The sequence below is a fragment of the Thermoanaerobacter siderophilus SR4 genome (assembly GCF_000262445.1).
Taxonomy (GTDB): domain Bacteria; phylum Bacillota; class Thermoanaerobacteria; order Thermoanaerobacterales; family Thermoanaerobacteraceae; genus Thermoanaerobacter; species Thermoanaerobacter ethanolicus.
In genome coordinates this window covers 2,347,560-2,405,230 of sequence record NZ_CM001486.1, presented here as the reverse complement: position 1 = coordinate 2,405,230, position 57,671 = coordinate 2,347,560, and the positions used below count along the sequence as shown (strand labels likewise).

53 protein-coding genes, 1 other RNA gene, 8 pseudogenes and 1 riboswitch (2 of these 63 cut by a window edge) are annotated in these 57,671 nt (G+C 34.3%); of the genes and pseudogenes, 57 read left to right on the top strand and 5 right to left on the bottom strand.

Annotation, left to right across the window (positions count from 1 at the left end):
• Positions 1–331: the final stretch of a YebC/PmpR family DNA-binding transcriptional regulator gene (locus tag THESIDRAFT1_RS11935; RefSeq protein ID WP_004401838.1), read on the top strand. 410 nt of this gene lie to the left of the window's left edge; only the last 331 of its 741 coding nucleotides appear in the window; the start codon falls outside the window, past its left edge; the stop codon is at positions 329–331.
• Positions 332–350: 19 nt separating this feature from the next.
• On the opposite strand, the gene THESIDRAFT1_RS11930 is transcribed toward THESIDRAFT1_RS11935, so the two are convergent.
• Entirely contained in the window at positions 351–797 is a 447-nt protein-coding gene (locus THESIDRAFT1_RS11930; RefSeq protein ID WP_003869752.1) for a chemotaxis protein CheW, read from the bottom strand.
• Positions 798–907: 110 nt separating this feature from the next.
• Here THESIDRAFT1_RS11930 and THESIDRAFT1_RS11925 point away from each other — a divergent pair, with 110 nt between their 5' ends.
• The 21 genes and pseudogenes from THESIDRAFT1_RS11925 to THESIDRAFT1_RS11830 all read left to right on the top strand — a co-directional run bounded on the left by THESIDRAFT1_RS11925 (position 908) and on the right by THESIDRAFT1_RS11830 (position 20,857).
• Positions 908–1,474: a hypothetical protein gene (locus THESIDRAFT1_RS11925; RefSeq protein WP_003869753.1), complete on the top strand. Its 567-nt coding sequence runs from the start codon at positions 908–910 to the stop codon at positions 1,472–1,474.
• 81 nt (positions 1,475–1,555) lie between these two features.
• Positions 1,556–2,053 carry a crossover junction endodeoxyribonuclease RuvC gene (gene ruvC, locus THESIDRAFT1_RS11920; protein ID WP_003869754.1) on the top strand — a complete coding sequence of 166 codons (498 nt, stop codon included), beginning with the start codon at positions 1,556–1,558 and terminating at the stop codon, positions 2,051–2,053.
• Complete coding sequence (ruvA, locus tag THESIDRAFT1_RS11915) at positions 2,050–2,613, top strand: Holliday junction branch migration protein RuvA (protein ID WP_003869755.1); 564 nt, start codon at positions 2,050–2,052, stop codon at positions 2,611–2,613. Before ruvC ends, ruvA begins: the two co-directional genes overlap by 4 nt.
• A 10-nt stretch (positions 2,614–2,623) precedes the next feature.
• Positions 2,624–3,640: a Holliday junction branch migration DNA helicase RuvB gene (gene ruvB, locus THESIDRAFT1_RS11910; protein WP_004401833.1), complete on the top strand. Its 1,017-nt coding sequence runs from the start codon at positions 2,624–2,626 to the stop codon at positions 3,638–3,640.
• Positions 3,633–3,845, top strand: coding sequence for a DUF2905 domain-containing protein (locus THESIDRAFT1_RS11905; RefSeq protein WP_003869757.1), 213 nt, complete (start codon positions 3,633–3,635; stop codon positions 3,843–3,845). Before ruvB ends, THESIDRAFT1_RS11905 begins: the two co-directional genes overlap by 8 nt.
• Before the next feature lie 23 nt (positions 3,846–3,868).
• Positions 3,869–5,455 (top strand): SpoIID/LytB domain-containing protein, encoded by a 1,587-nt coding sequence (locus THESIDRAFT1_RS11900; RefSeq protein WP_003869758.1) that lies wholly within the window; start codon positions 3,869–3,871, stop codon positions 5,453–5,455.
• Between the two features lie 17 nt (positions 5,456–5,472).
• Complete coding sequence (gene queA / locus THESIDRAFT1_RS11895; protein ID WP_004401829.1) at positions 5,473–6,498, top strand: tRNA preQ1(34) S-adenosylmethionine ribosyltransferase-isomerase QueA; 1,026 nt, start codon at positions 5,473–5,475, stop codon at positions 6,496–6,498.
• 40 nt (positions 6,499–6,538) lie between these two features.
• Positions 6,539–7,669 carry a tRNA guanosine(34) transglycosylase Tgt gene (tgt, locus tag THESIDRAFT1_RS11890; protein WP_003869760.1) on the top strand — a complete coding sequence of 377 codons (1,131 nt, stop codon included), beginning with the start codon at positions 6,539–6,541 and terminating at the stop codon, positions 7,667–7,669.
• A complete protein-coding gene (gene yajC / locus THESIDRAFT1_RS11885; RefSeq protein WP_003869761.1) occupies positions 7,669–7,968 on the top strand; it encodes a preprotein translocase subunit YajC in 300 nt (99 codons plus the stop codon). Before tgt ends, yajC begins: the two co-directional genes overlap by 1 nt.
• A gap of 88 nt (positions 7,969–8,056) precedes the next feature.
• On the top strand, positions 8,057–8,449 hold the full coding sequence (locus THESIDRAFT1_RS11880) for a TIGR04086 family membrane protein (RefSeq protein ID WP_003869762.1): 393 nt from the start codon (positions 8,057–8,059) through the stop codon (positions 8,447–8,449).
• A gap of 55 nt (positions 8,450–8,504) precedes the next feature.
• Entirely contained in the window at positions 8,505–8,642 is a 138-nt protein-coding gene (gene scfA, locus THESIDRAFT1_RS13085) for a six-cysteine ranthipeptide SCIFF (protein ID WP_003869763.1), read from the top strand.
• Positions 8,643–8,707: 65 nt separating this feature from the next.
• Positions 8,708–10,091: pseudogene (gene scfB / locus THESIDRAFT1_RS11875) on the top strand (thioether cross-link-forming SCIFF peptide maturase).
• Positions 10,072–10,629, top strand: coding sequence for a gamma carbonic anhydrase family protein (locus tag THESIDRAFT1_RS11870; RefSeq protein WP_004401822.1), 558 nt, complete (start codon positions 10,072–10,074; stop codon positions 10,627–10,629). The pseudogene scfB and the gene THESIDRAFT1_RS11870 overlap by 20 nt, the downstream one beginning before the upstream one ends.
• A gap of 19 nt (positions 10,630–10,648) precedes the next feature.
• Positions 10,649–11,884 (top strand): protein translocase subunit SecD, encoded by a 1,236-nt coding sequence (secD, locus tag THESIDRAFT1_RS11865; protein WP_003869766.1) that lies wholly within the window; start codon positions 10,649–10,651, stop codon positions 11,882–11,884.
• A gap of 12 nt (positions 11,885–11,896) precedes the next feature.
• Positions 11,897–12,808 (top strand): protein translocase subunit SecF, encoded by a 912-nt coding sequence (gene secF, locus THESIDRAFT1_RS11860; protein ID WP_003869767.1) that lies wholly within the window; start codon positions 11,897–11,899, stop codon positions 12,806–12,808.
• 82 nt (positions 12,809–12,890) lie between these two features.
• Positions 12,891–14,559: pseudogene (gene ubiB, locus THESIDRAFT1_RS11855) on the top strand (2-polyprenylphenol 6-hydroxylase).
• Between the two features lie 8 nt (positions 14,560–14,567).
• Positions 14,568–17,013: pseudogene (recJ, locus tag THESIDRAFT1_RS14815) on the top strand (single-stranded-DNA-specific exonuclease RecJ).
• Positions 17,014–17,026: 13 nt separating this feature from the next.
• Positions 17,027–17,548, top strand: coding sequence for an adenine phosphoribosyltransferase (locus tag THESIDRAFT1_RS11845; protein WP_006570487.1), 522 nt, complete (start codon positions 17,027–17,029; stop codon positions 17,546–17,548).
• A gap of 44 nt (positions 17,549–17,592) precedes the next feature.
• Positions 17,593–19,753, top strand: a pseudogene (locus THESIDRAFT1_RS11840) (RelA/SpoT family protein).
• 11 nt (positions 19,754–19,764) lie between these two features.
• Complete coding sequence (dtd, locus tag THESIDRAFT1_RS11835) at positions 19,765–20,214, top strand: D-aminoacyl-tRNA deacylase (protein WP_019907629.1); 450 nt, start codon at positions 19,765–19,767, stop codon at positions 20,212–20,214.
• Between the two features lie 10 nt (positions 20,215–20,224).
• A complete protein-coding gene (locus THESIDRAFT1_RS11830) occupies positions 20,225–20,857 on the top strand; it encodes an MBL fold metallo-hydrolase (RefSeq protein ID WP_003869773.1) in 633 nt (210 codons plus the stop codon).
• Between the two features lie 30 nt (positions 20,858–20,887).
• Here THESIDRAFT1_RS11830 and THESIDRAFT1_RS11825 read toward each other — a convergent pair whose 3' ends face one another.
• The 4 genes from THESIDRAFT1_RS11825 to THESIDRAFT1_RS11810 are packed head-to-tail and all read right to left on the bottom strand — an operon-like array spanning position 20,888 to position 24,441.
• Positions 20,888–22,096: an ABC transporter permease gene (locus THESIDRAFT1_RS11825; RefSeq protein ID WP_006570485.1), complete on the bottom strand. Its 1,209-nt coding sequence runs from the start codon at positions 22,094–22,096 to the stop codon at positions 20,888–20,890.
• Positions 22,097–22,108: 12 nt separating this feature from the next.
• Positions 22,109–22,801 (bottom strand): ABC transporter ATP-binding protein, encoded by a 693-nt coding sequence (locus THESIDRAFT1_RS11820; protein WP_003869775.1) that lies wholly within the window; start codon positions 22,799–22,801, stop codon positions 22,109–22,111.
• A complete protein-coding gene (locus THESIDRAFT1_RS11815) occupies positions 22,801–23,982 on the bottom strand; it encodes an efflux RND transporter periplasmic adaptor subunit (RefSeq protein ID WP_006570484.1) in 1,182 nt (393 codons plus the stop codon). Before THESIDRAFT1_RS11815 ends, THESIDRAFT1_RS11820 begins: the two co-directional genes overlap by 1 nt.
• Positions 23,983–24,000: 18 nt before the next feature.
• A complete protein-coding gene (locus THESIDRAFT1_RS11810) occupies positions 24,001–24,441 on the bottom strand; it encodes a MarR family winged helix-turn-helix transcriptional regulator (RefSeq protein WP_003869777.1) in 441 nt (146 codons plus the stop codon).
• Between the two features lie 478 nt (positions 24,442–24,919).
• Here THESIDRAFT1_RS11810 and hisS point away from each other — a divergent pair, with 478 nt between their 5' ends.
• The 35 genes and pseudogenes from hisS to gspE form a co-directional block, all read left to right on the top strand.
• On the top strand, positions 24,920–26,176 hold the full coding sequence (gene hisS, locus THESIDRAFT1_RS11805; protein ID WP_006570483.1) for a histidine--tRNA ligase: 1,257 nt from the start codon (positions 24,920–24,922) through the stop codon (positions 26,174–26,176).
• A gap of 14 nt (positions 26,177–26,190) precedes the next feature.
• On the top strand, positions 26,191–27,969 hold the full coding sequence (gene aspS / locus THESIDRAFT1_RS11800) for an aspartate--tRNA ligase (protein WP_003869780.1): 1,779 nt from the start codon (positions 26,191–26,193) through the stop codon (positions 27,967–27,969).
• A 66-nt stretch (positions 27,970–28,035) separates the two neighbouring features.
• Positions 28,036–28,218, top strand: a non-coding RNA gene (gene ssrS, locus THESIDRAFT1_RS13080) — 6S RNA.
• A gap of 16 nt (positions 28,219–28,234) precedes the next feature.
• Positions 28,235–28,945: a tRNA threonylcarbamoyladenosine dehydratase gene (locus THESIDRAFT1_RS11795; protein ID WP_039929572.1), complete on the top strand. Its 711-nt coding sequence runs from the start codon at positions 28,235–28,237 to the stop codon at positions 28,943–28,945.
• A gap of 76 nt (positions 28,946–29,021) precedes the next feature.
• Positions 29,022–29,288 (top strand): metal-sensitive transcriptional regulator, encoded by a 267-nt coding sequence (locus THESIDRAFT1_RS11790; RefSeq protein ID WP_003869782.1) that lies wholly within the window; start codon positions 29,022–29,024, stop codon positions 29,286–29,288.
• A 102-nt stretch (positions 29,289–29,390) separates the two neighbouring features.
• Positions 29,391–29,693 (top strand): annotated as a pseudogene (trxA, locus tag THESIDRAFT1_RS14360) (thioredoxin); the annotation flags it as partial.
• Positions 29,694–30,062, top strand: coding sequence for a thioredoxin (gene trxA / locus THESIDRAFT1_RS14355; protein WP_049753480.1), 369 nt, complete (start codon positions 29,694–29,696; stop codon positions 30,060–30,062).
• 235 nt (positions 30,063–30,297) lie between these two features.
• Positions 30,298–31,338 carry a 2,4-diaminopentanoate dehydrogenase gene (gene ord, locus THESIDRAFT1_RS11775; protein ID WP_006570481.1) on the top strand — a complete coding sequence of 347 codons (1,041 nt, stop codon included), beginning with the start codon at positions 30,298–30,300 and terminating at the stop codon, positions 31,336–31,338.
• A 1-nt stretch (position 31,339) separates the two neighbouring features.
• The gene (gene ortA / locus THESIDRAFT1_RS11770; protein WP_004396513.1) at positions 31,340–31,645 is read left to right on the top strand and encodes a 2-amino-4-oxopentanoate thiolase subunit OrtA; all 306 of its coding nucleotides are present in this window, start codon (positions 31,340–31,342) and stop codon (positions 31,643–31,645) included.
• Positions 31,638–33,050 carry a 2-amino-4-oxopentanoate thiolase subunit OrtB gene (gene ortB / locus THESIDRAFT1_RS11765; protein WP_006570480.1) on the top strand — a complete coding sequence of 471 codons (1,413 nt, stop codon included), beginning with the start codon at positions 31,638–31,640 and terminating at the stop codon, positions 33,048–33,050. The genes ortA and ortB overlap by 8 nt, the downstream gene beginning before the upstream one ends.
• Positions 33,047–33,421, top strand: coding sequence for an ornithine aminomutase subunit alpha (locus tag THESIDRAFT1_RS11760; protein WP_003869787.1), 375 nt, complete (start codon positions 33,047–33,049; stop codon positions 33,419–33,421). The genes ortB and THESIDRAFT1_RS11760 overlap by 4 nt, the downstream gene beginning before the upstream one ends.
• Positions 33,411–35,615, top strand: coding sequence for a D-ornithine 4,5-aminomutase subunit OraE (gene oraE, locus THESIDRAFT1_RS11755; protein WP_003869788.1), 2,205 nt, complete (start codon positions 33,411–33,413; stop codon positions 35,613–35,615). The genes THESIDRAFT1_RS11760 and oraE overlap by 11 nt, the downstream gene beginning before the upstream one ends.
• A pseudogene (locus THESIDRAFT1_RS11750) lies at positions 35,599–36,944 on the top strand (GlmL-related ornithine degradation protein). Before oraE ends, THESIDRAFT1_RS11750 begins: the two are co-directional and overlap by 17 nt.
• A gap of 16 nt (positions 36,945–36,960) precedes the next feature.
• Positions 36,961–38,025 (top strand): ornithine racemase Orr, encoded by a 1,065-nt coding sequence (gene orr / locus THESIDRAFT1_RS11745; RefSeq protein WP_004396502.1) that lies wholly within the window; start codon positions 36,961–36,963, stop codon positions 38,023–38,025.
• Positions 38,026–38,404: 379 nt separating this feature from the next.
• Positions 38,405–38,821 (top strand): VOC family protein, encoded by a 417-nt coding sequence (locus THESIDRAFT1_RS11740; RefSeq protein WP_004396498.1) that lies wholly within the window; start codon positions 38,405–38,407, stop codon positions 38,819–38,821.
• A gap of 88 nt (positions 38,822–38,909) precedes the next feature.
• Positions 38,910–39,359, top strand: coding sequence for an RrF2 family transcriptional regulator (locus tag THESIDRAFT1_RS11735; RefSeq protein ID WP_003868830.1), 450 nt, complete (start codon positions 38,910–38,912; stop codon positions 39,357–39,359).
• Positions 39,360–39,405: 46 nt separating this feature from the next.
• Positions 39,406–40,499: pseudogene (gene mnmA, locus THESIDRAFT1_RS11730) on the top strand (tRNA 2-thiouridine(34) synthase MnmA).
• 86 nt (positions 40,500–40,585) lie between these two features.
• Positions 40,586–40,747 carry a hypothetical protein gene (locus THESIDRAFT1_RS13415; protein ID WP_003869793.1) on the top strand — a complete coding sequence of 54 codons (162 nt, stop codon included), beginning with the start codon at positions 40,586–40,588 and terminating at the stop codon, positions 40,745–40,747.
• A 17-nt stretch (positions 40,748–40,764) separates the two neighbouring features.
• Positions 40,765–41,789, top strand: a pseudogene (locus THESIDRAFT1_RS11725) (AI-2E family transporter).
• Between the two features lie 112 nt (positions 41,790–41,901).
• The gene (gene alaS / locus THESIDRAFT1_RS11720; protein ID WP_003869795.1) at positions 41,902–44,535 is read left to right on the top strand and encodes an alanine--tRNA ligase; all 2,634 of its coding nucleotides are present in this window, start codon (positions 41,902–41,904) and stop codon (positions 44,533–44,535) included.
• Between the two features lie 77 nt (positions 44,536–44,612).
• Positions 44,613–44,870 carry an IreB family regulatory phosphoprotein gene (locus THESIDRAFT1_RS11715; protein WP_003869796.1) on the top strand — a complete coding sequence of 86 codons (258 nt, stop codon included), beginning with the start codon at positions 44,613–44,615 and terminating at the stop codon, positions 44,868–44,870.
• Between the two features lie 55 nt (positions 44,871–44,925).
• Positions 44,926–45,345, top strand: a complete 420-nt coding sequence (ruvX, locus tag THESIDRAFT1_RS11710; protein WP_003869797.1) for a Holliday junction resolvase RuvX — start codon at positions 44,926–44,928, stop codon at positions 45,343–45,345.
• 79 nt (positions 45,346–45,424) lie between these two features.
• Positions 45,425–45,712, top strand: coding sequence for a DUF1292 domain-containing protein (locus THESIDRAFT1_RS11705; RefSeq protein ID WP_003869798.1), 288 nt, complete (start codon positions 45,425–45,427; stop codon positions 45,710–45,712).
• Between the two features lie 225 nt (positions 45,713–45,937).
• Positions 45,938–46,378 (top strand): Fur family transcriptional regulator, encoded by a 441-nt coding sequence (locus THESIDRAFT1_RS11700; protein WP_003869799.1) that lies wholly within the window; start codon positions 45,938–45,940, stop codon positions 46,376–46,378.
• A gap of 176 nt (positions 46,379–46,554) precedes the next feature.
• The gene (locus tag THESIDRAFT1_RS11695) at positions 46,555–48,219 is read left to right on the top strand and encodes a ribonuclease J (RefSeq protein ID WP_004396470.1); all 1,665 of its coding nucleotides are present in this window, start codon (positions 46,555–46,557) and stop codon (positions 48,217–48,219) included.
• A gap of 17 nt (positions 48,220–48,236) precedes the next feature.
• The gene (locus THESIDRAFT1_RS11690) at positions 48,237–48,566 is read left to right on the top strand and encodes a YlbF family regulator (RefSeq protein ID WP_003869801.1); all 330 of its coding nucleotides are present in this window, start codon (positions 48,237–48,239) and stop codon (positions 48,564–48,566) included.
• Positions 48,567–49,037: a QueT transporter family protein gene (locus THESIDRAFT1_RS11685; RefSeq protein ID WP_006570476.1), complete on the top strand. Its 471-nt coding sequence runs from the start codon at positions 48,567–48,569 to the stop codon at positions 49,035–49,037. It abuts the gene before it with no gap.
• Positions 49,038–49,405: 368 nt separating this feature from the next.
• On the top strand, positions 49,406–50,461 hold the full coding sequence (gene mltG / locus THESIDRAFT1_RS11680; protein ID WP_003869803.1) for an endolytic transglycosylase MltG: 1,056 nt from the start codon (positions 49,406–49,408) through the stop codon (positions 50,459–50,461).
• Between the two features lie 12 nt (positions 50,462–50,473).
• Positions 50,474–51,112 (top strand): O-methyltransferase, encoded by a 639-nt coding sequence (locus THESIDRAFT1_RS11675; RefSeq protein WP_003869804.1) that lies wholly within the window; start codon positions 50,474–50,476, stop codon positions 51,110–51,112.
• A gap of 2 nt (positions 51,113–51,114) precedes the next feature.
• The gene (locus THESIDRAFT1_RS11670; protein ID WP_003869805.1) at positions 51,115–52,332 is read left to right on the top strand and encodes a peptidase U32 family protein; all 1,218 of its coding nucleotides are present in this window, start codon (positions 51,115–51,117) and stop codon (positions 52,330–52,332) included.
• Between the two features lie 52 nt (positions 52,333–52,384).
• Positions 52,385–53,992, top strand: coding sequence for a peptidoglycan D,D-transpeptidase FtsI family protein (locus tag THESIDRAFT1_RS11665; protein ID WP_006570475.1), 1,608 nt, complete (start codon positions 52,385–52,387; stop codon positions 53,990–53,992).
• A 68-nt stretch (positions 53,993–54,060) separates the two neighbouring features.
• A complete protein-coding gene (gene sigK, locus THESIDRAFT1_RS11660; RefSeq protein ID WP_004396450.1) occupies positions 54,061–54,756 on the top strand; it encodes an RNA polymerase sporulation sigma factor SigK in 696 nt (231 codons plus the stop codon).
• A 62-nt stretch (positions 54,757–54,818) separates the two neighbouring features.
• Positions 54,819–55,319, top strand: a complete 501-nt coding sequence (locus THESIDRAFT1_RS11655; RefSeq protein WP_006570474.1) for a YqeG family HAD IIIA-type phosphatase — start codon at positions 54,819–54,821, stop codon at positions 55,317–55,319.
• Positions 55,309–56,163 (top strand): shikimate dehydrogenase, encoded by an 855-nt coding sequence (aroE, locus tag THESIDRAFT1_RS11650; protein WP_039929570.1) that lies wholly within the window; start codon positions 55,309–55,311, stop codon positions 56,161–56,163. The genes THESIDRAFT1_RS11655 and aroE overlap by 11 nt, the downstream gene beginning before the upstream one ends.
• Positions 56,164–56,166: 3 nt before the next feature.
• Positions 56,167–56,249, top strand: a riboswitch (cyclic di-GMP riboswitch).
• Positions 56,250–56,275: 26 nt separating this feature from the next.
• Positions 56,276–57,671, top strand: partial view of a type II secretion system ATPase GspE gene (gene gspE, locus THESIDRAFT1_RS11645; RefSeq protein WP_006570472.1) — the 5' portion only. It continues 281 nt past the right edge of the window; the window shows 1,396 of its 1,677 coding nt (coding positions 1–1,396); its start codon is at positions 56,276–56,278; its stop codon lies off the right edge, out of view.

Genomic DNA, 57,671 nt, shown 5'->3' with positions numbered 1-57,671 from the left:
CGGAATTATAATTGTTGAAAAAAATGATTCTATTGATGAAGACGAATTAGCGATGGTTGCAATAGATGCAGGTGCGCAAGACTTTTCTGCAGAAGATGAAGAATTCGAAATAATTACTGAACCTTCAAATTTTCAAGAAGTAAAAGAAGCGATTGAAAAAGCAGGCTATAAAATTTCTGAAGCAGAAGTTACTATGCTTCCTAAAAATACTATACAACTAAGTCCTGAAGACTACGAAAAATTTGAAAAGTTAATTGACAAATTAGAAGAAAATGACGATGTACAAAACGTTTATCACAATGTGGAAATAGAAGACGAAGATGAGGAATAAAAGAAAGAGATAGAAGAGGCTAAATTTCTTCTATCTCTTTCTTTTCTTTTTCTGTTAAAACTTTATGTAAGTCTAAGTTGATGATTAATCTGTCGTTTAAATTGATAATAGATGTTATGTACTCTTTCCCAATTCCTTTTATTATGTCTGGAGCTTCTTGTATGGAACTATCGTCTACATGTAAAACTTCTGTTACTGAGTCTACGATAAAACCTACTGGTCTGTTAGTGACATTTACTACGATAATCCGATTATTGTCATTTTTTTCTGATAAAGGCAAATTGAAGCGCTTTTTTAAATCTACAATAGGAATAACTGTTCCTCTTAGGTTAGTTATGCCTTCTACAAAAGAGGGGGCATCAGGTACTTTAATAATCGTTTGAAGCCGTATAATTTCTATTACCTGATTAATGTCTACGCAAAAGTCTTCATTGTTTAATTTAAAAACTACAATTTGATTTGCCACTTTACCATCTCCTCCCTTATAGATATTATTCGATATTTTTTGACAAAATCCTGCAAAGAGAATAAATTTTTTAAAATTGGTTATAATTACATAAAACAGGAGGAGATGTTATGAAAAAGCTAATTTCCTATAAAATGGTTGCCATATATTTGTTAGCTATATTTATAGGAGTGATGATTGGATATTTAATTAATGTTAAAGACAATGAAAAGCAAAGAACAGAAAAAAATATAACTTATGAACAGAGGATTTCTTCTCAACAAGAAGCTCTTGCTAAAAAATTAATTTCCCGAAGTAAACTCATATTTGAAACTAAATATCTTGAAAATGGAGAAATAGTGCGTGAAGTTCAAAATTTAACCCCTTCTCTTTATGGGAAAAGCAAGGAAGAAATTGCGAGGATATATAGTGATTGGGAAGTTAAAAGTTTTGATGAAGACGAAATAGTTCTCTATAGGGAAAAAGAAGGATTACCTCCAGATTATTATATAATTACTAGTATGAATGGATATGTGGTTTTATTAAAAAGTGACGGAAATGGCAATAAAGAAATTGTAGAGAAAACAGACATACCTTTGGACAGTTTAACACCTTTTGACAGAGAAAGGGTGATGAAAAATATAATTACAAAAGACAAAGATGAAGCATACCAAATATTAGCAAATTTGAGCTCTTAAGTTCTCCTATGCGTTTAGGAGAACTTTTTCTTGTTTATAAAGTCCATTGATGTTAAAATAAATAAAAGGAGAGGAGATATAATGAGGGTATTAGGGATAGATCCTGGAATTGCCATAATGGGCTATGGTATAATAGATTACAAATCCAATAAGTTTACTGTTATAGACTACGGTGCAGTTACTACAAAAGCTGGTATTGATAAGGCTTTGCGCCTACACGATATATATAATGGAATTATATCACTTATAAAATCTTACAGTCCTGATGTAGTAGCTATAGAAGAGCTTTTTTATAATAAAAACGCAAAGACTGTCATAACTATTGGGGAGTCCAGAGGAGTTTCTATTTTAGCTGCTGTCAATTCGGGAATAAAGGTTTTTGAATATACTCCTTTGCAAGTTAAACAAGCAGTGGTAGGGTACGGAAGAGCAGATAAATATCAAGTCCAACAAATGGTGAAGGTTTTATTAAATCTTGAGGAAATTCCTAAACCTGACGATGTAGCTGATGCATTGGCAGTTGCTATATGCCATTGTCACAGTAACAATATGATTGAAAAGCTGGGGTATTCAAGATGATTGAGTATATTAGAGGGATGATTGAAGATATTGGACAAGATTATGTAGTGATTGACTTTATGGGTATAGGTATAAAGGTTTTTGTCCCATTTTCTACTTTGAAAGTTTTACCTTCTAAAGGAAATATAACCAAGCTTTATACATATTTACATATGAGAGAAGATGGTTTCCAAATTTTTGGCTTTAAAACAAAAGAAGAGTTAGATTTATTTGAGAAATTATTGTCTGTTAGTGGTGTAGGGCCTAAAGGAGCTTTGTCTATTTTGTCCGTGGTTTCTATTGATAATTTTGTAAAAGCAGTTAACGTAGGCGATTATAAAGCTCTTACGATAGCTCCGGGAATAGGCAAGAAGACTGCTGAGAGAATTATTTTGGAATTAAAAGATAAGCTTCCAAAAGAAATAGTTTTTGAAGGTGATAATAATTTTTCAAATGAGGCTTTAGAAGCTTTATTAGCTTTGGGTTATACCAAAAGTGAAGCTATTTATGCTTTGGCAGATATCACCTGTGATAGCGTAGAAGAAGCTGTAAAGCAAGCTTTGAAAAAATTAATGAAATAGGGTGAATTGAATGGAGGAGAGAATACTAACTCAAAGTTTTACACAGGAAGATGCCTCTGAATACAGTTTGCGTCCTAGGTGGCTTTCTGAGTATATAGGTCAGCAAAAGATAAAAGAGGAATTAAAAATTTACATAGAAGCCGCTAAGATGAGAAAAGAGCCCCTTGACCATGTCCTACTATATGGTCCTCCTGGCCTTGGAAAAACGACTTTAGCCACAGTAATTTCTAATGAAATGGGAGTAGGAATAAAAATAACCTCAGGTCCTGCTATAGAAAAGTCGGGAGATTTGGCAGCCATCTTAACTAATTTACAGGAAAATGACATACTTTTTATAGATGAGATTCACAGGCTTAATAGAAGTGTAGAAGAGATTCTATATCCTGCAATGGAAGACTTTGAATTGGATATAGTAATAGGAAAAGGCCCAAGTGCCAGGTCTATAAGGCTTAGTCTTCCGCGCTTTACTTTAATTGGGGCTACGACAAGGGCTGCTCTTATGACTTCTCCTTTGAGAGACAGATTTGGGGTTATAAACCGCTTGGATTACTATTCAGTGGAGGAATTAAAAGAAATAATTAAAAGGTCAGCGAATATTTTAAACATTGGAATTGATGAAGATGCAGCTTTGGAGATTGCTAAAAGGTCACGGGGGACTCCGAGAATTGCCAATAGACTTCTAAAACGGGTGAGAGATTTCGCACAAGTAAGAGGAAATGGATACATTGATTTTAAAACTTCCAAAGAAGCGCTGGACGTATTAGGTGTAGATGAGATGGGATTAGAATACATTGATAGAAAGATTTTGGTTTCTATTATAGAAAAGTTTGGCGGTGGTCCTGTAGGAATCGATGCTATTGCTGCATCAATAGGAGAAGATGGGGATACAATAGAGGATGTTTATGAACCTTATCTTTTACAAATAGGTTTTTTAAACAGGACTCCGCGAGGAAGAGTTGTTACAAAATTAGCTTATGATTACCTTAAATATCCTTATATAGAACAGGGGAGGATAGAAGGTGTTTGATAATTTTGGTAAAATGTTGATATTTATGGGAGCTATATTAATTTTAATAGGGGTGCTTTTTTCTGTAGGTTCAAAAATTGGTTTAGGACGTTTGCCGGGAGATATAGTTTATCAAAAAGGAAATTTCACTTTTTATTTTCCTATTATGACAAGCCTTTTATTGAGCCTGTTTTTAACATTAATTTTTTGGCTTTTTAGAAGATAACATATGAAAAGGGGTTGTATTTTGTGAGGTTGAAAAAATTTATAATAGGGAGTATAATTAGTGTCATGATTTTAACTCTCTCACCTTATCCTACCGTGAATGCTGATATCAGCATTCCGAAGGTTATAAAAGTAGGGCTTTTTTATGGACAAACTGCGAAATCTTCTTACCAGCTTTCTTCTCCCGGAGGTTTTAATTTTGCTTATCAAGACAATACAGGAAATTTGATTAATATTTTTAGCACCAGCATGCAAAACATACAAGTTGCAAAAGATGATAATTTCTATTTAATGGTGGGAAGCTATGATAATCTGGACATGGTGAATGCTGATTACGCTAAAATAGCAAACCAAATTCCGAATGCTTTTATAGGATTTGATGGCAAATATCATGTATACATAGGACCTTATTTGGCGCTTCCGGATTTGCAATCTGCCTATGAAATTTTTTCCAAAAATTATACCAATATATCCAAAGTGTTGCCGGATAAAAATATTTTAATAAGCAATGGGACAAAAAACCTGTTTTTATTTAATATGAAGGATGATTTATATGTAAGTAAACTTAATCCTGATGGCATGCCCCTTGCGATAGAATCAAAACGTTACAGAGGCATGTTTGAATTTAGAAGGCAACAAGACAGTGACATGACTGCTATAAATGTTGTGCCATTGGAAGAATATTTATATGGTGTTGTGCCGGCTGAGATGCCGGCATGGTGGAATATAGAAGCTCTAAAAGCCCAGGCAGTTGCAGCGCGAACTTATGCAGCGAAAAATATAGGGAGATATGGAAAATATGGATTTGATTTGACAGATGATGATAAAACACAAGTTTACAAAGGGTATGATGGAGAATCTTCTTCTACAAACAAAGCGGTAGATGAAACAAAAGGTGTAGTCGCTATATATCAAGGAAGTCTTATAGATGCCCTTTATCATTCCCATAGTGGGGGATATACCGAAGACAATAATAATTATTTTTCTGCTGATGTTCCTTACTTAAAAGGTGTGGAAGATAAATACGTTTTTGGCTATAGCAGTGCTAATGACAGTTGGACAGTCACTTACACAAAAGACCAGATAAAAAACCTGCTGTTAAGTAAAGGACAGGATATAGGAGATATAGTAGATGTAAAGGTCACTGAGAAAAGCTGGACTGGAAGAGCGATTACTGTCACTATTTATGGTACAAAAGGGACTTTCGCATTGAAAAAAGGAGATATACGATCTTTTTTTGGACTAAAAAGCACTATGATTGATATAAAGGGCGATGGCAGCAGTGAATTTGAAGTGTACGTGACTTCTTCTTACAGTGATTCGCAAAAAGTTTCTTTAAATGAGATAAATATTCAAAATAATGAAGGTATAACGAGGGTTTCTAAAGATACCCTTTATGTTGTAGGAGCAAATGGTATTAAAGAATTAAAAAAGACAGACAAGCCCAGTGAAGTTTATACTATAAAAGGCAGTGGTTATGGACATGGGGTAGGGTTAAGCCAGTATGGGGCAAGAGGACTGGCGGACCATGGGTATAATTACATTTATATTTTAAAATACTATTACAAAGGTATTGAGGTATACGATACTATAAACAATAAAACTCTGTAAAAGGATGGCGCAAAAAAATGAAACGCAGCGAGTTTTATTTTGAATTACCAGAAGAATTAATTGCACAAGAACCTTTAGAAGATAGGTCTAGTTCTCGTTTAATGGTTTTAAATAGAAAAACTGGTGAGGTTCAACACGATATTTTTAAAAATATAACAAAATATTTAAAAGCGGGAGATTGTCTTGTTTTAAATGATACAAAAGTTATTCCTGCGCGCCTTATAGGACGAAGACAAGACTCAGGAGGAAAGATAGAATTTGTTCTTTTGAAAAGATTATCAGTAAATGAGTGGGAAACGTTAGTAAAGCCTGGCAGAAGAGCTAAAGTAGGGACAAGAGTTGTTTTTGGAAATGGAGAATTGGTTGCGGAAATTTTGGACAATACAGAAGTTGGAGGAAGAGTAGTAAGATTTTATTATGAAGGTTTATTTGAAGAAGTATTAGATAAATTAGGAGAAATGCCTGTGCCACCTTATATCAAAAAGAAACTAAAAGACAAAGAGAGATATCAAACTGTCTATGCAAAATATGAAGGTTCTGCAGCTGCTCCTACTGCAGGGCTTCATTTCACAGAAGAGTTATTAGAAAAAATAAGGCAAATGGGAGTAAAAACTGTTTTTATTACCCTTCACGTAGGGTTGGGTACTTTCAGACCAGTAAAGGAAGAAATAATAGAAAATCATAAAATGCATGAAGAGTTTTACATTGTTACAAAAGAAGCAGCTGAAGAAATAAATGCTACAAGAGAAAAAGGTGGTAGAGTAATAGCTGTTGGAACTACTTCTACTCGTACTCTCGAAACTGTAGCTGATGAAAATGGCTATATAAGAGAAAAAAGTGGATGGACTGATATTTTCATATATCCTGGATATAAATTTAAAGCGATTGATGGTATGATAACAAATTTTCACTTACCTGAGTCCACTTTAATTATGATGGTGTCGGCTTTTGCTGGTAAAGAAAACATAATGAGGGCTTATCAAGTAGCTATTGAAGAGAGATATAGATTTTTTAGCTTTGGAGATGCAATGCTTATAATTTGAGCAGTTGATTACAAGTCAAAAGGTAGAATAGGAGGATATAATGGCAGCAATTAAGTATCATCTCATAAAAAAAGATAGTAAGACTAAGGCGAGATTAGGGATATTAGAGACTCCACATGGAATTATAGAAACGCCTGTGTTTATGCCAGTAGGAACACAAGCAACTGTAAAATCTATGACTCCTGAAGAATTAAAGGAAATTGGAGCGACGATTATTTTAAGCAACACTTATCATCTTTATCTAAGGCCGGGGCATAAGATTATAGAAAAAGCTGGTGGCCTTCATAAATTTATGAATTGGGATAGAGCAATTTTAACAGACAGTGGAGGATTTCAAGTTTTTAGCTTGAATTCTTTAAGAAAAATTACAGAAGACGGTGTAGAATTTAGGTCTCATATAGATGGCTCTAGGCATTTTTTTACTCCCGAAAAAGTAATAGAAATACAAAATGCTTTAGGTTCGGATATAATGATGTCTTTTGACGAGTGTGCACCTTATCCTGCAGATTACGATTATGTAAAAAAATCTATGGAACTTACTATTAAATGGGCTGAAAGGGGAAAAAGAGCCCACAAAAATACTGAAAAACAAGCTCTTTTTGGAATTGTCCAAGGAGGGACCTATGAAGATTTAAGAAAAGAGTGCGCTCAAAGATTAGTAGATATGGATTTTCCTGGATACTCTATAGGTGGATTAAGCGTAGGAGAACCAAAGAATGTAATGTACGACATTGTAGATTTAACTACAGAATATTTACCTGAAGACAAACCGAGATATCTTATGGGGGTGGGAAGTCCTGATGACCTTATAGAGGGAGTAATACGAGGAGTTGATATGTTTGACTGCGTGCTTCCGACGAGAATTGCTAGAAATGGGACAGTTTTTACCAGCAAGGGCAAATTAATAGTAAGAGATGCTCCTTATGCGGAGGACTTTTCTCCTTTAGACGAAGAATGTGATTGTTATACTTGTAGAAATTATTCAAGAGCCTATATAAGACATTTATTTAAGGCTAATGAAATTTTAGCAGCAAGGCTTGCTACTTTACATAATCTTTATTTTCTAATTAAGTTGATGGGAAAAATAAGAGAAGCTATAAGGCAAGACCGGCTGCTTGAATTTAAAAAAGAGTTTTTTAAAAAATATTATAGGAATAAGGAGGAGTATTGATGGATCCACAAACGACTTATGTAATTGTTGAAATGCTTATTTTTATTGCAATCTTTTACTTTTTGTTGATTTTGCCCCAACAAAGGCGCCAAAAGAAAGAGAGAGAAATGCTTGATTCTTTAAAACCTGGCGATGAGATTATTACAAAAAGCGGCTTTTATGGTAAGATCTTAAACATCAAAGACGATGTGATAACTTTAGAAATGGGAGCAGATAAGGTGAGACTAAAGATTGCAAAATGGGCAGTTGGAGGAGTTATAAGCTCAGCCAGTGACAAAAACGAAAAAGAAGAAAAGTGATAAGATGCGGTTTGCCGCGTCTTTTTTTATGTACTATGTTTAAAATAAAAAGCATACATATTAGTAAGAAAACTGTGGGGGTGAGACTTTGAAGGGAAGGTTTGGCATGGAAAAGGGAACTGGCATAAATATTACTGGAATTTTTACAGGAGTTTTAATAGCTTACATTATCACTCTTAGTTTTTTCATAATTTACGCTTTGCTTTTGACCTTTACAGCTGTATCTGAATTAACTTTACCTACCCTTACTTTATTAATAACCATAATAGGTATAGTTTTATCAGGTGCCTTATCTGCAAGGCATACCACCAACAAGGGTTGGCTAAATGGAGGAATTGCTGGTATTTTATATGTAACCATTATGTTAGTTTTAGGAGCATTTTTTGTAAAAGAATTAGGGCCTACTTCTTCTTGGGCAGTAAAATACGCTTGGGGAGCTGTTTTAGGAGCTTTAGGTGGTATGATAGGCATCAATTTATAGCTTCAATTCCTTCTCTTTATGTGTTATAATAAATCAGGAAGAGGAGGGAAGAAAAATGAAGCATGTTATAACAATTAACAGGCCAACGTTAAAAAATAGCTTAAAAAAGCCAGGCTGTGGCGAATGCCAGGCATCTTGTCAATCAGCTTGTAAAACATCTTGCACTGTAGCAAACCAAGAATGTCAATACTAATACATAATACTCAAAATGGCAGTAAAATAGTTACTGCCATTTAAACTTGCAATGGAGGTTAAAAAATGTCAGAGTTAATGCATAAATTTAAAAGACTGGGAATGAATATTGTAGTAGATCCGGTAAGTGGCTCTATCCATGTGGTAGACGATATTATTTATGATATTTTGGACTTTTACGAAAATCACTCAAAAGAAGAAATTGTAAATTTACTTCAACATAAATATAAAAAAGAAGATATACTGGAAGCTATTGCAGAAATTGACGAATTAAAAGAAAAAGGGCTATTATTTTCAGAAGATATATATAAAGATATTGCAGTGTCGAGAAATGATTCTGTTATAAAAGCGATGTGTTTAAATGTTGCTCACGATTGCAATTTAAGGTGCAAATATTGTTTTGCTTCTACTGGGGATTTTAAAGGTAGTCGCAAGTTGATGGATTTTGAGACGGGCAAAAAAGCAATCGATTTTTTAATAAAAAGTTCTGGGAAAAGGCAAAACATTGAAGTCGATTTTTTTGGCGGTGAACCCCTTTTAAATTTTGAAGTAGTCAAGCAATTAGTAGAATATGGAAAACAGAAGGCAAAAGAAAACAAAAAGACTATCAAATTTACTATAACAACTAACGCAGTACTATTGGATGACGAAAAATAAAATATTTTAATGAAAACTTTTCTAATGTGGTACTTAGTTTAGATGGAAGAAAAGAAGTAAATGACGACATGAGGGTTCGCGTAAACGGCAGTGGAACCTATGATACAATAGTTCCAAAAATAAAAAATTCGTTGAATCAAGAGGGAAAAAAGAATACTATGTGAGAGGGACTTTTACAGCAAAAAATTTAGATTTTGCCAATGATGTGTTGCACATTGCTGATTTAGGAGTTTATGAAATATCTGTAGAGCCGGTAGTTGAAAAAGAAGATAAAGAATATACCTTAAAGGAAGAGCATTTAGAGAGAATTTTAAATGAATATGACAGATTAGCAGAAGAATATATAGAGAGATACGAAGAAGGAAGGCCTTTTTCTTTTTATCATTTTAAAATAGATTTAGAAGGAGGGCCTTGCGTTAAAAAAAGGCTTCAAGGCTGTGGTGCTGGCTTCGAGTATATAGCGGTGACTCCCGATGGGGATATTTATCCTTGCCATCAATTTGTGGGTATTGAGGAATTTAAATTAGGAAATCTTGAAGAAGGTATAACTAATAAAAAATTACAGCAAAAATTTATGGAAAGCGATATTTACAAAAGAGAAGAATGTACAAAATGTTGGGCAAGGTTCTATTGTAGTGGAGGTTGCTTTGCAAATAACTACAACATAAATGGAGATATTAATAAACCTTATGAGCTGGCTTGTGAAATGCAAAAAAGGCGTTTTGAAAATGCGATTGCCATAAAAGCATATCAAATGCTAAAGGGTGAGGAAAATGATTATAAAGGAATATAAGGGTATGAAACCCAAAATAGATGATGAGGCGTATATAGCGGAAACAGCAGAGGTTATTGGAGATGTAGAAATAAAAAAAGATGCAAATATATGGTATGGGGCTGTGCTAAGAGGAGATATAGATAAAATAGTTGTTGGAGAAGGAACTAATATACAAGATAATTGTGTTGTACATGTTACAGAGGGACATCCCTGTTATATAGGAAATTACTGCACAATAGGACATGGGGCGATAGTCCATGCTTGCAAGATAGGAAATAGTGTGCTAATAGGTATGGGAGCAATTATATTAGATGATGCAGAAATAGGAGATAATTGTATAATAGGAGCAGGATCACTAGTGACAGGAGGTAAAAAGATTCCTGAGGGCAGTCTTGCTTTTGGGAATCCTGCAAAAGTTATAAGGAAACTTACTCAAGAGGAAATTGAAAATATTCATCGCTCCTATGAACATTATGTAGAATTAGCAAAATTGCATTTTTCTAACTTTGGGCAATTGACCGTTTACAATAAAAGTAATATAATAGAAAATAGTTAAACTACGAAGGAGGATTCGAATGAGAAGTAGAGGTTTTATCAAATTTTTTTCTGTAATCATTGTTGCAGCAATAGTTGCATATATAGCCTTTTTTGGAATAAAGGCAGGCAATTATTCTATAAGCCCAGTACAGGATCACATGAGATTGGGGCTAGACTTAAGAGGAGGCGTTTATGTATTAGAAGAAGCACAAGGTAATGTTACACAAGATGCGATAAATAAAGCTATTGCAGTCATAAGGAACAGGGTAGATGCTCTTGGCGTGACACAGCCTGTAATAAGTCAACAGGGGTCAAATAGAATTCGTGTAGAGTTGCCTGGCATGAATGACCCTGATAGGGCAATAGAGATAATAGGTAAAACTGCTCAATTGAAGTTTGTTGGTCCAGATGGTCAGGTTATTTTAACAGGTGCTAATGTAAAAGATTCAAAAGCAGTATATGCTCAAACTCAAACAGGAATCCAGCAACCAGAAGTTACGTTAGTACTTGATGCTGAAGGAACAAAAAAATTTGCAGAAGCCACTCAAAAATTTTTAAATCAACCTATTGCAATAGTTTTAGATGATAAGGTAATATCAGCTCCGACAGTGCAAAGTGTTATCACAAATGGAAATGCGGTGATTACTGGTTTGAAGGACTTCCAAGAAGCATCTGAATTAGCTACACTTATAAGAGCTGGTTCTTTGCCTGTCACATTAAAACCCATAGCTTATAGTTCTGTAGGTGCAACGTTAGGTCCGAGTGCTTTGAATGCTAGCTTAAAAGCTGGTATATACGGTACTTTACTGGTTATGTTGTTTATGATAGCTTTTTATAGATTACCTGGTTTTGTAGCAGACTTAGCCTTATTAATATATATATTAATAAACTTCATCGTTTATGCGTTATTTAATATAACATTAGATTTGCCAGGTATTGCAGGTTTCTTATTGTCAATAGGTATGGCTGTCGATACTAATATTTTAATTTTTGAAAGATTTAAAGAGGAATTGTGGGCAGGTAAAAGCATAAGACCTGCTTTAGATGCCGGCTTCGCGAAAGCTTTTAGGGCAGTATTTGATGCTAATATAACCACTATAATTGGAGCTATTATCCTTTTCTACTTGGGTTCAGGAAATGTCAAAGGATTTGCTTTAACACTTCTAATAGGTGTGACATCCAGCTTATTCACAGCTATAACTGTAACGAGATTTTTGTTGCATGCGCTTCTTGATATGGACTTGACAAAGAATATAAAACTTTATGGAGCATAGGAGGGGAATTGAGTGAACCAACATAGATTTCATATAGATGTCATTGGCAAAACGAAAATTTGGTTTGCGATATCAGGGATTATGATTTTAATTGGCGTAATAGCTATGCTTGTAAATGGATTTAATTGGGGAATAGATTTTACTGGCGGAACAATAATGGAGTTTAAAATTGGCAAATCTTTTGATACGAAGGATATAATTAAAATTTTAAACGAGTATAAAGTTAAAGACTATCAAATACAAAAAATAGGGACAAAAGGTGATCATGTTTCAATAAAGACAAGTCCTATTTCCAATGAAACGCGGCTTTCAATAATAAAAGATATCGAAAAAAAGTACAACTTAACAGAAAATGACTTAATAATGTCACAGCAAGTTGGGCCTTCTTTAGGAGCTGAGATAAAATTTGGAATGATACTAGCGCTTTTAGTAGCTTCTGCAGTGATGCTTACCTATTTAGGCTTTAGATTTAATTTTGAAATGAGCTTGGCAGCAGTTGTTGGATTATTGCATAATGTGATAATATTAATTTCAATTTACGCTATTTTCAAAATAACAGTAGACTCGCCTTTTATAGCGGCTCTTTTGACAGTATTTAGCTATTCTCTTCACGATACTATTGTAATTTTTGACAGAATAAGAGATAATTTAAAAAGTATGAGAAGATCTGATTATGCAGAAATTGCGAATGTGAGCATAAACCAGACTCTTACACGGTCGATAAACGTAGTTTTGACAGTATTAATTATGCTAGTTTTAATGTATTTCTTAGGACCTAAGGCATTGAAAGATTTCGCATTGCCTTTACTTATTGGTATAACTTGGGGAGCATATTCTTCGATATTTATCTCTACTCCTCTTTGGGTATTAATTAAAAATAGGGAAAAGAGAAGAAAAACCTCTAATAAACCTGCAAAAGCTTAAGTTTAAGTAATATAAAAAATATAGTGGCATAATATCTCTTTTCTGAGAGATAATGCTACTATATTTTTATTGAGGTGAAACGATGAATTTGCCTTTTATTTTTAGAAACAAAAAAATTGCCAAAAGGTATAGAGAAATATTGAAGGTTTTAACAAAAAATGGCTTTGGTTTTATTTCTGATATTTTGTTAAAAGGTGGACATATACCTTTTCATATACTGAAAAGTCATGATTACATGGAAGTTGGAGAGAGGATTAGGAAAACATTGGAGGAATTAGGTCCTACATTTATAAAACTAGGGCAACTTTTAAGTACAAGAGGGGACCTTATTCCTCATGATATTTTGTTGGAACTTGCTAAACTTCAAGATGATGTAGAACCAGAAGACTTTGTAGCTATAAAGAATATTTTAGAAAGTGAATTAAAAGGCAAAATATCAGATTTTTTCATTTATTTTGATGAAACTCCTATTGCTTCAGCTTCTATTGGACAAGTTTATAGGGCAAAAATTAAAGAAGGGAAAGATGTCGTTGTTAAAGTACAGCGTCCAGAAGTATCCCAAAAGATAAATGCTGATATAATAATTCTAAAGAATATTGCTAAAATTTTGAATGAGCGTATAGTTGATGCTCCTTTGGATTTTGTAGAAATTGTTGATGAATTAGCCGAATCTCTTCTCAATGAATTGGATTACACACAAGAAGGGAATAACGCCGAACGCTTTAGAGAAAATTTTGAGAAGGAAAGTTACATATATATACCTAAAATATATTGGAAATACACCACAAAGCGCGTTCTTACAATGGAATACGTAGAAGGCATAAGTGTAAAAAATAGAGATTTACTTGTTAAAAAAGGCTTTGATTTAAAGAAAATTGCAAGAGAGGGAGCATGGGCCATATTTTTACAAGTTTATGAATTTGGCCTTTTCCATGGAGATCCTCATCCTGGTAATATATTAATCACAAATGATGGCAAAATTTCTTATATTGATTTTGGAATTGTAGGTTACCTTGATAAATCCTCAAGAGAAATGATAATTGACCTTTTTAAAGCCTTTGCCGAGAATGATATTGAGGAAGTAATAGAAGTTTTGTCGGACATGGGTGCCATAAGGCCTGATACTAACCTTAGAACTCTTAAGTCTGATTTGAGCCATATAATAAATTATTTTTACAACACTCCACTAAAAAATATCAGTGTGAACGATTCAATGAGGAAAATAATGTCAACTGTTTATAAGCACAAACTGATCTTGCCTCCAGAGTTTACTTTACTCCTCAAGTCTTTAGCTACAGTAGAAGGTGTGGGCAGAAGCTTAGATCCTGATTTTAGCATTTCTAGTGTAGCAAAAGATTTTATAAAACAGGTATATTTGAGAAATATTAGTTTAACTAAAATATTAAAAGAAAACTCCAAAGATTTACATAAAGCAATAATAGTATTGCGAAAACTTCCTTCTAAAATCCAAAGTATAATGACAAAGCTTATAAAAGACGATATAAAAGTGAGAATAAACATTGATGAAAATGAAAGCTTGCGTTACGATTTAAATATTATGGTAAATAAAGTTATTGTAAGTATCATAGCATCAGCATTGATTGTAGCTTCTTCATTGGTTTTGACATTTCAAGGGGGGATATAAAGTTTTCGGCTACAATGCATTGGGGCTTTTTGGTTATGTAGTTGCTTTATTTCTATGTTTGTGGGTCTTCTACCGAATCTTTATAGTTGAGAGGAGAAAAAAATAGGAGAATTTGTGGGTGATTTGATGTCCAAAATTTACAGGTGGATTTTGAAGGAAAATCCAAATCTTCAACTTACTCAAGAAATACAAAGAGAATACGGGTTACACAAAATAATTGCTGATATACTTTCATCAAAATTAAATGCCCAAGAAGTTAAGAATTTTTTAAATCCTGATTTAAAAGATTTGTATTCTCCTTATCTCCTGAGGGGGATAAAAGAGGCAAAAGAATTGATACAACAACATATCGCCTTGAAGGACCTAATCACCATTTACGGTGATTACGATGTAGATGGAATTACTGCCACCTCTGTTTTATATTTAACCTTAAAAAATTAGGAGCAAAAGTGGATTATTATATACCGGAAAGATTAGTTGAAGGATATGGTATAAGTGAAGAAGCAATAGACAAAATTGCACAGAGAGGAACAAAACTTATAATTAGTGTAGATTGCGGTATAACCTCTGTTAAGGAAGTGGAAAAAGCCCAATTTTTAGGAATAGACGTGATAATAACTGACCACCACAGTATCCCTAAGGAGATACCACAAGCAGATGTGGTGATAAATCCCCATTTGCCTGATATTGAATATCCTTTTTGTGACCTGGCAGGGGTAGGGGTTGCTTTTAAACTGTCACAAGCTCTTATTGGAGAAGAAGCTTATGAACTTTTGGATATTGTTTCAATAGGGACTATTGCAGATATTGTCCCTTTATTAGGAGAAAATAGAATAATTGTAAAAGAAGGACTAAAAAGACTAAATGAAACACGAAATATAGGTTTAAAAGCCCTCATAAAAGCTTCTGGATTGCAAAATATTGAAATTGATGAATATCATGTGGGATTTATATTAGCTCCTCGCCTCAATGCTGCAGGGCGATTAAGAAGTGCAGAAGCGGCTGTGAGGTTATTGATAAGCCAAGATGAAAAAGAAGTAAAAGAGATAGCAGAATATTTAAATCAAGAAAATTTAAATAGGCAACAAATAGAAAATCAAATACTTCAGGAAGCAATCAAAAAATAAAAGAGACGGTTGATTTAAATAAGGAAAAAGTAATTGTACTGTGGGATAAAAATTGGCATCCAGGTGTTATTGGAATTGTGGCATCCCGGATAACAGAAAGGTTTCATAGACCTTCTATACTTATAAGTTTAGGAGAAGGGGAAGGAAAAGGTTCAGGGCGAAGCATAGAAGGCTTTAATTTGTATAAAGCATTAGAATACTGTAAAGATTATTTGATAAAATATGGCGGTCATGAAATGGCTGCTGGAATAAATATTGAAAAAAACAATTTGGAGATTTTTAAAACTAAGATAAATGAATACGCTGATACGGTGCTTAGTGATCTTGATTTAATTCCAAGTTTAAGAATAGATGCAAAGGTTAAAAATGAAAAGATAGATATAGAAATAGCTAAACAAGTTCAAAGGTTTAAACCTTTTGGCAGCAATAATCCTCGGCCTAATTTTTTATTTGAGGGTTTGACAGTTACAAAAGTATTTGACTTAAATGGTGGAAAATACAAAAAAATCATCGCACAAAAAGACAAGTTTGTGTATGAGCTTATGTTATTTGATGTATCAGACAAGGGAAACGATGTAAAAATAGGAGATATAATAGATGTTGTGGGAAGCATTGAAATAAACAACTGGAATGGTATAGAGTCAGTAATGATAAATGTAAAAGATTTAAGAATTAAGTTACCTTTGTTTTCCTATTATAAAAACTTGAGCAAAATCATGGTAGAGTATCAGCCCGAGAAAAAAGAGATAGACAAAAAAGTTGATTATATAATTGACCAAAGAGGAATTAATAACAAGTGGGAATATGTGCTGAAACTTTTTAAAAGAGAAGGCAAAACGGTTGTCATAGTAAATACAGTTGTAGAACTTAAGTCATTACTTAGATATCTCAGAAAAGAAAAGTTTTTGGATTTTTCATTATGTAATGGAGATTGTGAAAAGGAAAATGGTATACTATTTTTCCCAAATTCTTTAAAACCATTGAAGTACTATGATGATATAATTATTTACGATATACCATTTAAAAAAGAAATCTTTTACCGCATCCTTTCTCATTCACAAGGAAAGAGGATTCATTTAGTTTTTAAAGAAGCAGATATATATTATAACTTAAAATCCTTTGACGAAATTTTTCCTCAAAGAAAGGACTTTATTAAACTTTACAAATTTATAGAAGAAGGAAACAACATTTTATTTAAAGATCATTTGCATCCACAACTGAATTTAAATCCAATAAAATTTTCATTTTGCATAAAAGCAATGAAAGAAATAGGATTGATAAATGTAAAAGAACGTGATAATATTTTTATGTTAAGTAAAAATTCTGTGTCACAAAAGGTTAATATTGAACAAACTCAAATAATGCAACAGATATTTTCAGCTAAAAAAGAGTTTATTGAATTTGCCAAGTTCATTGTCAGCCAGAAAATTTAAGGAGGTTTTTGTAATGACGCTGGAAGAAATTAAAATGATGATTAGAGAAATACCTGATTTTCCTAAAAAAGGAATAAAATTTAAAGATATTACACCTGTTTTAAAAGATGCGAAAGCTTTTAATTATTCTATAGAAATGCTGGCTAAGGCATTGGAAGGGAGAAAATTTGATCTCATTGCTGCTCCGGAAGCAAGAGGCTTTTTGTTTGGAGCGCCACTGGCTTACAGATTAGGAGTAGGATTTGTTCCTGTAAGAAAACCGGGTAAATTGCCGGCAGAGACTTTAAGCCATGAATATGAACTGGAATATGGGACAGATTCTCTTGAAATACACAAAGATGCTGTTTTAGAGGGACAAAGAGTAGTGATAGTCGACGATTTGTTGGCGACAGGAGGCACAATTTACGCTTCTGCAAAATTGGTGGAAAGCTTAGGGGGAATTGTAGATTCTATTATTTTCTTGACTGAATTAACTTTTTTAGATGGTAGAAAAAAGCTTGACGGATATGATATAATTTCATTAATAAAGTTTTAATCAAAAGTGGCTTTGAGCCACTTTAATTATAAGGTGTGATAACTATGCTGGACAAAGTGATAAATAGGATAAAAAAATACATGGGTGATGATGCAAATTTAGAGTTAATATACAAAGCTTATGACTTTGCTGTAAATGCCCATGAGGGCCAAATGAGAAACTCAGGAGAGCCATATATTGTTCATCCCATAGAAGTTGCATATATTTTGGCTGACCTGGAATTAGATATTACCACTATTGCAGCAGGCCTTTTACATGATGTAATAGAAGACACAGATGTAACTTATGACCAATTAATGGAAAATTTTGGAAAAGAAATTGCTGATTTGGTTGATGGAGTTACAAAACTTGGTAAAATAGAATACAAGAGCAAAGTAGAGCAACAGGCAGAAAATATGAGAAAAATGCTTATAGCAATGGCAAAAGACATTAGAGTGATACTCATAAAACTGGCTGACAGGCTTCACAACATGAGAACTCTCAAATATTTACCTCTTGACAAACAAAAAGAAAAAGCGGAAGAGACTTTAGAGATTTATGCCCCTATTGCTCATCGCTTAGGAATATCTAAGATAAAATGGGAATTAGAAGACTTGTGTTTGAGATATTTGCATCCGGAGGAGTATTATGACCTCGTAGAAAAGGTTGCTGCCAAAAGAAAAGAAAGAGAAGAGTTTATACAAAATATCATAACTACAATTAAAGAGAAATTAAAAGAAATGGGAATACAAGCAGAAGTAGATGGGCGACCTAAACATTTTTACAGTATCTACAAAAAGATGAAAACGCAAAATAAAACTTTCGAGCAAATTTACGATTTGTTAGCAGTGAGGATAATTGTTAACACCGTAAAAGACTGTTACGGCGTATTAGGAATTGTGCATACTTTATGGAAGCCAATTCCTGGAAGATTTAAAGATTATATCGCTATGCCAAAACCTAATATGTATCAATCCCTTCATACTACAGTAATAGGTCCTAAAGGAGAACCTTTTGAAATACAAATAAGAACATGGGAGATGCACAAAACGGCAGAATACGGTATTGCAGCCCATTGGAAATATAAAGAGGGTAAGACTACAGAGGACGAATTTGACCAAAAGCTTTCTTGGCTTAGGCAGCTTTTAGAATGGCAGAAAGAGTTAAAAGATGCAAAAGAGTTTATGGAAACATTAAAAATTGATCTTTTTACAGATGAGGTTTTTGTCTTTACTCCTAAAGGGGATGTCATAAATCTTCCAGCGGGGTCTACTCCTATTGACTTTGCGTACAGCATACACACTGAAATAGGTCATCGATTAAATGGTGCTAAAGTAAACGGTAAAATAGTCCCTATAAATTATCAATTAAAAAACGGTGATATTGTTGAGATATTAGTAAGTCCAAATAAAGACAGAGGTCCAAGTAGAGACTGGCTCCAGATTGTCAAAAGTTCTCAAGCGAGAAACAAAATCAGACAGTGGTTTAAAAAAGAAAAAAGAGAAGAAAATATCGCTCGCGGCGAGGAAATGTTAGAAAGAGACCTCAGGCGTCATGGAATACAACCTGCTATGATAAAAAGTGAGATATGGGAGGAAGTGCTTAAAAAACTCAACATTCACACAATAGAGGATTTATATGCAACAATTGGTTATGGAGGGTTAACTTTAAATCAGGTAATACCGAGAATTAAAGAAGAAATCAAAAAAATCTCAGAAAGAAATAGGTTTAAAGTCCGTTCCAATTGATAAGGCTGGAAAGAAAAAAGAGAAAACAGGCGGAACGGGGGTCATTGTAAAAGGTGTAGACAATGTAATGGTGAGGTTTGCAAAATGTTGTTCTCCTGTTCCGGGTGATGAAATAATAGGTTATGTGACTAAAGGAAGGGGTATTTCTATTCACAGAAAAGATTGTCCCAATATAAAAGAATACCTTTTTGATAGGAACAAGATTGTAGAAGTAGAGTGGGATCAAGGTAAGAACATCGCTTATCAAGCTGATATACAGATTATGGCCAATGATAGATTTGGGCTTTTAACAGAAGTTACAAGTGTTCTTGCAGATGTAAAAATTGCTGTAAAAGCTGTCAATGCGAGAACAACGAGAGACAATATTGCAATTATAAACTTAACTTTAGAGATTACTTCAAAAGAGCAACTAGAAAAAGTTATGAATAAATTAAAAGCTTTAGAGGGAGTAATGGATGTTTACCGATTAAGTGCATAGAGGTGATTTTGTTGAGAGCAGTTGTTCAACGGGTGACTCGGGGAGAAGTTAGTGTAGATGGCCAAGTTATAGGTTCAATAGGGAAAGGATTTGTTGTTTTAGTAGGTATTTCTGTTGATGATACAGAAGAAGACGTAGCCTATATGGCGGATAAAATAGTAAATTTGCGTGTTTTTGAAGATGAAGAGGGAAAAATGAATTTATCTCTTTTGGATGTAGGAGGGGAAATACTCCTCGTTTCTCAATTTACTTTGTTGGGGGATGTGAGAAAAGGGAGAAGGCCTAATTTCATGATGGCTCAAAAGCCGGAAGAGGCTTTGAAGTATTTTAATTTATTAGTAAATGAGATTGAAAAAAGAGGTGTGAGTGTCAAAACAGGTAAATTTCAGGCCATGATGAAAGTATTAATTGAAAATGACGGGCCTGTTACTATACTTATTGATTCTAAAAAAATATTTTAGGAGTGAGTTTATGAAAATACAAAGGTATATGGTAGGACTTTATGGAGCCAATTGCTATATTGTTTCTGACGAAGAAGAGAGGGAAGCAATTGTAATAGACCCAGGGGAATATTCATCTGAAATACAAGATTATATTATTACTAACAATTTAAATGTAAAATATATTTTACTCACACATGGGCATTTTGATCACATAGGTGGAGTAGAAGAGCTGAAAAAACTAACTCAAGCAAGAGTTGCCATTTCAAAAGAAGACGCTCCTATGCTTTTAGACCCTAGTTTAAACTTATCTGAAATGGTCTATAAAAAAATACTATGCAATCCTGCAGATATTTTATTAAGTGACGGTGATACTTTAACTTTTGGAAAATACAGCGTAGAAGTTATATACACCCCAGGGCACACAAAAGGAGGAGTGTGTTTTAAAATTAATAATGTATGTTTTACCGGCGATATCCTATTTAAAGGCTCTATAGGAAGATACGATTTTCCAGGAGGAGATTTTTCTACTTTAATGGACTCTATAAAAAATAAACTTTTAGTTTTAGGAAATGATGTTACAATATACCCCGGTCATGGGGACTCTTCAACTATTGGCAAGGAAAAGAGACTTAATATGTTTTTAAGGGATTTGATGGAGTGAAAAAGCAAGAGGAGGTTATTCCTCTTGCTTTTATTCATATCGTAATGCTACAATTGGGTCTAATTTGGCGGCTTTTTGTGCGGGATAGATTCCAAAGAATATCCCTACTGCTGTTGAGAAGAGAAAAGCGATTAATATTGTATTTATTGAAAAGACTGGAGTTATATCAATAAAGGGCCCGACTATATTTGCTAAAATATACCCTAAGAAAATACCTATTGCTCCACCTATAAGAGAAATTGTAACTGCTTCAATCAAAAACTGTGTCAATATGTCCTTTTGTCTTGCTCCTATTGCTTTTCTTATTCCTATTTCTCTTGTGCGCTCCGTTACAGATACAAGCATTATATTCATAATCCCTATTCCACCGACTAAAAGAGAAATACCCGCAATGGCACCTATGACAGCTGTAAATATTCCTAATATTCTATTAAATTCTTCCAAAAAACTTATGAGGTTTTCTGTCTTGTATTTGTTTTTGTTGTGATGTAATGATTCTATCAAACGCACGGTTTGGGAGGATGTTTCATCTAATTGGTTTTGGTTATAGGTCATTACGTAAATTTGCGAGATATTAACGTCTGGAAAAATTTTTTGTGCGTAAGTTATTGGAATTGCAGCTATTACAGGTATTTGATCAGCTATTGACCCGCCTAAGCTTTTTAAATTTCCACTGTCAATGACGCCAATTATCTTTGCTGTGTCAAAGGAGGAATAGCTGCCTATTTTGATGCTTTTTCCTACGCAATCTTCATAGCCAAAAAGTTCTTTAGCTGAGTCTTTATCGATAAGTATTACGTTTCTTCCTAAAAGAATATCTTTTTCATTTAAAAATCGTCCATAGATTACTTTTAAGTTAGAAACATTTCCATAATCAAAATCTGTAGCTATAAAAAGGGCTCTTTTAGTAACTTTGTCTGTTTTGGCAAGTCCCATTTTTTCTGCAATTGGCGCAGCGTATTTTACAGAAGACAATCTTTTTCTAATCATTTCTACATCTCTAATAGCTAATCTATCGCTATCTCTAATTTCTACGTCATTTCTTGTTTTAATAGAAAACACATTTACACCGATTTTTTCAAATTCACCTAATATAGCCTTTTGGCCACCTGTTCCTAAAGAGACAATTGTTATAACTGAAGCAATGCCTATTATAATTCCCAACATCGTTAAAAAAGCTCTCAATTTGTTACTCAATATGCTGTCAATTGCCACTTTTACTGCTTCCCAAATATACATATTTATCACCTGCTAATAAGTTATTCTGTTTGGAACAAGCGTATCTTCTATAATATTTCCATCTCTTAAGCGGACTATCCTTTTTGCATGATTTGCAATATCTTGCTCATGTGTAACCATTACTATTGTAGTACCCGATTCATTGAGTTGATAAAAGATTTTCATTATTTCAATGCTAGAAGCTGTGTCAAGATTTCCTGTTGGTTCGTCTGCTAGCAAAAAAGAAGGATTCATCACAATAGCACGGGCAATAGCAACTCTTTGCTGCTGCCCTCCTGATAGCTCATTAGGTTTGTGGTGTATTCTTTCACTTAATCCCACTATTTCTAAAGCTCTTAGGGCTCTTTGCCTTCGTTCTTTTGATGGTATTTTGGCGTACAACATTGGCAGTTCTACATTTGCCAGTGCGTTCAATTTGCTCAAAAGGTTAAAAGATTGAAAGACAAATCCTATCTGACGATTTCTCAAATAAGCTAACTGGTCATCGCTTAGGGTTGATACTTCAGTTCCATTGAGTTTATAACTTCCAGATGTAGGTTTATCTAAAAGGCCTATAATGTTCATTAAAGTGGATTTGCCAGAGCCAGAAGGACCGACAATTGCTACATATTCACCTTTATCTATTTTTAAAGATACGCCTTTTAATGCATCAACTTGTATCTTTCCAAGATTGTACACCTTTTTTACATTGCTTAGCTCAATCATCAGTCCTTCCCGCCCTTTACGCTAACTTTTGTGCCATCTTCGATAGAACTGGTGGGGTTTAGTATGACTTTTTCACCAACATTTACTCCACTTATGATTTCTGTCTCTAAATCAGAAGCGAGACCGGTTTTTACTTTCTTTTGTTTAGCTATGCCATTTTCTACTACATACACAAATTCATTGCCATTTTTATCGCTTACGATTGCTTCTGATGGAACTTTTATTGTATCTTTCTTTTCGCCAATTTTTATATCAACATCCACGTTAAAACCGGGCTTTATTGTGCCATCATTGTTTAAAAGGTCCACATAGACTTTTACTACATTATCTCCTCCTGTTTGAGTAATTACTTTTGTTGCAGTAGGACTCACTTTGCTGACTACTCCTTCAAAAGTTTTATCTGCAAAATGTATGTAGGCTTTTTGCCCTTCTTTTAAATTTACCGCATCATAAGGGTTTACATCAAGTGCAATTTGCAAGTTGTTTAAGTCTTCTACTGCAATTGCAGGAAATTGAGAGGAGGTAAAATAGCTATTATCTTTGGCATTTACTATGGTTACTGTCCCATCAAATTCAGCAATAACATATTTTTGCTGTTTATACATATTTTGCTTTATATTTTTGAGATTTAATTCTGCAATTTCTACTTGTTTTTGTTGGAGTTTTTTTTGGTCATCAAGGCTAAGAGAAGAAGTTTGTATCTGAGAAGTGGAGGGTTGTTGTACTGTACTTTCTCCCGAAGGGAGTTGTTGTGGCAAAGAGGTATTTGGAATTTGAGCTGCGACTTGGGATTGTTGTGACTGTTTTTCTTTTAATTTTTTTAATGCATCCAGTTGCATTTGCGCCATTTCCAGTTGTTTTTGTGCAATTTGATATTGTATAGATAAATCTTGTGTTTCTAATTCTAGAAGTTTATCTCCTTTTTTTACATTATCTCCAACGGATACATAGACTTTTAAAACTTTAGTGGGAGATAATATGTAATATTCTTGTTTGGACTTTGATTCTACTACTCCTGTGGTAGAGAATAAAGAAACTATATCACCTTTTTCAACTTTAGCAGCATTTACCTCTACAGTGGAAGCAGAGTTTTTGTTTTTTATAGAGATTGCATAAACGGTAGAAGCCACAATTGCTAAGATGACTAAGACTATTAAAAACGTTTTTACACTGTTTTTCATAAAGCACCACCTTCAAAATTATAGTTCTTCTTTAATTTTTTGCAATATGCTTTTTAATGTTTCTATTTCTTGGGGAGAGAGTTTTTCAAAAATTGGCTGTAAAACTTTCATTCTAAAGTCTACTAAATGTTTATATATATCTTCTCCTTTTTTTGTTAAAGAAATTTGTATTTTTCTTCTATCTTCTAAATCAAAGTCCCTTTGAACTAAACCTTTTTCTACAAGTTTATCTACTATACTTGTAAGGGTACTGGGAGAAATATCTAGTTCTGAGGCAATATCTTTCATGTATATTGGAGTATTTTTATTCTCACTTAAAACCATTATTACTTGTTGTTCTCCAATTGTGAGGTCTTTTTGAAATTCAGAGAGGTTGTTTGCTCTCAATTGGTTGTTGAGTTTTTGTCTAATTGTACGCAACAAATCATATAAAAGCTTACTATCGCAATCCTTGTTCATAAAGTTTCACCCCAAAAATTTTCAATATAAAATATTTTGTATATAAAAATATTAACTCACTAAAATTTTTTTGTCAATAGCTGGGTGAGATATTATAAAAGTATAAAAAAACATTGTAGAACAATGCCCAATTAGCGATAAAAATATAAAAAGATAATTGTGATTGACAGCTAATAATAGTATAATGTATAATATCAAATAAAATGAGGGATAAATGCGATGACCAGGAGAGTAGCAATAGCAGGTATACAGGGAGAAGATACCGCGACTGAGAGTATCTTTATACTTATGCTATTGTGAATGACACCTGTGAGCAGACCAGTCGATAATGTAGGCTGGCTCCGTGAACCTGCGTTAAGGGAATGAGTCCAAATCAGGGTGGCACCACGGGATTTAACCTCTCGTCCCTGCAAATTGTTGCAGACGAGGGGTTTTTAAATGTATAAAGTTTTTAGAAAATGTAAAAGGAGTTGGTAAAATGCTTACAAAAGCGCCAAGAGGGACAAAGGACATTCTCCCTTCAGAATCATATAAATGGCAATATATAGAAGGACTCATAAGGGAGATATGTGATGTTTACGGTTTTAAAGAGATAAGAACGCCTGGCTTTGAACATACTGAGTTGTTTTTAAGGGGAGTAGGGGAATCAACCGACATTGTGAGAAAAGAGATGTACACTTTTACTGATAAAGGTGGGAGAAGCATTACTTTAAAGGCTGAAGGTACTTCTCCAGCTGTAAGAGCTTTTATAGAGCACAATTTGTATGCAGAAACACAGCCTACCAAATTGTACTATATAACTCCTGTTTACAGATATGAAAGGCCTCAATCAGGAAGGTTAAGAGAACATCACCAATTTGGAGTAGAAATTTTTGGTGCTAAAAGCGCTTCTGCAGATGCAGAAGTTATAAGTGTTGCTATGACTTTATTAAAAAAATTAGGGCTTAATAATTTGGAGCTTAGAATAAACAGTATAGGATGTCCTGTTTGTAGAAAAAATTATAATAAAGTACTTAAGGATTTTTTAAAGGACAATTTGGAGTATTTGTGTGATGACTGTAAAGTCAGATATGAGATAAATCCTTTGAGGGTGTTGGATTGCAAAGTAGAAAGTTGTCAGAGGATAACCAAAGATGCCCCTCTCATTACAGATTATTTGTGTGATGATTGCAAAAGTCATTTTGAAGAGCTACAAAAGTATTTAGATATAATGGGCTATGATTATATAATTGACCCCAGAATTGTGAGAGGACTTGATTATTATACCAAAACTGCTTTTGAAATAATTTCAAAAGACATCGGAGCTCAGGGGACTGTATGCGGTGGAGGAAGGTATGATGGCCTTATAGAAGAATGCGGAGGGCCTTCTATGCCGGGAGTAGGTTTTGGAATGGGGTTAGAGAGGCTCCTTATTACATTAGAGCAAAATGGCATTGAGATTCCTAAACCTGAAGGTGTAGACTTGTTTATAGCTTATGTTGGGGAAGAAGCAAAATTATTTACTTTTGCCCTTGCTAATAAACTGCGATTTAATGGATTAAAAGTAGAAAGAGATAACATGGATAGAAGTTTAAAAGCACAAATGAAGTACGCAAATAAGCTTAATGCGAAATTTGCTATTGTAATAGGAGAAGAAGAGATGAAGGAAAACAAAGTTAAATTAAAGGATATGAGAGTTGGAAGCGAAGTAGAAATATCCATTGATGAGATAGAACAAAGGATAAAAAATATATAAACGGAGGGAGTTAAATGGGAGAACAATTAAATGGCCTTAAAAGAACTCACATGTGTGGAGAATTGACAGTTGAAGACGTAGATAAGTCAGTTGTAGTAATGGGATGGGTGCAAAGGAGAAGAGACCATGGAGGATTAGTATTTATAGATTTAAGAGATAGAACAGGCATTGTGCAGGTGGTTTTTAGCAATGAGGTTTCTTCTGAAGCCTTTGAAAAAGTGCAAAGCGTAAGAAGTGAATATGTACTGGCAATAGAGGGAAAAGTGGTAAAAAGGGCTCCGGAAAATGTAAATCCTAAAATTTCTACAGGAGAAATTGAAATATATGCTAATACTTTAAAAATTTTAAGCAAATCAGAGACTCCGCCTTTTCCAATAGAGGATAGGAGCAATGTATCAGAAGCTATAAGGTTGAAATACAGATACTTAGATTTGAGAAGGCCTTCAATGCAACAAAATTTGATGACTCGGTTTAAAATAACTAAAGTTGTCCGCGATTTTTTAAACAGAAATGGTTTTATAGAAATAGAAACTCCTCTTTTAATTAAAAGTACTCCAGAAGGGGCAAGGGACTATCTTGTACCGAGTAGAATTTATCCAGGAAAATTTTATGCTTTGCCTCAATCTCCTCAAATATTCAAACAACTTCTTATGATTTCTGGATTTGATAAGTATTACCAAATAGCCAAATGTTTAAGAGATGAGGATTTAAGAGCAGATAGGCAACCAGAGTTTACACAAATAGATATAGAAATGTCTTTTGTAGAAGTAGAAGATGTTTTGAAAATTAACGAAAAAATGATTGCAGAGATATTTAAAGAGACTTTAGGCATTGATGTACCAATTCCTTTTAAAAGATTATCTTATCAAGAATCTATGGAAAGATTTGGGACAGATAAACCAGACTTGAGGTTTGGAATGGAACTTAAGGATTTATCTGATATAGTGGCACAATCAGAATTTAATGTGTTTAAGAATGCTTTAAAAAACAACGGGTCTGTCAGAGGTATAAATGTAAAAGGTGCTGCTTCTATGCCAAGAAGACAGTTGGACGAACTGGTAGAGTTTGCAAAAACTTATGGCGCTAAAGGACTTTTGTGGATACAAGTTTTTGAAAAGGAAGTGAAATCTCCTGCTACTAAATTTTTAAGTGAAGAAGAAATGAAGAAAATACTCGAAAGACTTGAGGCAGAAGCCGGAGATTTGCTACTAATTGTGGCAGACAAAGATGAAATAGTTTTTGATACTTTAGCTCATTTGAGGCTAGAGCTTGGCAAGAGATTTAATTTAATTGATGAGAATAAATATGAGTTTGTTTGGATAGTAGATTTTCCACTTTTAGAGTACGACGAAGGAGAAAAAAGGTATGTAGCAAAGCACCATCCTTTTACTGCTCCTAAAGATGAAGATATAGAGCTACTGGAAAAGGAACCTTTAAAAGTCAGGGCAAAGGCTTATGACATAGTTTTAAATGGTACAGAGATTGGTGGAGGAAGTATAAGGATACACGATACTGAGCTTCAAAAAAGAATGTTTAAAGTTTTGGGATTTAGCGAAGAAAAAGCGTGGGAAAGATTTGGATTTTTGATGGAGGCTTTCAAATACGGTGCTCCTCCCCATGGAGGTATAGCTTATGGGTTGGATAGGCTTGCAATGATTATAACGGGAAGCGACACCATAAGGGATGTAATTGCATTTCCAAAGACTCAAAATGCAGTGTGCTTGATGACAGATGCTCCTTCTGAGGTTTCAGAAGAGCAGTTAAAGGAATTGCACATAAAGGTAGACCTATAAACGTTTACCAGTTGAAAAATAGAGGCTTTTGTGATATTATTTATATAGAAAGATGAATAAAGCTGAAAAGCCCTGTGGTGTACGTGAGGTCCGGTGAAAGTTTGAGCCAACACCAATAATAAGGGAGCCTGGGCTTTGGCAGTGGAATATAGGCCGTCTTCGAACGGAAATATGAAGCTGCCAAGAGGGCACCCACTTTGTGAGTCCGGGTTCAAAAACTACCGGGAGGCACGGCACTATGGGGTTTTTTTATGGAGGGAAGAGTGTGGACATTTTTTCACGAACAGAGCTTTTAATAGGGAAAGAAGGGCTTTTAAAACTTAAAAACAGTACTGTTGCTGTTTTTGGAATAGGAGGAGTAGGCTCTTTTGCTGTTGAAGCTTTAGTAAGAGCAGGAGTTGGTAAATTGGTTTTGATAGACGGGGACAACGTGTGTGTCACAAATATAAATAGACAGATACATGCTACTACTCATACAATAGGCAGGCCAAAGGTAGAAGTGATGAAAGATAGGATATTGGAAATAAATCCTCAAGCCCAGGTTATTATTTTTAAAGAGTTTTACTCTAGCGAAAATAGCGATAGGCTTTTGTCTAAAGAGTATGACTATGTGATTGATGCAATTGACAGAGTGCCTTCTAAAATAGATTTGATAGAAAAATGCATTTCGTTGAATATTCCTATAATAAGCAGTATGGGGGCAGGAAATAAATTAGACCCTACAAAATTTGAAGTAACGGATATATACAAGACAAGTGTATGTCCTCTGGCAAAAATAGTTAGAAGAGAACTTAAAAAAAGAGGTATTAAATCTTTAAAAGTGGTATACTCTAAAGAAGAGCCTTTAAAAAATTTCTATCAAAGTGAGGAAACTGTAACTTCTTCAAAATCGGTACCCGGCAGTATTTCTTTTGTTCCCTCTGTAGCAGGTTTAATTTTAGCGGCAGAGGTAGTAAAGGATTTATTAAAAAAATAACAAAAAGCTATTGACATATCTGTGAAAAACTTTTATACTATTCATTGGATACCCCGATGGGGTTGGGAGGTATAATATGTACCAAGATAGCAAAGAGGATTTGTTGAGAAGATTAAGAAAAATTGAAGGACAAGTAAAAGGCATACAAAAAATGATTGAAAATGACGCCTATTGTGTAGATGTACTGGTACAAGTGGCTGCTGTTAGGTCTGCAATAAACAGCGTTGGCAAAATTCTTCTTAAAAGCTATACTACTAGCTGTGTAAAGGGAGCAATGTGTACTGAAAAGCAAGATGACATGATAGATGAACTAGTTGAGACATTTATAAAATTTATGAAGTGATTTTAAAAGTTAGGTTTTGTGAGCAATTTGTTTTATAATAAATGTATAAAGCAATTGCTTTGTATAAAAATAAAATTGAAATAAAAGTATAGGAGTGGTTTTATGGCAGAATTAGTTATTACACTTGAAAATTTTGAACAAGAAGTTGTAAATTCAGATGTACCAGTCTTAATAGACTTTTGGGCTGAGTGGTGTATGCCTTGTAGAATGGTGGCTCCAATAATTGACGAATTGGCGAAAGAATATGAAGGAAAAATCAAAGTAGGTAAAATTAATGTTGATGAAGAAAATGAATTGGCGATGAAATTTAGAATAATGAGTATACCAACAATTGGGCTTTTCAAAAATGGTAAAATGGTAGATAAGATAATAGGAGCAAGACCTAAAGCAGACTTTGTAAAGTTTATAGAAAAACATCTCAATGGTGGTGCTACACAATCAGAAGAATCTGACGAGGTAGAAATTACATACGATAATTTCGAAGAAGAAGTTGTAAACTCTGATGTACCAGTATTGATAGACTTTTGGGCTGAATGGTGTGCACCTTGTAGATTAGTTGCTCCCATAATAGATGAACTAGCAAAAGAGTATAAAGGAAAGATTAAAGTAGGAAAAGTTAATGTAGACGAAGAAAATGAGCTGGCAATGCAATTTAGAATAATGAGCATACCTACAATAGGACTTTTCAAAAATGGCAAGATGGTAGATAAAATAATAGGAGCAAGACCTAAAGCAGACTTTGTAAAGTTTATAGAAAAGCATTTAAACAATTAAAAATCCTGCATTATGCAGGATTTTTAATTTTATTCCTTGAATAAATATGAAAAGAATTGTTTAATTTTCCAAAAAATTAAGAAAATCGAAACATACTAAGGCATACTCTCGCAAACCGAAGAAAACCCAATTTAATATTGGGTTTTCTTCGGTTTTTAAGGAATGGGAAAGCTTTTATTTAGCTTAAGTAAATGTATACAATATAGATATAGAGAAAATTCTTAGAGGTGATAGAATGGAAAACATAAAAGTGGTTGTATGGGGACTTGGTGCAATGGGAAGTGGTATTGCTAAGATGATACTTTTTAAAAAAGGAATGGAAATAGTTGGAGCAATTGATACAGATCCAAATAAAAGAGGAAAGGATTTGAATGAAATTTTAGGGACAAATTCTAAACCTGTTTACATCACTTCTGAACCTCAAGATATTATAAAAAAAGGAAGTGCTGATATAGCGGTTATTGCTACATCCTCCTATGTAGAAAAGGTTTTCCCACTCATTAAATTGGCGGTAGAAAATGGCATCAATGTCATTACAACTGCTGAGGAGATGGCGTATCCTTCTGCACAACATCTAGAATTAGCCAAAGAAATTGACAGACTTGCAAGAGAAAATGGCGTATCTGTCTTAGGTACAGGAATAAATCCGGGATTTGTATTAGACTATTTAATCATTGCACTGACGGGAGTTTGCGTAGATGTTGATTCCATTAAAGCAGTAAGAATTAATGACTTATCTCCTTTTGGAAAAGCTGTTATGGAAGAACAAGGGGTGGGACTCACTCCTGAGGAATTTGAAAAAGGCGTAAAAAACGGGACTGTTGCAGGGCATATAGGATTTCCTGAGTCTATTTCGATGATTTGTGATGCTTTAGGGTGGAAACTTTCAGGTATTGAGCAGACAAGAGAGCCTATAGTTTCTAAAACTTATAGAGAGACCCCTTATGCAAGAGTTGAGCCGGGTTACGTTGCTGGATGTCGCCAAATAGGGTATGGAAAGGTAGATGGAGAGGTAAAAATAGAATTGGAACATCCGCAACAGATATTACCTCAAAAAGAAGGAGTAGAGACTGGAGACTATATTGAGATTAAAGGAACTCCAAATATAAAGTTGTCTATAAAGCCTGAGATACCTGGAGGTCTAGGTACTATTGCTCTTTGTGTCAATATGATACCTCATGTCATAAACGCAGAGCCGGGTCTTGTTACAATGTTAGATTTGCCGGTACCTAGAGCTATTATGGGTAATGCAAGAGATATGATCAGGAGGAGATAAAATGGCTCAAAAAGGCGATTGGGTAAAAATTAAACAGGTAATTTTAGAACCAGAGGAAAGAGCTGAAAATATACCTCAAGATACAAAAGAGACTCCCTTGACAATGTGGGTTAAAGGTTTACTTTTACAAGATGGAGAGATTGGCGACACAGTCAAAATTAAGACTTTTACAGGCCGAATAGTGGAAGGAGTTTTAGTAGAAGTAAATCCCCGACATATTCACGATTTTGGCAATCCAATTCCTGAGCTTATAAAAGCAGGTATAAAAGCAAGAGAGATATTGTATGGCGGTGAAGAGAATGAGTAGGTATAAGGAAGTAATGGCAAGGAAAAACGAAATAATGAAAAAATCTTTAGGAATAGATTATGAGAGATTTGAATCAGGTGGAATTGCTTTTGACTATGAAAGAATGATGAAGGAAACAGGCTATACATTAGAAGAGATTATTAAAATACAAAGAGAAGCAAATGTAGGGGATACTCCACTTATAGAGCTTAAAAATTTAACAGAATTAGCGAGAAAAGTTTCACCAACTGGAAAAGCTGCCAGAATTTTTATAAAAGATGAAGCATGTAACCCTTCAGGAAGCTTTAAAGAAAGGCGGGCTAGTGTTTCTATATATCACGCAAAACAAAAGGGATATAAGGGAGTCATAGCTGCTACTAGTGGTAATTACGGAGCAGCAGTGGCTTCACAAGCTGCCATGAAAGGTTTAAAATGCATCGTAGTGCAAGAAGCTTATGATAGTAGAGGTATAGGTCAGCCAGAAATATTGGAAAAAGGAAGAAAATGTGAAACATTTGGTGCAGAAGTGATACAATTAACTGTTGGACCGGAATTATTTTATGTAAACTTGATGCTATTAGAAGAGACGGGATATTTTAATGCTTCTTTGTACACTCCTTTTGGAGTTGCTGGTATTGAAACATTGGGATATGAAATAGCTCAGCAAGTAAAAGAGAGGACTGGCAAATTTCCTGATGTTGTTGTGGCCACCCATGCCGGTGGAGGCAATTTGACAGGTACTGCGAGAGGACTTATAAAAGCAGGAGCTACTCATACAAAGGTGTACGGAGCAAGTGTTGATTTGACAGGGCTTCACATGGCCTCAGATAAAGATTTTAATAGAAAGTCTTTTACGACGGGACATACAGGATTTGGAATTCCTTTTGCGACTTGGCCGGATAGAGCAGATGTGCCTCGAAATGCTGCAAGGCCTTTAAGGTACATGGATGGGTATTACCTTGTCAAGCAAGGGGAAGTCTTTTACATGACAGAGCTTTTAGCTCAATTAGAAGGTTTAGAAAGAGGACCAGCGGGAAATACCTCTTTAGCGGCAGCTTTCAGTTTGGCACAGCAAATGGAAAATGACCAGATAATAGTGGTGCAGGAGACAGAATATACAGGGGCAGGTAAAAATCCAACGGCTCAGCTTACTTTTGCTATGCAAAACGGCATAAAAATTCTAGTAGGAAATCCTGATGATGAGATACCAGGACAAAATATAATTTTGCCTGAACATCCTTCTATGATAAAGGCAAGAGAAGTCAATCTTTCAAATTTGAAAAAATCCTATATTAAAAACTGTGTCCAACATTTTGGAATAATGCCTAAAGAGGAGGACATCAAGTTTTTAGCAGAAGATACTAAGTCCAGTGAAGAATTTGTGAAAGAAGTAATTTCAGAATTACAGAATGGAGGGTTAGTATGAGACGAGAAGATGATTTTGAAACAAGAAGCAAACACTTAAAGCACATGACAGATGAAGAATTAGACGCATATTTCTGGAAATTGGCAGAAAAAATTGTAGATCCTTTGATAGAGTTGGCATATTATCACACATCTCCATCCATTGAGCGTTCTGTGCTTTTACGAATGGGTTTTTCTAGTATTGAGGCAAAGGAGATTGTAAACAGAATTGAGGAAAGAGGGCTTTTGCCAAAAGGAGCAGGAAATATTGTGTTGAAAGTTGCAGAAAGGGTTAAAAAGGATTACCTCACTGCCGGAAAATCCATAGCTAATGGAGAGTACTTGGAGGTGCTTGATGATATAGCAAGGGAGGCTAGTAAAAATGAAGCTTGAAAAGGATAAAAAAATAGATATTGAAGAAATTTTAAAGGATTTGGACAAATATGTGCCTAGGAGAAGAGGATGGCACTGGAGAGAGGATGTAGGTAAACACAAAATTGGCGATTTTGAGTATTATCAGGTTTCAAAACCACTTAAAAACAGTATTCCTTTACCTGCTGCAAAACACTTTGGAAACATTGACCCTCAGCCAGATTGTGTGATAACCACAGAAATAGCTTCAGGAAGGTTTGAAGATGATATAAGGCGCATGAGAATGGCAGCATGGCATGGAGCAGACCACATAATGGTTATTAGAACGTTAGGACAAAGCCATTTTGATGGACTCATTGAAGGAACACCTGAAGGTGTAGGAGGAGTTCCTATTTCGAGAAAACAAATAAGAGCGACGAGAAAAGCATTGGATTTAATTGAAGATGAGGTCGGTAGGCCTATAAACTTTCACTCTTATGTAAGTGGGATAGCCGGTCCTGAAGTAGCTGTTATGTTCGCTGAAGAAGGGGTAAATGGTGCCCATCAAGACCCTCAGTACAATGTCCTTTATAGAAATATAAACATGGTAAGGTCTTTTGTAGATGCAGCAGTTGCTAAGAAAATAATGGCAGATGCTAATATACTTCAAATTGATGGTGCTCACAATGCCAATGCAACAGCAAAATATGGATGGAAAGTTATGCCTGAACTTTTAGTTCAGCACGCTATAAATACACTTTATTCGAGAAAAGTAGGAATGAAACCAGAAAACATAGCCTTATCTACAGTGCCACCAAATGCTCCACCAACTCCTTCCATACGTTTGGATTTGCCGTATGCAGTAGCTTTGAGGCAGCTTTTTAAAGATTATAAAATGAGAGCGCAAATGAACACAAAGTATATCGAACACGATATGAGAGAAGCAACTGTAACACATGTGCTTAACCTTTTAATATCTCGATTGACCTCAGCAGATATACAAAGTACTATTACTCCTGATGAGGGAAGAAATGTCCCATGGCATTACAACAATATCAACGCAATAAACACTGCTAAACAAGCCCTTATCGGCATGGACGGTCTAAAAGAGATGGTAAAACTCAATTTTGATGGGGAGTTAGGGAAAAAAGTCAGAGAATTAAAAATGAGAGCTATTCTCTTTATGGAGGAAATTTTAGAAGTTGGAGGATACTTTAAGGCAGTAGAAGAAGGCTTCTTTGTGGATTCAGGCTATTATCCAGAGAGAAATGGAGATGGCATTGTAAGAACTATAAATGGCGGTATTGGCGCCGGTACTGTTTACAAAAGAGATAAAGACTATATTGCACCAGTATGCTCTCACTTTGGATATAACAATTTGCCAGAAGGGCTTAATAAACCTTGCGATTTAATAGATGGATGTACTCTTTGCAAGCATGAGAAAATCCATTATATAGACGAATTAGATGAGAATGACAATGTAGAAAATAGATTGAAAGAAACTGTTGAGTACAGAAAAGGAGATAAAATAAAGCCAGAAGTTGAATGGGCAGGAGACGGCATAATAAGCATGAACCTATTTTTGCCTGTAAATGAAAGGACTGCTGAATACGCGGCTATTAAATACGCAGAAAAGCTGGGGCTTACTGATGTAGTCGTTTTAGGTAAACTTCCAATGCATCCTGCAGAGGGAACGTACGTGGAAGTAAGAGGGCGTGTTCAATTTTCTATTGACAAAAATGAATTAGAAATACCGCCGGAAGAGGAAATACTTTCAGATGAGGAAATAGAAGAAGATATTAAGAGAAAGCCTATGAAGGTGGTTGCTGCAACTGTAGGAAATGATGAACATTCTGTGGGCTTAAGAGAGATTTTGGACATAAAACACGGTGGAATTGAAAAATACGGCATAAAATTTACTTACCTTGGTACTTCTTGTCCTGTAGAAAAGTTAGTTGATGCAGCTATAGAGGAAAATGCTGATGCTATTTTAGTTAGCACTATAATAACCCATGATGATGTCCATATAAAGAATATGAAAAAAATTCACGACCTCTGTGTAGAAAAGGGAATAAGGGATAAAGTAATTTTAGTAGGTGGAGGTACGCAAATTACAAACGACCTTGCTAAAAGTGTTGGCTTTGATGCAGGATTTGGAAGAGGTACAAAAGGAAATCAAGTGGCAAGTTTTTTAGTTAAAAAAAGAAGGGAAAAGGAAAATGAGGAAAACAATTGACATACTTGTAGCCGAGATTGGAAGTACTACGACAACTGTAAATGCTTTTGTTCTGGGCAGTGATCCTGTTTTTATAGGTCAGGGGATGGCTCCTACCACAGTCTTAGATGGGGATGTGAATATTGGTCTTGTGGGGGCTATTGAGAATTTAAAAGATAAAATTGGAGATTTTGTATATAGTGAGATGCTTGCTTGTAGCAGTGCTGCTGGTGGCCTCAAAATGACTGTACATGGCTTAGTCTACGACATGACTGTAAGGGCAGCTAAAGAGGCTGCCCTTGGGGCAGGAGCCAATATAAAACTTATAACAGCAGGAAAACTGAGAAGAACGGATTTAGAAAAAATAAAACAAATAAAACCAAACATAATACTTTTAGCAGGTGGAGTGGATTACGGAGATAGAGAAACTGCTCTTTATAATGGAGAAAAATTGGCGGAATTAAAATTAAATGTGCCAGTAATTTATGCAGGCAACATAGAAAATAGAGAAGAAATTTCCCACATTTTTCAAGAAGCCGGTCAGGAAGTATACATTGTAGACAATGTTTATCCATCAATTGATAATTTAAATGTAGAACCGACAAGAAAAATGATTCAGAAAGTTTTTGAAAAGCATATTGTAACAGCGCCAGGTATGAGTAAAGTAAAAGAATTGGTGACAGGAAATATAATCCCAACGCCAGGTGCTGTCATGGAATGTGCTATACTTCTTTACAATGACATAGGTGATTTGATGGCAGTCGATATAGGTGGAGCTACTACAGATGTTCATTCTGTTACTGAAGGAAGCGATGAAATACAAAAAATAACTGTAAATCCAGAGCCTTTGGCTAAACGCACAGTAGAGGGGGATTTAGGGGTTTTTGTTAATTCAAGAAATTTATTTGATTTGTGCGGAGAGGATATATATAAAAAATTCAGTAATGCAGATGAACTAATAAACAATATAAAGCCAATACCCCAAAAAAAGAAGAAGAAAAAGAATTTGTGTTGTATCTTGCAAGCAAGGCATTAGAAGTGGCAGTAAAGCGTCACGCAGGTAAATTAAGCAGTTATTTTGGACCTACAGGAAGAACCTTTTATGTGGAAGGAAGAGATTTGACAAATGTTAAATGGATAATAGGTACCGGTGGAATATTTTCAAGACTTGAAGGAGGAGAAAAATTATTAGAAAATATAAATGATGGAGGAAGTGGAAAAGAGCTTTATCCTCCTTCATCGGCAAAAGTTTTAATTGACAGAGATTATATCATGGCGGCTTGTGGTGTTTTGTCTAAGAAATATCCTGACGAAGCTTTGAAATTAATCAAAAATAGCTTTGGCATTTAGAAATGGGGGAGATTAAGTGTATCCCTTGTTGAGAATAAACTTAGAAAAACTTCGAAAAAATACGCAAACTATCGTTAATTTGTGTGAAAAGAGAAATATAAAGGTAGTAGGTGTTACAAAAGTTTTTTGTGCTATTCCAGAAGTAGCACAGACGATGGTAAAGGGTGGAGTGGAAATCTTAGGAGATTCTCGAATCAAAAATTTAAAAAAATTACAACATATACCGGTACCTAAAATGCTTCTTCGAATTCCCATGAAAAGTGAAGTGGAAGAAGTTATAAAATATGCAGATATAAGCCTAAACTCAGAAATAGATACAATAAAAAGCCTATCGGAAGAGGCAAAAAAACAAAGGAAAATTCATGAAATAATCCTAATGGTAGACTTAGGGGATTTGAGAGAGGGCGTATTGAAAGAGGATGTTATTCCAATAGTAGAACAAATAGTAAAACTAGAAGGTATAAGATTAAGGGGAATAGGTACTAATTTAACTTGTTATGGTTCGGTTATTCCTACGCCAGATATATTAGAAGAGCTTGTGGAAATAAAAAATTCTATCAACAAAAAATTCAACTTGAATTTAGATATAGTCTCAGGAGGAAACTCAAGCAGTCTGTACTTAGTTCAAAATGGTCTCATACCAAGAGGAATAACGCAACTTAGAATAGGAGAAGCTATTGTCTTAGGTAGGGAAACGGCTTTTGGAGACAGAATTCCCCATACTTATGACGATGTATTTACTTTAGAAGCACAGATAGTCGAATTAAAAGAAAAACCTTCTTATCCACGAGGTATATTAGGAATGGACGCTTTTGGAGAAAGACAAGTATATGTGGATAGAGGGATAATGAAAAGGGCAATTTTGGCTGTAGGAAAACAGGATGTCAATATGAATGACCTAATTCCTATGGACAGTTCTATTGAATTAATAGGTTCAAGCAGTGACCATTTAATTGTCAATGTTACAAATTCCCAATATCCGTATAAGGTAGGAGATATAATAAAGTTCAAGCTGAGATATGGTGGGATTTTATCCTGCTCTACTTCTGAATATGTAGAAAAAGTCATTGAAGAGGCGTAAAAAATACGCCTCTTCAGTTTGTTGACAAAGTTAAAAAATATTCAAAGGAGATATTTTGCATCGTCGCTCCGATGTTCCAAAACGACAAAACTAAAGCTCGACCTTCGGGTTCCGGCAGGGTACCTACGTCAGGTGGCATCCATGCCTTAAGGTGCCCGCCTCCGCCATCCATGGCTTCGGCCCTGCCTCCACCCTCGGTCTTGCTAAGTTTTGTTACCGCTTTGTAACAAGTCGCTCCTTATGCAAAATATCTCCTTTACGAAAGTTTGTCTACAGTCTAAAGAGGCGTAAAAAATAAGCCTCTTTTTGTATTATGAAAAACATTAATTTACTGTTATAATAAAAATAAAAAGGAATAATATTTTTGGGAGGTTTTAGTGTGATAATAGGGTTAGGACATGTAGCCTACAAAGTTAAAGACCTTGATGAAAGTTTAGAATTTTACTGTGGCAAATTGGGACTAAAAGAAGCTTTTAGGCTTAACCATGAAAATGGAGAATTAATGCTTGTGTACTTAAAAGTGGTGGAAGGACAATTCATTGAACTTTTCCCCGGAGGGATAGACAAGGGAAAAGATGAAGATGAAAGGATAGGGTTTAAACATTTGTGTCTACATGTAGATGATATTTTTGCTACATTAGAAGAACTAAGAAAGAGAGGCTTGGAAATAAAGGGGCAGCCTATGATGGGAGCAGATGGAAATTATCAATATTGGATAGAAGACCCTGATGGAAATAGAATAGAACTAATGCAAATAATGCCGGGTTCTTTGCAAGATAAAGCAAAAGAATTATAGAAAATTAAGTGTTGACAACCACTTTTTTAAGTGGTATTCTTTTTGTTGAAATCCGGGTAAAATAGTAGGAATTCAGGGGTGGATAATCGTGAAACTATCTACAAAAGGTCGATATGGGATACAAGCTATGTTTGAATTAGCCCTTTACTACGGGGAGGGCCCGATTTCTTTAAAAACTATAGCAGAAAATGAGGGACTTTCTGAGCATTATTTAGAACAGCTTATAGCAATCCTTAGAAAAGCTGACCTTGTGAAAAGTGTCAGAGGAGCACAGGGAGGATATATGCTAGCAGCTCCTCCTGATAAGATAACCGTTGGAGATGTGATAAGAACATTGGAAGGATCACTGGCTCCTGCAGATTGCGTTTTGGAAGATACTCCTTTTGAGTGCAGCAGAGCAGGAGGTTGTCCGACGAAGTTGGTGATGGAAAGAATAAGAGACAGTATAAATAAAGTGATAGACTCTATTACTTTACAGGATATGGTGGATGATTACAGGCGATTAAATCAAAAAAGTGCTTTTATGTATTACATTTAGGGAAATAATAATTTTAGGACTTTTAGGGGAGGATTTTATATATAATATGGAGATAAACAATAGAGTAGCAATTGGAATGAGTGGAGGAGTAGATAGCTCTGTAGCTGCATATCTTTTAAAAAAAGAAGGATTTGATGTTATAGGCCTTACAATGAAAGTATGGGTAGACCATGAAGCTAAAGCTTTTGATAGCGATAAGAGCTGTTGTTCTTTAAGAGCTACACAAGATGCAAAAAAAGTTGCAGAGATGTTGGGAGTACCTCATTACACAGTTGATTTTAGTGAAGTCTTTTATGATAAAATAGTAAATTATTTTATCAATGAATATTTAAAAGGAAGGACTCCTAATCCTTGTGTATTGTGTAATAGGCAAATAAAATTTGGAGAGCTTCTAGAGAAAGCATTTGAGTTGGGAGCTTATTACATTGCTACAGGCCATTATGTCAGAAAAGACTATGATGAAAAAACAAAAAGATATTTATTAAAAAAGGTATAGATTCTTCTAAGGATCAAAGCTATGTCTTATATCGTTTGACACAGAAGCAGTTAGAACATGCTCTTTTCCCTTTAGGAAATTACAAAAAAGAAGAAATAAGAGCTTTGGCAGAGGAGTTAAAGCTACCTGTTGCTAAAAAGCCAGAGAGTCAAGAAATTTGTTTTATCCCAGATAATGATTACAGCGGATTTATAAAAAGGCAAGTTAAAGATGAAATAAAGCCAGGAGAATTTAGAGATGTTCACGGTAAATTTTTAGGGTATCATAAAGGAATAATACACTATACAATTGGTCAGAGAAGAGGATTGGGTTTATCTTCTGATAGACCTTTATACGTCGTGGATATAGATGTGAAAAACAATGTGGTTGTTGTTGGACATCAAGAAGATGTGTGGGGAGAGGAGCTAATATCCTCAAATAACAATTTTATTTCCATTAAAAAACTTGAAAAGGAAATGAAGGTAACTGCAAAAATACGCTATACAGCTAAAGAAGAAGAGGCTATAATAAAGCCATATGAAGAAGATAAAGTATTAGTAAAATTTTTAAAACCTCAAAGAGCTATAACTCCAGGACAATCAGTTGTCTTTTACGATAAAGATGTAGTAGTAGGAGGAGGAATAATTGAAAAAAAGGTGAGATAGTGCACACAAAAAGTGTGCATTTTTTATTTTAAAGAGGGAAATCTATAAAAAGCAGAAACTTTTTTAGATTTCAAAGGAGGGCTTTTATGAATAGAGACAAATATATAAAGGGATTTTTGGCAGGAATAGTAGCTGCTGCATATATAATTCCCAAAATAGATATGAGAAAATATAGACGTTATAAAGATATGATAGAAAAAAATATGACAAAAATATGGCGTACAATGAACAAAATAAAAATTAGATAGATTTTTCAGGTGATAAAATGCAAGTTAAAAAAGTGTATCTACTTTTTTTAATCATTGGTGCCATAGGCTTATTGTATTTTTTTATAAAGAATTGGGTGAGTATTAAAAATATACTTTCCCCTTTTTTTGTTTCCGCTTTAATAGCCTATTTATTAAATCCAATGGTAAAATTTTTTAATTCAAAGGGCTTTTCTACTTTTTTGTCTATTCTTCTAGTGTTTTTAATTGTTGCTTTGGTAATACTATTTTTTCTTTTTACATTCTCCCTTTGTTGATAAATGAAATAGTTATTTTTGTGAAAATGATACCTTTCTATACTAAAGAACTACAAAAAATTTTGATTCAACTAAAATTTAACTATTTTTCTTATTTGCCACCTCAATTTGAAAAAGTTTTAGATAAAAATTTGAATGCCCTAAATAATCTTTTTGCCTCTCGTGTCGATTTGGTTTTTAAATCTACTGTTGCAATATTAAAAGATATTATAGACGTGATAATTGTACCGATTATTACTTTTTATCTTTTAAAAGATAAAAATGTATTTGAAAAAGAAATTGAAAGAATGATTCCCTCCAAATATCATGATAGTTTTTTTGCTCTTTTAAAAAAAATAGACAAAATTTTAAGTAAATACATAAGAGCACAAATATATCTTTCTATCTTTGTTGCTATTTTTACAAGTATAGGCCTTTCTCTAATTAAAGTTAAATATGCTTTTTTAATAGGAATATTGGCAGGAATATTAAATATAATTCCCTACATAGGGCCTATCTTATCAATTATTCCTGCTGTTTTAATAGGGCTCCTTGATTCTTTATCTAAAGGCTTTTGGGCTTTACTTGTGTGTCTTTTAGTGCAACAGATAGAAAATGCCTTTATAACACCTAAAATAATTAGCGACAGTGTAGGGCTTCATCCTATTACAGTGATTTTTTCATTGATTGCAGGAGAGGAACTTTTTGGCGTCTGGGGGCTTTTATTATCTGTGCCTGTTGTAGCAATAGGGAAAGTTATTGTAACAGAAATTTTTATTGAGAAATAAACCAGTTATTGACTTGTTATATTCAATCTTGTATAATATACTCAAAAAAGAGCGGGTAAAAGCCCGTCCCCAATTTGGGACGGTTTTTATTGTATCAAAAAGGAGGATTTTTATGGAAAAACTCGGGATGAACGAAATTAGAGAAAAATTTTTAAGCTTTTTTGAAAGCAAAGGGCACCTGAGACTACCAAGTTTTTCTCTAATTCCTAAAAATGATAAAAGTTTATTATTAATTAATTCTGGAATGGCTCCTTTAAAACCCTATTTTACAGGAAAAGAAACTCCCCCCAGCAAACGAGTAACTACTTGCCAAAGATGTATAAGGACACCGGATATTGAAAGAGTGGGTAAAACAGCACGTCACGGTACTTTTTTTGAAATGTTGGGTAACTTTTCTTTTGGTGATTATTTCAAAAAAGAAGCTATTCCGTGGGCCTGGGAATTTGTAACAGAAATTTTGAAGTTGCCAGTTGACAGGTTATGGGTATCAATTTATGAGGAAGACGATGAAGCATTTGAGATTTGGAATAAAATAGTTGGGTTACCTCCTGAAAGAATTGTGAGGATGGGGAAAGAAGATAATTTCTGGGAGATTGGCACAGGACCTTGTGGCCCCTCTTCAGAGATTTATTTTGACAGAGGTGAAGAAAAAGGCTGTGGGAAGCCTACTTGTGGAGTTGGCTGTGATTGCGATAGGTTTATTGAATTCTGGAATTTAGTTTTTACCCAGTTTAATAAAGACGAACGAGGAAATTATCACAGGTTGCCAAATCCAAATATTGATACAGGCATGGGACTTGAGAGGATAGCCACAATAATGCAGGGAGTCGACAGCATATTTGATGTAGACGTAATAAGAGGCATTACTAATTTTGTGTCTAAGATTGCGGAAGTAGAATATGGAAAAGATGCAGAAAAAGATGTGTCTTTGAGAGTTATCACTGACCATATAAGAGGGATAACTTTCATGATATCAGATGGAATTCTGCCTTCTAATGAAGGAAGAGGCTATGTTTTGAGAAGGCTTTTAAGAAGGGCTGCAAGGCACGGTAAATTGCTGGGGATAAACGATACCTTCTTGTATAAAGTGGTTGATTCAGTCATAGAAAATTATGGAGAGGCATATCCTGAAATAATTGAGAGAAAGGACTATATAAAGCGAATAATCAAACTGGAAGAAGAAAGATTTAAGGAGACAATAGACCAAGGACTTACAATTTTACAAGATTATATAAGCGAACTAAAAGTACAAGGAAAAACCGTATTAGAAGGTTCTAAAGCTTTTAAACTATACGATACCTATGGGTTCCCATTGGATTTAACAAAAGAAATTTTGCAAGAAGCTGGCATTACTGTTGATGAAGAAGGATATACAAAGGAGTTGGAGAAACAAAGGATAAGAGCGAGAAGCAGCAGAAAAGAAGATAATAGTTTGTGGGAACAAGACATATATTCTACTTTAGGAGATATTAAAACAAAATTTGTGGGATATGATACTTATGAAAGCGATTCAAAAGTTTTAGCTATTGTAAAAGATGAAGAGCTTGTTGAGGAAGCAGAAGCTGGAGATGATGTGAGTATCATATTAGATGTTACTCCTTTCTATGCTGAAAGTGGTGGGCAGATAGGAGACAAGGGAGTTCTAGAGAATGAAAATGCTTTGATAAAAGTAAATGACTGTAAAAAAATAGGAGATAAGTTTATACACACTGGAACAATTGAAAGAGGTTTAATTTCAGTAGGAGATGAAGTAAAAGCTCAAATTGATGTGGTAAGTCGAAGGAATGCTGCAAGAAACCACACTGCAACTCATCTTCTTCATAAAGCCCTAAAGGAGATTTTAGGCGACCATGTTCATCAAGCTGGTTCTCTTGTGGCTGATGATCGATTAAGATTTGATTTTTCACATTATCAAGCGGTGACTAAAGAAGAGCTAAAGCAAATAGAAAATAGGGTTAATGAAAAGATATACCAAAGTTTAAATGTTCATATTGAAGAAAAAACTTATGATGAGGCAGTGAAAGAAGGGGCTGTTGCGTTATTTACAGAAAAGTATGGTGATAAAGTAAGGGTTGTAAAAATTGATGATTACAGCATGGAACTTTGCGGTGGAACTCATGTTAAAAATACTAACGAAATAGGGATTTTTAAGATTGTATCTGAAAGTGCAGTTGGTGCAGGTTTAAGAAGAATTGAAGCTTTAACAGGACTTGCTGCAATAAAATATTTAGGAGAGAAAGAAGAAATATTAAAAGAGGCTTCTGATTTATTAAAAGTCCAAGATAAAGAGATAATTTCAAAAATTGAGAGTTTGCAGCAAGTTTTAAAGACAAAAGATAAAGAGATAGAACAATTAAAAATAAAAATGGCTTCTATTTTGGCTGATAGTTTAATCAATTCTGCTATTTCATTAGATGGTATAAAAGTAGTGGTTTCAAAGGTTGAAGATTATGATAGTGAGGCTTTGAAGGCATTAGGAGATATTTTAAAAGATAAATTAAAAATTGCTGCAGTAGTATTAGCATCTTCTACCCCAGAAAAAGCTATATTTGTCGGTATGGCTACTAAAGATGTTGTTCAAAAAGGGATAGACATGGGAGCTATTATTAAAGAGGTGTGCAAAGTATCTGAAGGAAATGGCGGTGGAAGACCAGACATGGCTCAAGGAACAGGCAAAAATCTATCTAAGGTAGATGAAGCGTTAAACAAAGCGATAGATATTGTAAAAGAACAGTTAAAAAATTGAGAAAAGCTTGACTAGCCAAGTAAATATAGGTTATTATAAAGTTGATGGTAGTTAAATGTATCTAGAGGTGATATATTATGGTAGATAAAAACGAACAGACTCTGAGGTATCACGTTACAACTGATAGAAAAACTGTTAAAGAGATATTGACAGCAGTGTATGAAGCACTTTCTGAAAAAGGTTATAATCCAATTAATCAAATAGTAGGTTATATATTGTCTGGGGATCCTACTTATATAACCAGCCATAAAAATGCGAGAAATTTGATAAGAAAAATTGAAAGAGATGAATTAGTAGAAGAACTTTTGAGAGAGTATTTGTCTTCCCAAAAATAAGAAAAATGAAATTGCCTCACTTTGTGTGAGGCAATTTTAGAATGGAGAGGTTTCTTTGAGGATTATGGGTTTAGATGTGGGTGATAAAACAATCGGGGTAGCTATAAGTGACTTATCAGGCACAATTGCACAGGGACTTACTACTATTAAAAGAAGTAGTAACAAAAAAGATTTTGAGAGAATAAAACAAATAATAAATGAATATGAAGTGGGAATGATAATTGTAGGATTACCTAAGAATATGAATGGCACTTTGGGGCCACAAGGACAAAAAGTTGTGAGATTTGTTGAACACTTGAAGGAAGCTATTAATATACCAATAATATTGTGGGATGAAAGGCTTACTACAGTAGAAGCGGAGAGGGTTTTAATAGAAAAAGCTGATATAAGTAGGGCAAAGAGAAAAGAAGTAATTGATAAGCTGGCTGCAGTTCTTATACTTCAGAACTACTTAGATTCACAAAAAAATAAATAAATTTTTATTAAAAACTTGACAGTCTTTTTGGTATGTTATACAATTACATTATCTTGAAGTAGAATTGAGGTGAAATAGTATGGAACCAGAAATCATTCAGCTAATCGACGAGCACGGCCATGAAGTAGACTTCGAACTTGTAGCATCATTTGACCTTGACGATACCAGGTATGCAGTTGTGGTCCCTGTCGATGGTGATGGAGAAGATGCTTACATCCTGAGAGTGGAACAAGATGAAAATGGCAATGATATTTTTGTAGGGATTGAAGACGAAGATGAGTTCAATGATGCTGTCGAAGCATACAATGAGCTGATGGAAGAGTATGAAGAATATTATGATGATGAAGATTTTGACGATGAAGAGTAAATTAAAATTAGAATGAAATTAATTAAGATATACCGTTTTGGTATATCTTAATTTTATATACCCACAAAATTTAATTTCTATGTAAAAGGGAAATTGGATTCTCAATTGAAATATCTCTGTCCACTATAAAATTTGATATTTACTAAAAAATCGAAAAAAATATTTGACAATTGAAAATGAATATCATAAACTAATATTAGTTGATATTATTTGGCGGTGATTTAGATGAATGAAATTGAAAAATTTAAAGAAAAATTAAAAGATAAGGGATATAAGTTGACAACTCAAAGGCGTGTGATATTGGACGTCATTATGGAAAATAGGGATAAACATCTTTCCTCTGAGGAAATATATGACCTTGTAAGGCTAAAATATCCTGAAATAGGGCTTGCTACAGTTTATAGGACCCTTCAGTTATTTGAGGAATTAGGTATTGTCTATAAATTAAATTTTGACGATGGTCGAAATAGATACGAGCTATATCATAATGAAAACCATCAGCATCATCATTTGATTTGTTTAAAATGCGGAGCAGTTATAGAAATGGAAGGAGACCTTTTGGAGAATTTAGAAGAGGCAATAGAAGAGACTAAAGATTTTGAAATAATAGATCATAATGTGAAATTTTTTGGTTATTGTAGCAAATGTAGGAGCAGGTATAATTAAACTTATAGTGAGATTTTGGATTTTGTTTAAGAAATAATTTACATTAATAGGGTTGAAGTATTTTTTCAAATAAAGTATAATTTATATTAACTGGTGTAAGGTACGGGTAAGTTTTTTGGGTTTTTGGGGGAAAATAAAATTAAAGCTAAAAATATCTAATGAAAGGAGATAAGTATTTGGCACACAAGGCAAAACTTAAAATCATTCCTTTGGGCGGGTTAAATGAGATCGGCAAAAACATGACTGTTTTTGAATTCGGAAACGACATTATAGTTGTGGATTGCGGTCTCGCTTTTCCAGATGATGAAATGTTGGGAATAGATTTGGTCATTCCCGACATTACTTATTTATTGAAAAATAGGGAAAAGGTTAAGGCAATTGTTTTAACACATGGTCATGAAGACCATATTGGAGCTTTACCATATGTCTTAAAGCAACTTAATGTTCCTGTATATGGGACTCGTCTGACTATAGGTTTAGTAGAATATAAGTTAAAAGAGCATGGTATTTTAAAAGATAGTAAATTGATAACGGTGAAGCCAAGAGAGATTGTCGAAATTGGTCAGTTTAAAGTGGAGTTTATAAGAACCTCTCATAGCATTGCAGATTCTGCGGCTTTAGCTATTCATACTCCTGTTGGGACGGTTTTCCACTCGGGGGATTTCAAAGTAGACTTTACCCCTATAGGGGGAGAAATACCAGACTTACACCGCTTTGCCCAGTTAGGGGAAAAAGGTGTACTAGTAATGCTATGTGATAGTACCAATATTGAAAGACCGGGTTATACCATGTCAGAAAGGACAGTGGGAGAGACTTTTGACAGTATATTTAGAAAAGCAGAACAACGAATCATAGTGGCAACTTTTGCTTCTAACATCCACAGAGTTCAACAAATTATAGATTCTGCGCACAAGTATGGAAGAAAGGTTGCTATTTCAGGCAGAAGCATGTTAAATGTAGTTAATGTAGCGATGGAATTAGGCTATTTAATTGTTCCTGATGGCCTTTTGATTGATATTGATGAAGCCAATAAATTGCCTCATGATAAAGTTGTCATTATAACGACAGGCAGCCAAGGGGAACCTATGTCAGCTCTTACCAGAATGGCTTCTTCTGAGCATAAAAAAGTAGAGATTGTACCGGGAGATACAGTGATAATTTCTGCTTCTGCTATTCCGGGAAATGAAAAACTTATTTCTCGCGTCATCAACCAATTATTTAAAAAAGGTGCCAATGTAATTTATGAAGCATTGGCAGATATTCACGTATCGGGTCACGCCTGTCAAGAAGAGATTAAGCTACTTCATACATTAATAAAACCTAAATTTTTCATTCCTGTTCATGGAGAATACAGACATTTAGTTCAGCATGCTAAGCTTGCAGAGACTTTAGGAATGCCTCCACAAAATATCTTTGTAGTAGATAATGGGACAGTATTAGAGTTTACAAAAAATTCTGGAAGGATTGCAGGGACAGTAACAGCAGGGAAAGTGTTGGTAGATGGCTTGGGAGTTGGAGATGTAGGAAATATCGTTTTAAGAGATAGAAAACATTTGGCTCAAGATGGCTTGTTAGTAGTGGTGGTTACTATTTCTAAAGAGACTGGAGGAATTATAGCTGGTCCCGACATAATTTCCAGAGGATTTGTATATGTGAGAGAATCAGAGGATTTAATGGAGGAATCCAAAAATATTGTCAGAGATGTGTTATCAAAGTGTGAGAAAGAGGAAGTTAGCGAATGGGCTACTATAAAATCAATGATAAAAGACAATTTAAGCAGCTTCTTATATGAAAAAACTAAGAGAAATCCTATGATATTGCCAATCATAATGGAAATTTAACCAGGAGGCTCTTAAATATGAACGTCTACGACAAAGCTTATGAACTGGCTAATGCCATAAGACAGTTGCCAGAATACAAAGCTTTTAAAGAGGCGTATCAAAAAATAAATGAAAATGAGCAAAATAAGAAAATGTTAGAGGATTTTAGAAAAAAGCAATTAGAGATTCAAGCTAAAGAGTTGTCAGGTGAAAAAGTGGATCCTAAAGAAAAAGAAGTGTTAGAAAAGCTATGGGAGATATTAAATCTTAATCCAGAGTTAAGTTCGTACTTGTCTTTAGAATACACTCTTGGCAAGATAATGGATGATATACTAAAAATAATCATGGAACCGATGGAGATGAAGTAGATGAAAAGAATAGATACTAAGTACATTGTAAAGGCAGGAGCCATTGCAGCCATTTACTTTGTTGTTACTATTCTTTTGGGCAGTGTTTCTTATGGCCCTATTCAATTTAGAATATCTGAATCTTTAGTTGTATTACCCATGGTAGAGCCGGCAGCAATATGGGGGGTTTTTATAGGATGTTTATTAGCCAATATAGGAAGTCCTTTTGGACTTCTCGATATTTTAGGTGGAAGTTTAGTGACATTACTTGCTGCGTACCTTACATCAAAAACTAAAACTTTTTACAAAGGTATATTGCCTCCTATAATATTAAATGCCCTTATTGTTTCAATATGGGTAAGTTATTTCACGAAAATGCCCTATTATCTTGTAGCTTTATATATCGCTTTAAGTGAAGCTATTGTGACAGGTGTATTTGGGTATGTAGTGATTACAGTATACAAAAGATTAAAAGATAAGTATTCTTTATAAAAACAGGTAAGCAGAAGGTTTACTTTAGACTGTAGGCAAACCTTTTATATAACATGTTGGCATTTTGCATAAGTGTAGCGACTTGATAGAGCAGTAACTAAACTTAGCGAGGCTGAGAGGCGAAAGCGGGGCCGAAGCCAAGGAGGGCGGAGGCGGGCATTAAGTCAAGGATGACGAATGTGCCCGGAACCCCGCTTGAGCCCGAGGACGAGCGATAGTTTAGTCTGCGATATCACCGGAGCAAACGATGCAAAATGCCAACAACGATAATACTTTGTCTACAGTCTGAGGTAAGCGGAAAGCTTACTTGTTTTTATTTTTAATTAATTATATAATTTAGATATACCTACCCAAGGGAGAGAAATGTAATGAATAATGTCGAATACAAAAGAAAAAGTAGATTTGCTGTGGTAATAACGACTATAATTTTTTTGTTTTTCTCTGCTTTTGTATACTATCAAAGCTTTTTTCAACCAGTAACTACAAAAAGTGATGCGCCTCAAAAGATTATAAATATTCCAAAAGGGTATTCTACCGTGCAAATAGCTAAGGTGTTAAAGGAGAATAATTTAATTAAGAATGAGTGGTTTTTTATATGGAGAGCAAAAGTTTTAGGTGCTGATGGAAAATTACAAGCAGGAAAATATCTTTTAAGCCCTAACATGACTACTGATCAAATAATAGAAAAAATATTTGCAGGTAAAGCACAAAAGGATACAATAAAAGTGACAATTCCGGAAGGTTATTCTGTTAAAGATATAGCCAATAAGTTATCGCAATTAGGCTTAGTAAATAAAGATAAATTTTTAGAAGTTGCACAAAAAGATACTTTTAACTACGATTTTTTAAAAGACATACCTAAAGATAGACCAAGTAGATTAGAAGGGTATCTTTTTCCCGATACTTATCAAATACCTATAGAGGCTGGCGAAAAAGAAATAATAAATATTATGCTTAAAAGGTTTCAACAAGTTTATAATAGTACTATAAAGGATAATGCAAAATATGTAGGAATGACACCTGATCAAATTGTGATAATAGCTTCTCTGATAGAAAAAGAGGCTGTGGTAGATAAGGACAGACCTCTAATTGCAGGTGTTATATACAACCGTTTGAAAAAACATATGAAACTACAAATAGATGCTACTGTACAATACGCATTAGGGGAACACAAGGATAAGCTTTTGTACAAAGATTTGGAGGTAGATTCCCCTTACAATACCTACCAACACTATGGACTTCCTATAGGTCCCATTTGTAATCCTGGACTTAAATCTATTAAAGCAGCTCTTTTTCCAGCTAAGCATGACTTTTACTATTATGTTGCAAAGAAAGATGGGTCTCATATTTTCAGTATAACTTATGAAGACCATTTAAAAGCTCAGAAAGAAATTGAAGCAAATGAAAATAATAATACTAAATGAAAGGGTTGAGTTATGGAAATAACTCCAAATGATATAAAATTTATAAGATGGATAGCTCATAAATTTGGATATCCTTTAGATGAGATGGAGAAATATGCCTACGAAAATTATATCCCTATTGCAAAACCGGAGGTCGCTGATTTTTTAAGTTTTATTGTGAAGCTAAAAAAGCCTAACAATATATTAGAGATAGGTACTGCTATTGGCTATTCTACTATAATAATGGCAAAAGCTTATTCAGAAGTTAGTGTAGTCACTATTGAAAGGGATATAAATTTGGCTGAAATAGCTAAAGAAAATTTTAAGAAAGCAAAAGTAGAAGATAGAATCGAACTTATTTGTGGAGAAGCACAGCAAGTTCTTCCAAATTTAACCAAGATGTACGATTTGATTTTTGTAGATGCGGCGAAAGGGCAATATATAGAATTTTACAAAGAACTGAAAAGACTTTTAAGCAAAGAGGGCGTAATCTTGTGGGACAATATTTTGTATAAGGGATATGTTGTAAATGAGAAAAATGTAAAACATAAGAGAAGAACTATTGTGTACAGAATGAGAGAATTTATAGAAATATTATATCAAGATAAAACTTTGTACACGGTAATTTTGCCTTTAGGAGACGGATTAGCGGTAAGCTTTAAGGAGGAATAATCATGTTAGAGCTTTTGGCACCAGTTGGAGATTTGGAAAGATTAAAAATAGCTATAAATTACGGAGCAGATGCGGTATATTTTGGAGGGAAACATTATAGTTTAAGGGCTTCTGTTGGTTTGACTCTTGAAGAGATAAAAGAAGCAATAAAATATGTGAGGAAAAGTGGAAAAAAAGCATATATTACTATAAATATCTTTCCCCACAATGAGGATTTGGAAGGATTGCCTGAATACATTAAATCAGTTGTTGACCTTGGCATAGATGCTATTATTCTTTCTGACCCAGGGATTTTTTCTATTGTAAAAGAAGTAGCTCCTGAAGTAGATGTTCATATAAGTACGCAAGCAAATAATGTGAATTATAAAAGTGCTCTGTTTTGGCATAATTTAGGTGCAAAAAGAATAATTTTGGCAAGGGAACTATCTTTAAAAGAGATAAAAGAGATAAGAGAGAAGACACCAAAAACTTTAGAATTAGAGGCATTTGTCCACGGGGCTATGTGCATTTCTTACTCAGGAAGGTGCCTTTTAAGCAATTACCTTACAGGAAGAGATTCTAATAAAGGTGAATGTGCACAACCTTGCCGGTGGAAATATTATCTTGTAGAAGAAAAAAGGCCAGGAGAGTATATGCCCATTTTCGAAGATGAAAGGGGCACATATATTATGAATTCTAAAGACCTATGCATGATAGAGTACATTCCAGAACTTGTTGAGGCTGGAGTTACAAGTTTTAAAATTGAGGGAAGAAACAAAAGTGCCTACTATGTTGCTGTAGTGACACGGGCTTACAGAAAGGCGATTGACGATTACCTTGAAAAAGGAAAAGATTATGTTTTTGACAAAAAACTTCTTGAAGAGGTTTCTAAAGCAAGTCACAGAGGATTTACCACAGGGTTTTATTTTGGCAAACCAGGTCCTGATGCTCAAAATTATGAGTCTTCAAAATATATACGGACTCATGATTTTGTAGGAATTGTTAAAGATTATGACCCAAATACAGGAATTGCTGTTGTAGAGCAAAGAAATAGGATGTTTGTGGGAGATAAAATTGAGATTATGGGTCCTAAAGTAGAGTTTGAGCAGCAAATTGAAAAAATGTGGGATGAAGAAGGAAATGAGATTGAAGTAGCTCCCCATCCTCAAATGATAGTGAAAATTCCTGTAAAGTATCCTGTAGAAGAATTTTTTATACTGCGTCGAGAAATTAAAAATTAGGTTAAAACTTGCTCCTTTTGGGAATACTTTTTCCTGAAAGGAGCAAAGTTTTATGGAAAATAGAAATTATAGGATTGTTTTTTTGAGGGTAGTTTTGTCAATTTTAACGTTAACATTGATTTTTAGGCTTTTTTACATTCAGGTAATCAAAGGAGATTTTTATTCTCAAAAAGCAGTGGAACAAAAAATTAGAAGCTTTAAAATTTTGGAGAGAAGAGGAGAAATATACGACAGGAATATGATTCCTTTTACTGATAGAGAATATAAAGAATATATATTTGCGATACCTAAAATGTTAACTGACAAAGAAAAAGCCGCTAAGGTTATAAGTGAAATTGCCGCAGTAAACTGTGAGGATGTGTTAAAATCCTTAAAAAGTGCAAAAGATTATGTGGAATATGAAGTTAAATTTAACTCAAACAACAAATTACCTATAGGCATTTTTAAGTTAGCTTTGCCTCAAAGGTATTCGCAAAATTCTTTAGCAAGACATGTAATAGGGTATGTAGGAGAGAAAAAGATGGGTTTAGAAGATACTTTTAATGAAATTTTAAATAGCAAAAGGGAAGATAGCATTGCAGTGTTTACTGATGGGAATAATACTGATTATATAAAAGGGTTAGGAGTAAGGTTAAAAACTTCTGGAAAAGAAGTTTTGGGGGTAAAAACTACTCTTGATTATCACATACAAAAGGCAGTAGAAGATGCTCTTGACAAGAATATGGTAGATGGAGCAGCAGTGGTATTAGATATAAAAACAGGTGATATACTTGCAATGGCAAGTAGGCCTAATTTTGACCAAAATAATATTCAAGCTTATTTAAATAGCTCTAACGAAGAATTTATAAACAAAGCTGTCTCAATGTATCCACCTGGCTCTATTTTTAAAATTGTAATAGCTGCTGCAGCGTTAGAATATAATAAAGTGAATTTACAGGATACTTTTTATTGCAGTGGTAGTTATGATATAAATGGAATAGTATTTCACGATTACAAAGGAGAAAGTCATGGAGTAATAAACATGGTAAAAGGTTTTGCAGTTTCCTGCAATACTACTTTTATAAAGATTGGGCAAATAACAGGGGCCAAAAATATTTTGGAGATGGCGAGAAAATTTGGAATAGAAAGTGATGATGGTCTGCCAATACCTGAGCAAATAGGGAGATTGCCTAAATTGTCTGATACTTATGGAGCAGGTATTGGGAATTTGTCAATAGGGCAAGGAGATGTGCTGATGACGCCTCTTCAAGCAGCTGATATCGCAGCGACAATAGCTAATAACGGTGTTAGGAATGTTCCACGTTTAGTGACTGCAATAGTTGATGAAGAAGGGAAAGAAATTGAAAAATTGTCTCAGAAAAAGTCTTACAGGGTGATAAGCGAAAAAACAGCCAAAATTTTAAAAGGAATGATGAGAGAAGTGGTTATTGACCAAGAAGGAACAGGAAAAAGGGCTGAGACTACCTATGGCAGTGCTGGTAAAACAGGTTCTGCTGAAGTTAGCAAGGAGCTAAATATATATCATGCTTGGTTTACAGGTTTTGTTCCTTTTGATAAGCCTAAATATGCAATTTCGATTTTTGTAAAAAATGGAGATACTGGAGGAACTAAAGCTGCCCCTCTTTTTAAAGAAATAGCGGAGGAAATAATGAAATATTGATGTACGTGCACCATTTTAAATAAAACACATATAATAGATGTGTAATGTTGAAAAAAGGGGTGGCGGCAATGTGGGAAGTTGTTGTTGCAATTTTGGCATCAATTGTAAAGGAAATCTTAAATCTTGGTTACTTGACAAACACCAACTCTTTTCCCAATCCACTTACTCCAGAAGAGGAAAAAAAATATTTAGAAGCTTATAGAAACGGTGATGAGGAAGCGAGGAATATTTTAATAGAGAGGAACTTGAGATTGGTAGCCCATGTAGTAAAAAAATACAGTGGAACTGGTAAAGATATAGACGACTTGATATCTATTGGAACAATAGGGCTTATAAAAGCAATTTCTACTTTTGATTCTTCAAAAGGTACTCATCTTGCCACATACGCAGCAAGATGTATAGAAAATGAGATACTTATGTCTATAAGAGCAGAAAAAAAGATGAAAGGGGAGGTTTTTTTACAGGATCCTATTGGAGTAGATAAAGAAGGCAATGAGATATCTTTGATGGATGTACTTGGCACAGAGGAAGATGAAATATCAGAGCAAGTGGAGAAAAAACTTCAAATTAAAAAGTTGTACAGTAAAATGAACAGCGTTTTAAAAAATAGAGAACGGTTAATTATAGAAATGAGGTATGGTCTGTACAATGGGAAAGTGAGGACTCAAAGAGAAATAGCAAAGATGCTTGGTATATCTCGTTCCTATGTCTCAAGGATTGAAAAGAAGGCTTTAAATAAGCTTTTTAAAGAGCTTTCCATGTAAAACTGTTTGTATTGACAGTTTATTTTTTTTATTATATAATTTTAACAAAATGAGGTGAACATATGTATGAAAAGTTGATTCCTGATATGATAGTGGAAAATATTTATCAAATTGATTTGGATTTTTTAAAAGAAAAAGGAATTACTAGTCTTGTCTTAGATATTGACAACACATTGGTACCTCAAAAATCAAAATTTCCTGATAAACAAACTATCGAATGGTTGGAAAAAATGAAAGAAGAAGGATTTAAAATTTGCCTTATTTCAAATAACACTAAAAGGCGAGTGAATGAATTTAAAGAAAAAGTTGGTGTACCTGGAATAGCTTGGGCTATTAAACCGAGAAAAGGAGCTTTTAAAAAGGCTTTAAAGATTTTAGATGCTAAGCCTAATGAGACTGCTTTGATAGGAGACCAAATATTTACTGATATTTTTGGGGGAAAAAGAGCAGGCTTATATACTATTTTAGTAAAGCCTTTATCGAAAGAGGAATTAGGATGGACTAAGCTTATGAGAAGGGCGGAAAGACATGTACTTAAAAGGATTGAGGAATATGAAAATTAATGCAAATACTAAACTGTATGGTCTTATAGGCCATCCTGTAGAACATAGTTTATCACCTTTAATACATAACTATGCTTTTAATTCTTTAGATTTAAATTGTGTCTACACTGCTTTTGACGTTTTGCCAGAAAAACTTGAAGATGCAGTAAAAGGAGCCAAAGCTTTAGGAATAAAAGGATTTAATGTGACTGTGCCACATAAAGAGAAAATAATTAAATACCTAGATGTGGTCTCAGAAGAAGCATTAAAAATTGGCGCAGTCAATACTGTAGTCAATGAAGGAGGAATATTAAAAGGATATAATACGGATGTCTATGGCTTTATAGACTCATTAACAGAAGTAGGAGAAAAAATTGAAGGGAGGAAAGCTGTTGTTTTAGGAGCTGGTGGGGCTTCTAAGGCAGTTTGTGTTGCTCTTGCTCTAAAAGGGATAGATTCGATAATAATTGCCAATAGAAGTGTTGAAAGAGCAAAAGATTTGTCAGAATATATTAAAAGGGAATTTAAGATTCAGTGCGATTACTGTAGTATAAATGAAGTAGAAGAAATACCAGAAATAGACATGCTTGTTAATACTACAAGCATGGGAATGTATCCAAATGTGGAAGATTCACCTGTTAGCGAAAGAGTGGTTTCAAAAGCTAAATTTGTATATGACCTTATTTACAACCCTTTTGAAACTACTTTTTTAAAACATGCGAAAAAGAATGGAATAAAGTATTCTAATGGACTTTTTATGCTACTTAATCAAGCTAATTATTCTTTCAAGTTGTGGACAGGGGAATTTTTCGACAAAAATTTGGTATACATGTATTTAAAAGAAGGAATTACGCATAATTTGTAGAATATTTTATAAAGAGTAGATGAAGTGAGGCTATATGTGGGCACTTTATGCCTCACGGATACAGTGGTGCAACCGGCTTATGTCGGCTTTATTATTTTTGGAGGTATATTTTATGGCCAAAAAAAAGCTAGGAGAGCTTTTAGTTGAGGTAGGGCTTATAACAGAAGAACAACTAAAGCACGCAATAGAAGTTCAGAGCAAAACAGGAGAAAAGTTAGGAAAAGTTCTCATTAAATTGGGGTATGTTACAGAAAGCCAAATACTAGAGGCTTTAGAATTTCAATTAGGTATTCCACATGTAGATTTGCAAAAATACTATATTGACCCAGATGTGGCAAAATTAATTCCCGAAGCTGTTGCTAAAAGACATACTATTATTCCTATAAAAAAAGATGAAGATGGTATATTGGTAGCAATGGCAGACCCTCTGAATATTTTTGCACTAGATGATGTGAGAATCATTACGAAACAAAATGTAAAGCCTTTAATTGCTTCTGAAGGAAGTATCTTAAAAGCCATAGATAGAATTTACGGAAGAGAACAGGCAGAAAAAGCAGTACAGGATTTTAAAAAGGAGTTTCAAAGTGAAAGTCAAGAAGAGCTGCCAGATGAGATTCTTGAAGAAGTACAAAACGCGCCTGCTGTACGCTTTGTAAATTCTATAATTGAGCAGGCAATAAAAAATAGGGCTTCAGATATTCACATTGAACCTACTGAAAAAGACCTTAGAATTCGATTTAGGATAGATGGACAATTAACAGAAGCTATGAGGACTATAAAAAGTACCCATGCCCCTGTTGTGACAAGAGTAAAAATTATGGCTAATATGAACATCGCTGAAAGAAGACTTCCTCAAGATGGCAGATTTGATTTTACTACAGGTGGTAAAAATATTGACATAAGAGTTTCTTCGTTGCCCACTGTTTTTGGAGAGAAATTGGTATTGAGGCTTTTAGACAAGGAAAATTTTATAATGACAAAGGAGCAATTAGGTTTTGAAGAAGAGGATCTGGTGCTCTTTGATAAACTTATCAAAAGGCCTAATGGCATTGTGCTTTTGACTGGTCCTACAGGTAGTGGGAAAACCACCACTCTTTATGCAATGCTGAGAGAGCTTAACAAACCCAATGTTAATATAATAACTGTTGAGGACCCTGTTGAGTATTCCCTTGAGGGAATAAACCAGGTACAAGTTAATGAAAAGGCAGGCCTTACCTTTGCGACTGCTCTTAGGTCAATTTTGAGGCAAGACCCTGATATAATTATGATTGGAGAAATTAGAGATACTGAAACTGCTGAGATAGCTATTCGTTCTGCCATAACAGGGCACTTAGTCCTTTCCACTTTGCATACAAATGATGCGGCGGGAGCGGTGACTAGGCTTATAGATATGGGTATAGAGCCTTATCTTGTATCTTCTTCTGTAGTAGGGGTTATTGCTCAGAGATTGGCGAGAAAAATATGTGATAACTGTAGAATTTCTTATAAAGCTTCCAAAGGTGAAAAAG

Excerpts from the sequence above, each read along its gene's own strand:
- THESIDRAFT1_RS11705 (WP_003869798.1), top strand. The coding sequence starts at position 45,425 with ATGGAACCAGAAATCATTCAGCTAATCGACGAGCACGGCCATGAAGTA.
- THESIDRAFT1_RS11700 (WP_003869799.1), top strand. The coding sequence starts at position 45,938 with ATGAATGAAATTGAAAAATTTAAAGAAAAATTAAAAGATAAGGGATAT.
- ortA (WP_004396513.1), top strand. The coding sequence starts at position 31,340 with ATGGCTCAAAAAGGCGATTGGGTAAAAATTAAACAGGTAATTTTAGAA.
- oraE (WP_003869788.1), top strand. The coding sequence starts at position 33,411 with ATGAAGCTTGAAAAGGATAAAAAAATAGATATTGAAGAAATTTTAAAG.
- THESIDRAFT1_RS11670 (WP_003869805.1), top strand. The coding sequence starts at position 51,115 with ATGTTAGAGCTTTTGGCACCAGTTGGAGATTTGGAAAGATTAAAAATA.
- THESIDRAFT1_RS11815 (WP_006570484.1), bottom strand. The coding sequence starts at position 23,982 with ATGAAAAACAGTGTAAAAACGTTTTTAATAGTCTTAGTCATCTTAGCA.
- tgt (WP_003869760.1), top strand. The coding sequence starts at position 6,539 with ATGGCAGCAATTAAGTATCATCTCATAAAAAAAGATAGTAAGACTAAG.
- yajC (WP_003869761.1), top strand. The coding sequence starts at position 7,669 with ATGGATCCACAAACGACTTATGTAATTGTTGAAATGCTTATTTTTATT.
- THESIDRAFT1_RS11820 (WP_003869775.1), bottom strand. The coding sequence starts at position 22,801 with ATGATTGAGCTAAGCAATGTAAAAAAGGTGTACAATCTTGGAAAGATA.
- alaS (WP_003869795.1), top strand. The coding sequence starts at position 41,902 with ATGGAAAAACTCGGGATGAACGAAATTAGAGAAAAATTTTTAAGCTTT.
- THESIDRAFT1_RS11790 (WP_003869782.1), top strand. The coding sequence starts at position 29,022 with ATGTACCAAGATAGCAAAGAGGATTTGTTGAGAAGATTAAGAAAAATT.
- THESIDRAFT1_RS11870 (WP_004401822.1), top strand. The coding sequence starts at position 10,072 with ATGATTATAAAGGAATATAAGGGTATGAAACCCAAAATAGATGATGAG.
- ruvB (WP_004401833.1), top strand. The coding sequence starts at position 2,624 with ATGGAGGAGAGAATACTAACTCAAAGTTTTACACAGGAAGATGCCTCT.
- THESIDRAFT1_RS11760 (WP_003869787.1), top strand. The coding sequence starts at position 33,047 with ATGAGACGAGAAGATGATTTTGAAACAAGAAGCAAACACTTAAAGCAC.
- THESIDRAFT1_RS11715 (WP_003869796.1), top strand. The coding sequence starts at position 44,613 with ATGGTAGATAAAAACGAACAGACTCTGAGGTATCACGTTACAACTGAT.
- THESIDRAFT1_RS11690 (WP_003869801.1), top strand. The coding sequence starts at position 48,237 with ATGAACGTCTACGACAAAGCTTATGAACTGGCTAATGCCATAAGACAG.
- aroE (WP_039929570.1), top strand. The coding sequence starts at position 55,309 with ATGAAAATTAATGCAAATACTAAACTGTATGGTCTTATAGGCCATCCT.
- hisS (WP_006570483.1), top strand. The coding sequence starts at position 24,920 with ATGCTTACAAAAGCGCCAAGAGGGACAAAGGACATTCTCCCTTCAGAA.
- THESIDRAFT1_RS11810 (WP_003869777.1), bottom strand. The coding sequence starts at position 24,441 with ATGAACAAGGATTGCGATAGTAAGCTTTTATATGATTTGTTGCGTACA.
- THESIDRAFT1_RS11665 (WP_006570475.1), top strand. The coding sequence starts at position 52,385 with ATGGAAAATAGAAATTATAGGATTGTTTTTTTGAGGGTAGTTTTGTCA.
- mltG (WP_003869803.1), top strand. The coding sequence starts at position 49,406 with ATGAATAATGTCGAATACAAAAGAAAAAGTAGATTTGCTGTGGTAATA.
- THESIDRAFT1_RS13415 (WP_003869793.1), top strand. The coding sequence starts at position 40,586 with ATGAATAGAGACAAATATATAAAGGGATTTTTGGCAGGAATAGTAGCT.
- THESIDRAFT1_RS11925 (WP_003869753.1), top strand. The coding sequence starts at position 908 with ATGAAAAAGCTAATTTCCTATAAAATGGTTGCCATATATTTGTTAGCT.
- ord (WP_006570481.1), top strand. The coding sequence starts at position 30,298 with ATGGAAAACATAAAAGTGGTTGTATGGGGACTTGGTGCAATGGGAAGT.
- ruvA (WP_003869755.1), top strand. The coding sequence starts at position 2,050 with ATGATTGAGTATATTAGAGGGATGATTGAAGATATTGGACAAGATTAT.
- queA (WP_004401829.1), top strand. The coding sequence starts at position 5,473 with ATGAAACGCAGCGAGTTTTATTTTGAATTACCAGAAGAATTAATTGCA.
- THESIDRAFT1_RS11830 (WP_003869773.1), top strand. The coding sequence starts at position 20,225 with ATGAAAATACAAAGGTATATGGTAGGACTTTATGGAGCCAATTGCTAT.
- THESIDRAFT1_RS11825 (WP_006570485.1), bottom strand. The coding sequence starts at position 22,096 with ATGTATATTTGGGAAGCAGTAAAAGTGGCAATTGACAGCATATTGAGT.
- THESIDRAFT1_RS11845 (WP_006570487.1), top strand. The coding sequence starts at position 17,027 with ATGACGCTGGAAGAAATTAAAATGATGATTAGAGAAATACCTGATTTT.
- aspS (WP_003869780.1), top strand. The coding sequence starts at position 26,191 with ATGGGAGAACAATTAAATGGCCTTAAAAGAACTCACATGTGTGGAGAA.
- ruvC (WP_003869754.1), top strand. The coding sequence starts at position 1,556 with ATGAGGGTATTAGGGATAGATCCTGGAATTGCCATAATGGGCTATGGT.
- THESIDRAFT1_RS11675 (WP_003869804.1), top strand. The coding sequence starts at position 50,474 with ATGGAAATAACTCCAAATGATATAAAATTTATAAGATGGATAGCTCAT.
- sigK (WP_004396450.1), top strand. The coding sequence starts at position 54,061 with ATGTGGGAAGTTGTTGTTGCAATTTTGGCATCAATTGTAAAGGAAATC.
- THESIDRAFT1_RS11685 (WP_006570476.1), top strand. The coding sequence starts at position 48,567 with ATGAAAAGAATAGATACTAAGTACATTGTAAAGGCAGGAGCCATTGCA.
- secD (WP_003869766.1), top strand. The coding sequence starts at position 10,649 with ATGAGAAGTAGAGGTTTTATCAAATTTTTTTCTGTAATCATTGTTGCA.
- scfA (WP_003869763.1), top strand. The coding sequence starts at position 8,505 with ATGAAGCATGTTATAACAATTAACAGGCCAACGTTAAAAAATAGCTTA.
- ortB (WP_006570480.1), top strand. The coding sequence starts at position 31,638 with ATGAGTAGGTATAAGGAAGTAATGGCAAGGAAAAACGAAATAATGAAA.
- THESIDRAFT1_RS11655 (WP_006570474.1), top strand. The coding sequence starts at position 54,819 with ATGTATGAAAAGTTGATTCCTGATATGATAGTGGAAAATATTTATCAA.